The organism is Acinetobacter sp. AS23 (assembly GCF_023612055.1).
GTDB lineage: Bacteria > Pseudomonadota > Gammaproteobacteria > Pseudomonadales > Moraxellaceae > Acinetobacter > Acinetobacter oleivorans.
The window spans coordinates 3919731-3977401 of sequence record NZ_CP082274.1; the positions used below are offsets into that span (position 1 = coordinate 3919731).

49 protein-coding genes and 3 pseudogenes (1 of these 52 only partly in view) are annotated in these 57671 nt (G+C 38.5%); 13 read left to right on the forward strand and 39 right to left on the reverse strand.

Annotated features, from left to right (window positions below; translation table 11 throughout):
- Window positions 1–348 precede the first annotated feature (348 nt).
- Complete coding sequence (locus tag K6I41_RS18605; protein WP_250374939.1) at window positions 349–939, reverse strand: TetR/AcrR family transcriptional regulator; 591 nt, start codon at window positions 937–939, stop codon at window positions 349–351.
- A gap of 82 nt (window positions 940–1021) precedes the next feature.
- Here K6I41_RS18605 and K6I41_RS18610 point away from each other — a divergent pair, with 82 nt between their 5' ends.
- The 3 genes from K6I41_RS18610 (at window position 1022) to K6I41_RS18620 (ending at window position 3502) form a co-directional block, all read left to right on the forward strand.
- Window positions 1022–1723, forward strand: coding sequence for an SDR family NAD(P)-dependent oxidoreductase (locus K6I41_RS18610; RefSeq protein WP_016139631.1), 702 nt, complete (start codon window positions 1022–1024; stop codon window positions 1721–1723).
- 89 nt (window positions 1724–1812) lie between these two features.
- The gene (locus tag K6I41_RS18615) at window positions 1813–2430 is read left to right on the forward strand and encodes an FMN-dependent NADH-azoreductase (RefSeq protein WP_250374940.1); all 618 of its coding nucleotides are present in this window, start codon (window positions 1813–1815) and stop codon (window positions 2428–2430) included.
- Window positions 2431–2434: 4 nt separating this feature from the next.
- Entirely contained in the window at window positions 2435–3502 is a 1068-nt protein-coding gene (locus tag K6I41_RS18620; protein WP_250374941.1) for a zinc-binding alcohol dehydrogenase family protein, read from the forward strand.
- Window positions 3503–3580: 78 nt separating this feature from the next.
- On the opposite strand, the gene K6I41_RS18625 is transcribed toward K6I41_RS18620, so the two are convergent.
- Genes K6I41_RS18625 through K6I41_RS18635 form a run of 3 tightly spaced genes read right to left on the reverse strand, consistent with a single transcriptional unit; the run spans window position 3581 to window position 7559 of the window.
- Complete coding sequence (locus K6I41_RS18625) at window positions 3581–4039, reverse strand: hypothetical protein (RefSeq protein WP_250374942.1); 459 nt, start codon at window positions 4037–4039, stop codon at window positions 3581–3583.
- A 6-nt stretch (window positions 4040–4045) separates the two neighbouring features.
- A complete protein-coding gene (locus tag K6I41_RS18630; RefSeq protein ID WP_250374943.1) occupies window positions 4046–4783 on the reverse strand; it encodes a hypothetical protein in 738 nt (245 codons plus the stop codon).
- A complete protein-coding gene (locus K6I41_RS18635) occupies window positions 4773–7559 on the reverse strand; it encodes a type VI secretion system Vgr family protein (RefSeq protein WP_250374944.1) in 2787 nt (928 codons plus the stop codon). The genes K6I41_RS18630 and K6I41_RS18635 overlap by 11 nt, the downstream gene beginning before the upstream one ends.
- Before the next feature lie 262 nt (window positions 7560–7821).
- On the opposite strand from K6I41_RS18635, the gene K6I41_RS18640 reads away from it, so the two are divergent.
- Entirely contained in the window at window positions 7822–8514 is a 693-nt protein-coding gene (locus K6I41_RS18640; protein WP_250374945.1) for a tetratricopeptide repeat protein, read from the forward strand.
- Between the two features lie 121 nt (window positions 8515–8635).
- On the opposite strand, the gene K6I41_RS18645 is transcribed toward K6I41_RS18640, so the two are convergent.
- Window positions 8636–9865, reverse strand: a complete 1230-nt coding sequence (locus K6I41_RS18645) for a beta-ketoacyl synthase N-terminal-like domain-containing protein (RefSeq protein WP_250374946.1) — start codon at window positions 9863–9865, stop codon at window positions 8636–8638.
- Window positions 9866–10607: 742 nt separating this feature from the next.
- Between K6I41_RS18645 and K6I41_RS19210 the strand changes: the two are divergent.
- Window positions 10608–10700, forward strand: a pseudogene (locus K6I41_RS19210) (hypothetical protein); the annotation flags it as partial.
- A gap of 104 nt (window positions 10701–10804) precedes the next feature.
- Here K6I41_RS19210 and K6I41_RS18650 read toward each other — a convergent pair.
- The 9 genes and pseudogenes from K6I41_RS18650 to K6I41_RS18690 all read right to left on the reverse strand — a co-directional run bounded on the left by K6I41_RS18650 (window position 10805) and on the right by K6I41_RS18690 (window position 19627).
- Window positions 10805–11224, reverse strand: coding sequence for an NUDIX hydrolase (locus tag K6I41_RS18650; protein WP_151823259.1), 420 nt, complete (start codon window positions 11222–11224; stop codon window positions 10805–10807).
- Between the two features lie 332 nt (window positions 11225–11556).
- Window positions 11557–12058, reverse strand: a pseudogene (locus K6I41_RS18655) (NUDIX hydrolase).
- A 266-nt stretch (window positions 12059–12324) separates the two neighbouring features.
- Window positions 12325–12900 carry a DUF4126 domain-containing protein gene (locus K6I41_RS18660; RefSeq protein ID WP_250374948.1) on the reverse strand — a complete coding sequence of 192 codons (576 nt, stop codon included), beginning with the start codon at window positions 12898–12900 and terminating at the stop codon, window positions 12325–12327.
- 122 nt (window positions 12901–13022) lie between these two features.
- Entirely contained in the window at window positions 13023–13157 is a 135-nt protein-coding gene (locus tag K6I41_RS18665) for a zinc ribbon-containing protein (RefSeq protein ID WP_004640417.1), read from the reverse strand.
- A gap of 320 nt (window positions 13158–13477) precedes the next feature.
- Complete coding sequence (locus K6I41_RS18670) at window positions 13478–13993, reverse strand: hypothetical protein (RefSeq protein ID WP_250374949.1); 516 nt, start codon at window positions 13991–13993, stop codon at window positions 13478–13480.
- Window positions 13994–14209: 216 nt separating this feature from the next.
- On the reverse strand, window positions 14210–16816 hold the full coding sequence (gene acnD, locus K6I41_RS18675) for a Fe/S-dependent 2-methylisocitrate dehydratase AcnD (protein WP_002120741.1): 2607 nt from the start codon (window positions 16814–16816) through the stop codon (window positions 14210–14212).
- Entirely contained in the window at window positions 16816–17973 is a 1158-nt protein-coding gene (gene prpC, locus K6I41_RS18680) for a bifunctional 2-methylcitrate synthase/citrate synthase (protein WP_032005713.1), read from the reverse strand. Before prpC ends, acnD begins: the two co-directional genes overlap by 1 nt.
- 66 nt (window positions 17974–18039) lie before the next feature.
- Complete coding sequence (gene prpB / locus K6I41_RS18685) at window positions 18040–18924, reverse strand: methylisocitrate lyase (RefSeq protein ID WP_004706036.1); 885 nt, start codon at window positions 18922–18924, stop codon at window positions 18040–18042.
- On the reverse strand, window positions 18917–19627 hold the full coding sequence (locus tag K6I41_RS18690) for a GntR family transcriptional regulator (protein ID WP_068524002.1): 711 nt from the start codon (window positions 19625–19627) through the stop codon (window positions 18917–18919). Before K6I41_RS18690 ends, prpB begins: the two co-directional genes overlap by 8 nt.
- Before the next feature lie 515 nt (window positions 19628–20142).
- Here K6I41_RS18690 and K6I41_RS18695 point away from each other — a divergent pair.
- Complete coding sequence (locus tag K6I41_RS18695; protein WP_005309021.1) at window positions 20143–21357, forward strand: amino acid aminotransferase; 1215 nt, start codon at window positions 20143–20145, stop codon at window positions 21355–21357.
- A gap of 48 nt (window positions 21358–21405) precedes the next feature.
- Here K6I41_RS18695 and dld read toward each other — a convergent pair whose 3' ends face one another.
- From dld to lldP, 4 genes are all read right to left on the reverse strand, one after another.
- Window positions 21406–23112 carry a D-lactate dehydrogenase gene (gene dld, locus K6I41_RS18700; RefSeq protein WP_250374950.1) on the reverse strand — a complete coding sequence of 569 codons (1707 nt, stop codon included), beginning with the start codon at window positions 23110–23112 and terminating at the stop codon, window positions 21406–21408.
- A 301-nt stretch (window positions 23113–23413) separates the two neighbouring features.
- Window positions 23414–24565, reverse strand: a complete 1152-nt coding sequence (lldD, locus tag K6I41_RS18705; RefSeq protein ID WP_005079601.1) for an FMN-dependent L-lactate dehydrogenase LldD — start codon at window positions 24563–24565, stop codon at window positions 23414–23416.
- Window positions 24562–25296, reverse strand: a complete 735-nt coding sequence (lldR, locus tag K6I41_RS18710) for a transcriptional regulator LldR (RefSeq protein ID WP_240617567.1) — start codon at window positions 25294–25296, stop codon at window positions 24562–24564. Before lldR ends, lldD begins: the two co-directional genes overlap by 4 nt.
- A gap of 37 nt (window positions 25297–25333) precedes the next feature.
- Window positions 25334–27001: an L-lactate permease gene (gene lldP, locus K6I41_RS18715; RefSeq protein ID WP_171056861.1), complete on the reverse strand. Its 1668-nt coding sequence runs from the start codon at window positions 26999–27001 to the stop codon at window positions 25334–25336.
- Between the two features lie 374 nt (window positions 27002–27375).
- Between lldP and K6I41_RS18720 the strand changes: the two genes are divergently transcribed.
- Window positions 27376–28746: a phosphohexomutase domain-containing protein gene (locus K6I41_RS18720; protein ID WP_250374951.1), complete on the forward strand. Its 1371-nt coding sequence runs from the start codon at window positions 27376–27378 to the stop codon at window positions 28744–28746.
- A 120-nt stretch (window positions 28747–28866) separates the two neighbouring features.
- On the opposite strand, the pseudogene K6I41_RS18725 reads toward K6I41_RS18720, so the two are convergent.
- The 14 genes and pseudogenes from K6I41_RS18725 to tviB form a co-directional block, all read right to left on the reverse strand.
- Window positions 28867–29026: pseudogene (locus K6I41_RS18725) on the reverse strand (UDP-glucose 4-epimerase); the annotation flags it as partial.
- 38 nt (window positions 29027–29064) lie between these two features.
- Window positions 29065–30735: a glucose-6-phosphate isomerase gene (gene pgi, locus K6I41_RS18730; RefSeq protein WP_151989235.1), complete on the reverse strand. Its 1671-nt coding sequence runs from the start codon at window positions 30733–30735 to the stop codon at window positions 29065–29067.
- The gene (locus K6I41_RS18735) at window positions 30732–31994 is read right to left on the reverse strand and encodes a nucleotide sugar dehydrogenase (RefSeq protein WP_250374952.1); all 1263 of its coding nucleotides are present in this window, start codon (window positions 31992–31994) and stop codon (window positions 30732–30734) included. Before K6I41_RS18735 ends, pgi begins: the two co-directional genes overlap by 4 nt.
- Window positions 31995–32111: 117 nt before the next feature.
- Window positions 32112–32987, reverse strand: a complete 876-nt coding sequence (galU, locus tag K6I41_RS18740; RefSeq protein WP_199987948.1) for a UTP--glucose-1-phosphate uridylyltransferase GalU — start codon at window positions 32985–32987, stop codon at window positions 32112–32114.
- A gap of 11 nt (window positions 32988–32998) precedes the next feature.
- Window positions 32999–34873, reverse strand: coding sequence for a polysaccharide biosynthesis protein (locus K6I41_RS18745; RefSeq protein WP_107882237.1), 1875 nt, complete (start codon window positions 34871–34873; stop codon window positions 32999–33001).
- Between the two features lie 141 nt (window positions 34874–35014).
- Window positions 35015–36190 carry a DegT/DnrJ/EryC1/StrS family aminotransferase gene (locus K6I41_RS18750; protein WP_151989234.1) on the reverse strand — a complete coding sequence of 392 codons (1176 nt, stop codon included), beginning with the start codon at window positions 36188–36190 and terminating at the stop codon, window positions 35015–35017.
- A gap of 26 nt (window positions 36191–36216) precedes the next feature.
- Window positions 36217–36876: a NeuD/PglB/VioB family sugar acetyltransferase gene (locus tag K6I41_RS18755; protein ID WP_049838315.1), complete on the reverse strand. Its 660-nt coding sequence runs from the start codon at window positions 36874–36876 to the stop codon at window positions 36217–36219.
- A complete protein-coding gene (locus K6I41_RS18760) occupies window positions 36873–37481 on the reverse strand; it encodes a sugar transferase (protein ID WP_151989233.1) in 609 nt (202 codons plus the stop codon). The genes K6I41_RS18755 and K6I41_RS18760 overlap by 4 nt, the downstream gene beginning before the upstream one ends.
- Entirely contained in the window at window positions 37482–38624 is a 1143-nt protein-coding gene (locus K6I41_RS18765; protein ID WP_151989232.1) for a glycosyltransferase family 4 protein, read from the reverse strand. It lies immediately after the preceding gene.
- Between the two features lie 2 nt (window positions 38625–38626).
- Window positions 38627–39304 carry a hypothetical protein gene (locus K6I41_RS18770; protein ID WP_151989231.1) on the reverse strand — a complete coding sequence of 226 codons (678 nt, stop codon included), beginning with the start codon at window positions 39302–39304 and terminating at the stop codon, window positions 38627–38629.
- 452 nt (window positions 39305–39756) lie between these two features.
- Window positions 39757–40833, reverse strand: a complete 1077-nt coding sequence (locus K6I41_RS18775; RefSeq protein WP_151989230.1) for a hypothetical protein — start codon at window positions 40831–40833, stop codon at window positions 39757–39759.
- 95 nt (window positions 40834–40928) lie between these two features.
- Complete coding sequence (locus tag K6I41_RS18780; RefSeq protein ID WP_128825352.1) at window positions 40929–41471, reverse strand: acyltransferase; 543 nt, start codon at window positions 41469–41471, stop codon at window positions 40929–40931.
- Window positions 41472–41473: 2 nt separating this feature from the next.
- Window positions 41474–42499 carry an NAD-dependent epimerase/dehydratase family protein gene (locus K6I41_RS18785; RefSeq protein ID WP_250374953.1) on the reverse strand — a complete coding sequence of 342 codons (1026 nt, stop codon included), beginning with the start codon at window positions 42497–42499 and terminating at the stop codon, window positions 41474–41476.
- 18 nt (window positions 42500–42517) lie between these two features.
- Complete coding sequence (gene tviB / locus K6I41_RS18790; protein ID WP_151989228.1) at window positions 42518–43792, reverse strand: Vi polysaccharide biosynthesis UDP-N-acetylglucosamine C-6 dehydrogenase TviB; 1275 nt, start codon at window positions 43790–43792, stop codon at window positions 42518–42520.
- A 367-nt stretch (window positions 43793–44159) separates the two neighbouring features.
- On the opposite strand from tviB, the gene K6I41_RS18795 reads away from it, so the two are divergent.
- The 5 genes from K6I41_RS18795 to bamJ (K6I41_RS18815) all read left to right on the forward strand — a co-directional run bounded on the left by K6I41_RS18795 (window position 44160) and on the right by bamJ (K6I41_RS18815) (window position 49557).
- Complete coding sequence (locus K6I41_RS18795) at window positions 44160–45260, forward strand: polysaccharide biosynthesis/export family protein (protein WP_151989227.1); 1101 nt, start codon at window positions 44160–44162, stop codon at window positions 45258–45260.
- 5 nt (window positions 45261–45265) lie between these two features.
- Complete coding sequence (locus tag K6I41_RS18800; RefSeq protein ID WP_049838322.1) at window positions 45266–45694, forward strand: low molecular weight protein-tyrosine-phosphatase; 429 nt, start codon at window positions 45266–45268, stop codon at window positions 45692–45694.
- Between the two features lie 18 nt (window positions 45695–45712).
- A complete protein-coding gene (locus K6I41_RS18805; protein ID WP_250374954.1) occupies window positions 45713–47896 on the forward strand; it encodes a polysaccharide biosynthesis tyrosine autokinase in 2184 nt (727 codons plus the stop codon).
- 190 nt (window positions 47897–48086) lie between these two features.
- Window positions 48087–48812, forward strand: a complete 726-nt coding sequence (bamJ, locus tag K6I41_RS18810; RefSeq protein WP_151768369.1) for a BamJ family beta-barrel-assembly machinery protein — start codon at window positions 48087–48089, stop codon at window positions 48810–48812.
- A gap of 49 nt (window positions 48813–48861) precedes the next feature.
- Window positions 48862–49557 (forward strand): BamJ family beta-barrel-assembly machinery protein, encoded by a 696-nt coding sequence (gene bamJ, locus K6I41_RS18815; RefSeq protein WP_005308951.1) that lies wholly within the window; start codon window positions 48862–48864, stop codon window positions 49555–49557.
- Window positions 49558–49603: 46 nt separating this feature from the next.
- Here bamJ (K6I41_RS18815) and murJ read toward each other — a convergent pair whose 3' ends face one another.
- Both murJ and ampD read right to left on the reverse strand, forming a co-directional pair.
- Complete coding sequence (gene murJ / locus K6I41_RS18820; protein WP_171056862.1) at window positions 49604–51154, reverse strand: murein biosynthesis integral membrane protein MurJ; 1551 nt, start codon at window positions 51152–51154, stop codon at window positions 49604–49606.
- A 72-nt stretch (window positions 51155–51226) separates the two neighbouring features.
- Window positions 51227–51796 (reverse strand): 1,6-anhydro-N-acetylmuramyl-L-alanine amidase AmpD, encoded by a 570-nt coding sequence (gene ampD, locus K6I41_RS18825; RefSeq protein WP_151768370.1) that lies wholly within the window; start codon window positions 51794–51796, stop codon window positions 51227–51229.
- A gap of 171 nt (window positions 51797–51967) precedes the next feature.
- Here ampD and nadC point away from each other — a divergent pair, with 171 nt between their 5' ends.
- The gene (gene nadC / locus K6I41_RS18830) at window positions 51968–52813 is read left to right on the forward strand and encodes a carboxylating nicotinate-nucleotide diphosphorylase (protein ID WP_016139677.1); all 846 of its coding nucleotides are present in this window, start codon (window positions 51968–51970) and stop codon (window positions 52811–52813) included.
- On the opposite strand, the gene K6I41_RS18835 is transcribed toward nadC, so the two are convergent.
- The 5 genes from K6I41_RS18835 to K6I41_RS18850 all read right to left on the reverse strand — a co-directional run.
- On the reverse strand, window positions 52810–52977 hold the full coding sequence (locus K6I41_RS18835; RefSeq protein WP_005049256.1) for an ABZJ_00068 family colistin stress protein: 168 nt from the start codon (window positions 52975–52977) through the stop codon (window positions 52810–52812). The two genes, nadC and K6I41_RS18835, sit on opposite strands and share 4 nt — an antisense overlap.
- Window positions 52978–53455: 478 nt before the next feature.
- Complete coding sequence (locus K6I41_RS18840) at window positions 53456–55624, reverse strand: phosphocholine-specific phospholipase C (RefSeq protein WP_250374955.1); 2169 nt, start codon at window positions 55622–55624, stop codon at window positions 53456–53458.
- A gap of 21 nt (window positions 55625–55645) precedes the next feature.
- Window positions 55646–55780, reverse strand: a complete 135-nt coding sequence (locus tag K6I41_RS19180; protein ID WP_263630884.1) for a hypothetical protein — start codon at window positions 55778–55780, stop codon at window positions 55646–55648.
- 133 nt (window positions 55781–55913) lie between these two features.
- Window positions 55914–56630, reverse strand: coding sequence for a ribonuclease PH (rph, locus tag K6I41_RS18845; RefSeq protein WP_004795487.1), 717 nt, complete (start codon window positions 56628–56630; stop codon window positions 55914–55916).
- Between the two features lie 125 nt (window positions 56631–56755).
- On the reverse strand, window positions 56756–57671 hold the 3' portion of the coding sequence (locus K6I41_RS18850; RefSeq protein WP_250374956.1) for a fatty acid desaturase family protein. 248 nt of this gene lie beyond the right edge of the window; 916 of the gene's 1164 nt are visible here — the last part of the coding sequence; its start codon lies off the right edge, out of view — the gene reads right to left on this strand; it ends in the stop codon at window positions 56756–56758.

The window sequence follows — 57671 nt, forward strand, 5'->3', positions numbered from 1 at the left end:
ATTATAACTTTGTAAGTTAGAACCTTATGCCTATAAACTTTTGATCTATAGCGTCCTAAGCCGAATCGAGACCTTTTGGGTGAGTACACACTAACGTTATACGTTTTGGTGCATGCTACTCTTTTCGATCCCTATCACACCCTTGAGATATAGTTTAGCCAGCACCCTATGGGATTGTTTTTCTAAGAACAGCTAATTTTAAATATTTTTGGTAATTTTTACGCAAAAATTCAAATTAAAAAGAATATATTCCCATTTCATAATAATTAGTTAATTTTAAATTCCACTTTATTTGTTTTTTACGGTTTATTTTACCAATTAATTAAACTTATATAGTCAAATTAAAAACTACTTCACTAGCAACCGTTTAGCCGATTCTATAATCATTGCTCTACGCTTTTTATGAGGATTATCAATATCCTCGATCGGGGTAAACATTCTGGCAACTTGAGGCAACATAAACCAGCTATTTGCAAGTGCTAAAATCATGAAAGTTAAATAACTTGCTTCAATTTCATCGGTTACCCTGCCTTCATCTTGTTCTTTTTTAATTGCTTCAATTTTACAATTATAATTTTCGCAGCGGATATTTTCATTTGGCACTTCTTGTGAAGAGTAAATCAACCCTTCCCAAAGCAATAAACGACTCAGTTCAGGGTGTACACAATGATAGTCATACACACGCCCAGCATATTCAGCAATATCTTCTTCTTCAAAAGATTTAAGAGGTACAGACTGAGCAACTTTAATTAATTCATTGCTTAAAACCACCGCGAATAAATCTCTTTTAGCCCCGAAATAATTATAAATACGCTCTTTGTTAACACCTGCAATTTTTGCAATTTTATCAACAGTGGTACCATCTGGACCATGCAAAGCAAACTCACTAATTGCAGCTTTCAAGATTTTTTGTTTTGTTCCTTCAGTATCCCACGACATAATTATTTTTCACTTGCATATATTATTAAAACATATTATAAAATATTTCCAACCAAATAGTTGGTTTTTTTGGAACTTTATAATGAACAACAATATTATAATTTTTGGCTATGGAACAGGTATTTCCAAAGCCGTAGCACATAAGTTTGGTAAAGAAGGCTATAAAATCGGGTTAGTGGCAAGAAATGCTGAAAAACTCGAGAAGGCCATTCTAGAACTTAAAACACAAGGTATAGAAGCTTATGCTTTTACATGTGATTTAGCAGTTCTGGAAGACATACCAAATCTAGTAAAACGTATTAAAGACCAATTCGGAGAGATTAAAAATATTCATTGGAACGCTTTCCATGATATTGAAGGCAACATCTTAGAAACCAATCCGCTAGACCTCACCCAAAGCTTCCATATTCGTGTTTCAAGCTATATTGCTACGGTACAAGCTTGCCTACGTGATTTAGAAAAGAATAACGGTAGTATTTTATCAACCAATGGAATTTTTGCGTTCGATGCCGTGGGAATAGATTTAGTTGCCAAAGAATATTCATCTTTAGCAATTGCAGCCGCCGCTCAATATAAAACCACCAACTTACTTGCTCATAGTCTCGCTGACTCAAATGTTTACGTGAGCCAAGTCATTGTGAATGGCTTTGTTGATGGAACACCGGGTGCACAAGATAAAAGCTACACGGTACATCCAGAAACGATTGCGGAGCAGTTCTGGTACTTACATCAACATAAACAAGAAACTGTCTCTCTTTGTGGTGAAGCAATTCAAGCTGCCTAAAACAATTCCTGATGAAAAATTTATTTAATGAATTTAAAATTATTTATTAAATAACAATACATTAAAATATTTCTAATATAGAGAAAACTATGAAAGTCCTTCATATCAACTCATCAACTCGTGGTGAGAATAGTCAGTCTTTACTTATTGCTGAACAAGTAATTACCCAGCTTAAAATAAAGCACGCTGATTTAGTTATTGATGAATTTAATCTTTTTGAAGATGATCTACCTGCGTTCGATAAAAATGCTGTGGGTGCCAAAATGGCATTATTTACAGGACAAGATTCAAACTCGAAAGAAAAAGAAGCATGGACAAAAATTAAAGAGGTTTATAACCGCTTTGCATCTGCCGATATCTATGTATTTAACGTACCTCTTTGGAACAACAACATTCCTTACATCTTAAAACAGTTTATTGATGTCGTAACTCAGCCAGGTTGGGCTTTTGGTTTTGACCCATCTACTGGTTACACAGGCTTGTTAAATAATAAAAAAGCATATGTCGTGATTGCTAGTGGTGTGTATTACCAAGGTATTTCTAATAATTTCGGTTCTGACTTTGCAACGCCTTATCTTAATGACTGGTTAAAGTTTATTGGCGTAAGTGATATTGAGAATATCCATATTTCACCTACAGTAGTGAATACTGACTATGAGAAAACAAAGCAAGATGTGATGAGTAATGTCGAGAAACTAATCGCGTAAGACTATGAATAGCAAAATAAATTATGCAGTTGCTATTTGTGAGCCATTAGAAATTGAACATCCAGATTCATTTCTGGATGTTCAAGTTCCTTACCCACAAGCACTGCCTCACGATGTTATTGTAAAAGTTCAAGCAATTTCAATTAACCCTGCCGATACGCGTGCACGACGTAGAAAAACTAAAGATAACCAAACTACAGTTTTAGGATGGGATGTTGTTGGAACTGTTACTGAAATTGGTTCACATGTTCCTGAAAAATTTAAAATTGGAGATACAGTCTATTATGCAGGTGATATTAGCCGTTCTGGAGGTAATTGTACTTACCATGCAATTGACTCAAGATTAATTGCTCATGCGCCTAGCACTATTTCTATAGAAGATGCGGCAGCTCTTCCCTTAGTATCATTAACTGCATGGGAAGCATTAGCTGAAAGGCTATCACTTCAGATTAGCTCTACTCATTCAAACAGCCAGCTTCAACATACCAATAAATCAAGATCTTTATTAGTGATTGGAGGTGCTGGTGGCGTAGGCTCAATGGCAATTCAACTTGCTAAAGTTGTTCCACAGTTGACAGTTATCGCTACAGCTTCACGGCAAGAAACGAGTAATTGGTGTCGGAAATTAGGTGCCGACTATATTATAGATCACACTCAAGACATTCCAACTCAATTATCCAAATTGGGTTACTCTGAGGTCGACTATGTTTTGATCTGCAATTCACCAGATTCATATTTTAATATTCTGCCAAGTATTACTAAGCCATTTGGAAAAATTTGTAATATTGTGCCTTTTTCTCATTTGCAAGATTTCAATCTATTGATGAAAAAAAGCCTCTCATTCCATTGGGAACTTATGTTTACACGCTCTAGTTTTCAAACTACAGATATGGCAAAACAATCTGAAATTTTAGATCATATTGCAAAGCTAATTGATCAAAATATTATTATTTCACCAAGACTTACATCTCTAGCTCCTATTAATGCTGAAAAAATTAAGCAAGCACACCAGTTGGTTGAATCTAATAAGACAATTGGCAAAATTGTAGTGGTTAATGAAAAGCAAAGTTAAAGCAACATAGAAGAAGCGTAATAAATTACGCTTCTCTGAATTTTTAATTTGATGTTTATATGTCGTAGTAGTATTTAACTACTTTTCATACTCTGAAGGATCAATTTTGTATTTTTTAAATAAAATAGAGCGTACGGAGTCATTTATACTGTCATCATACTTAATGATTAAATAAATATCTTTCTTAGTTAAAGGAATAGTTTTTAAAATATCACTTAGCTCTGTGCTTCTAATAGAGCGTACTTCACTTGGTTGTTTAGATATTTCTGGATCTTGTTCTTCAAACTTAAAATCAACACCTTGCAAGTTGAAATAAACCATAACTCTTCTATTTAAAGAATCACTATCATCATATAAAACAGTCCCTGCTGGAAGGATTGTATATTCTGAATAATTATCACCATTTGAAGAAATTTTTAGAGGCCTCTCTAAAATATGTATCTTAGGCATTTCTCTAGAGCTCCACAGATAAAAATTTAAAACTAATTGAACTAAAAACAAAATTCCTAATATGATTATTAACAGATTTTTTTTCATATATCCCTACTTTTTAAGATGATATGTATTTTTAATATCTACTTTTACATCAGGAGACTTGATTAAATAATCATTTAAATTATCGGGTAAAAATAGGTATTTTGGCATTTCATATTTACTTGCTTTAAATGCTAGCTTTACTGTAGAAGATAGTACTTTCTCAGCATTTACAAACATATGGCCTGATTTCGCCATACTTGGAATTGCTTTTTTCGTTGCTTCTAAACTTTGAGTGGTGCAATTAGGGGCCAAAGCAAAATAGTCCTGAGATAAAGCATAACTTTTATAGTATTTTTCATTTCGTCTTAATGTGGCTGTTTTCAATAAATTATTATAATAATTTAATACCAACATAGCCTGACTATCAAAAATTCTATAACCATAGGCATGGGTTGTCCTAGTTTTTGAAGTTCCTACCCCTTGGCTGTTTTCATCAGCAATATAAGCGTCAAAGCTACTCCAAATCCTTAATATTCCTTCTCCGCGCGGACTACTAGCTCCCTCTAAAGTAAAAATACCAAAACTTTCAGGTTTCGTCTTTCCATATCTACCAAAATCATAGATATAATCCTTACCTTTCAATTTAATATACACAGCTGTATGACCATAGGGCGACTCTTTATCTCCTTCTCCATAAGCACTGCCTACTAATAGATGTAACTCAGCTTCTGGTTTCAAAGGAACTTTCTGGGTCGGTGGATTAGCTGTATTCGTTGTAGTACTTGTTGTTGAATTATTCGCCATTTACCCTATCTTCCTGTTCGAACCAATTAACAACTAATTCATCATTTTCAGCTGATTTTATGGTTTTCGTCATTCCTTTCTCATTAGTAAAACCATAAGATTTTATTCCCGTTCTTTTATTCAAAATTGAATAAGGTATTCCTTCTAATGGTTCATTCTTAGATGAATCTATAGCTTGGAAATTACGATGCTCAGTTTTCATTCGTAAATCTGGCAATGCAGGAACATTAGCATTCGCACTCCCGCCCCCCATAAACAAATGCTGTCCAGCCTTCACTTCAAATTTACCGCCTGTGGTCATAAAAATGCCCGAACCAGTAATTTTGACTTGAGACCCACCTGCGGTGAGCACAATTTCTTTGGCTGCTGTCGCCTCAATTTTGTCTTCTGCTGAAATAATCTGAACAGCTTTACGGGCAATTAAATCTGCGCCATCACCTTGTGCTTGTATCTCAACTTTGCCTTTGCCTGCATATAATCTTGCCCCTTCTTGAGCCGCAAAAAGGCTAATTTTATTTTGGGCATGCGCGATTAAATTCTTTTGGGTAGACAGGTTAATACTGTCTCCAGCAGTTTGGTTTAGCTGCCCATCTGCGCTTAAGTGAATGTCTTCGTTACTGCTCAACGCTATGCTATTTGGGCTCGCCAACAACATAATCGCCTCTTTAAAGGTTTTGGCTTTTGCGTTGTCTTGCTGCTCAAGTTTTTCAATAAAAGATTTTAGATTTTCTAAATTTTCTAACGGATCAGTTTGCTGATTTTTAGCAACTTCACTGAGTGCCTTGGCATTGTTGAGGCCACCTTCTATTTGTTGCTTGGCTTCATTTGCATCAAGGTGTACGCCTTGAGCTTGGTCCTGTTTGTGGGTACTAACGAGTAAGCCACTGCCAGCTCTTACCGCACCCCATTGGTCTGTTCTGAGTTCAAAGCCTTCACCTCGGCCTTCGCTCTCTGCCTTATCTTTTGGATGGCTTAAATTACCCAAGTTGAGTTGGCTTGCGGCATGGCTGCTTTGTAGCTGGGCACTGATTTGGCCTGTAGTGTCATCAAAACGGAGTTGGTTAAAACCTTTCCCATCCACTTCTTCTGAGCGGATGCCGCTGAGTTTTTTAGTATCCGGTAATTGACCTTTCTGATCGAACTGGGTTGGGTGACGTTCAGCTTCATGAATACGTCCCACCACAAACGGACGGTCAATGTTGCCGTCAAAGAAATCGATCACCACGATCTCACCCACACGTGGTAAGAAGCGTGCGCCATAACCCGCACCTGCCCACGGGGTGAGTACATCAACCCAAGCGGAGTCGGTGTCATTGTCGTTACTTCCCGCACCACCGTCATGGCTATGGTCGTCAGTTCGGGTAAACAGGAAACGGACTTTAATACGTCCCCACTGGTCGACATGGATGCTTTCACCTTCTAGCCCCACCACTCTAGCGCGCTGCGGGTGGGCAGCTGGACGGTGTTCTAGCGGGCTATATTCAGGAACAGCTTTAATATTACGTCGAACAACATTCAGCTCAGCAAAGTGGCGCTGCTCAGGATTTTGGCTGTCAAGTTGGGCTGCTTTGAGCTTATCCTTTTGCAACAGACGCTCAAGTTGCTGTTGTAATTCTTTCGGTAAATTATTCTGGTTATAGTAGTGCTTACTTAAGATTAAGAATTCTTTGTCGGCACTGTCGTGGCGTTCAAGTTCAGGATGCTCATTCAGCTCAAACCAGTAACCCACCTGTGCATCACGGACGTTACCTGAAACCGTAAACTGTTTAGAACTCAGGTGATGGTAAGCATTAATGTGCTGGTTAAGCTGTTCAATCTGGCTATTACCTGAAGCTGTGGCTTGATCTTCACCGTTTAAGTCCTGCATCCACGCTGGGCTAACGTGCCATGCATCTTCAAGGTTTAGGCTGGCATTGTCATAGTGTTCGCTGTGCTTTTGCGTGCCTTGTACGCTGCCACTGCCTTCTTCTTGCTGGAGGGCATCGGCTTGCCAGCGTTGCACATGAACCGAAGTCGGTTGTAAGCGGCGTTCAGCCGTGACTTGGGTAATGGTGTCGAACTGTTCTGTCGCACTGCTGCGTTGGTAGCGGAGACTACGGCGTTCAAGCGCCTGATAATTTTGGTTATCGTCAATTAAACGTAAGACTTGTGGCTGAATGGAAGCATTCGGGTCAGCGACCAAAAGTTGTGATTCATCGACCAGCCAGTTAATTCCTTCACTACGCCACAAACGGGTTAAAAATTCATAATCGCTTTCATTTGACTGCATCACAAACGGACGCACATCGTAGTCTTTCGTTAAGCCTGTCGTGTCGAGCGTTAGACTTGAGGCAAATAACGGGCTTTTTCCCTGCCATTCTTTAAACAGAATTTCGCTAATATCGCGCACGCTTTTATTCATAAACACGCGGCTATTACGGCGTTTATGCCAGAGTGCAGTTGGGTCTTTTAAGGTTAAGTTATAAATAGTGAGTGAGCCGTCGCTTTGCCCTTGGCTCGCTTCGGTAATAATACCTGTTGTTCTAAAAAACTGGCCTGTATCAGTGACCTGATCAACAGCAACCTGACAGCCAATAAATTGTTTTAATGCAATATGCGCGTTTGTCGATAAGCACAGTAATTCAGCAACGCTACCTTGGTTGAGGGTATGTTCGCCCTCAATGCGTTGCAAGAAAACTTGCTGATTTAAAGACTGATTTGAGAATTGGATATGAACAGCGCGATTTTGTGAAACAAGGCCTAAACGCTCCAATATACTCGACACACTCATCTGCATTTTTATTATCAATCAAACTTATATTTAGGCCGCATTTTAATTAAAAAAAGACTAATCTGTCTATCTATACTCATTTTCAAAATGTAACTAGTCTAAATATGCAGTTTTAGGTTAATTTCTTATTAAATGAGTATTTAATCCATAAAATTTACTCATTTTAAAGTGCTATAAATCACCCAAACTTATTTAATATTTTTCTTTTATATTCAAATAGATACTAAAGAAAAATAAATATTAAAATTAATAAAACTCAGGATGAGATATGAAAATAAAAAAGTCTGCTTTTTATATATTTACGGTGATTTTTTCACTTCATTCTCCTGCATTTGCTGAACCGAGTGTGGCCGATATTCAATATCGTGCAGAACAAGGGCAAGCTGTTGCTCAATATCATTTAGGGATGATGCTTTTAAGCGGCGAACAAGGTGTGGTTAAAAATTATGAACAAGCGTTTAAATGGTTAACCGCGGCTGACCAAAATGGAAGCGTGGGGGCAAAATATAGTTTAGGAATGCTGTATTACACAGGTACGGGCGTCGAAAAAGATCCCAAGCGCGCTTTTGATTATTTCACCAAAGCTGCGGCCAAGGGCCATGCTAAAGCGCAATATAACTTAGGGGTGTTATACGACAGAGGTGAAGGAACTGCGCAAAATTATGTGCAGGCGTTTGAGTGGTTTAGTCGTGCTGCCGAGCAAGGCTACCCACCCGCAGAATATAATTTAGCTCATCTATATAAAAAAGGTCACGGCGTTTCACAAAGCAATGAGCAAGCACTTAAGTGGTACACCAAAGCGGCTGAGCACAATGAAAGCGATGCCCAATACAACTTGGCCCAGATGTATTTAAATGGTGAAGGCACGCCGAAAAACCTACAACTGGCAAAGAAATGGTTTCAGCAAGCTGCCGATGCAGGCGATTCGGATGCGAAAGAAATGCTTAAAAGTTTAGAATAAATAGCATCTTATTTTTTAGATGACTGGACTTAAAAAAATAATAAATTTCTATTACTTATAAAACAGCATGTATGACCTATTTTATTATTTTTCTCAGGTCCACATATATTCTGAGTTTAAATTACCCTTCCCATTTTCTAAAAACGAGACAAGTATTTACGCCACCAAAACCAAAGCTATTACTCATCACTGTTTTTAGTTCGGTTTCTCTGCTCGTTTGAACAATATCGAATTTTTTAGCTTCTTCGCGCAGTTCAGTAATATTAATACTCGGCGCGATAAAGTTATTTTGCAGCATTAAAATAGAATAAATAGCTTCGTGTACACCTGCTGCCCCCAAACTATGTCCAGTCATCGACTTGGTCGAACTGAGTGGCGGTACTTTTTCGCCACCAAAAGCTCGCTCTATGGCCAATAGTTCGGGAATATCTCCTGCTGGCGTTGAAGTGCCATGCGTGTTGATATAGTCAATGGTTTCAGAGCCATTTTGCTTGGCTTCTGCGAGTGCTAGCTTAATACAGCGAGTCGCGCCTTCGCCACTTGGGGCTACCATGTCGACACCATCACTATTGGCAGCGTACCCAACCACTTCTGCCAAAATTTTTGCTCCGCGCTTTTGGGCATGACTTAAAGATTCCAAAACTACCATGCCACCGCCGCCAGCGATCACAAAGCCATCGTTATCTATTGAATATGGGCGTGAAGCCGTTTCAGGTGCATCGTTATATTTAGAGCATAATGCGCCCATCGCATCGAATATTGCCGTTTGGGACCAATGGTCTTCTTCGCCGCCACCCGCCAGCATTAAGTTTTGTTTACCAGCGGCAATAAGATGAAATGCATAACCAATTGCGTCGGCTGAAGTAGCGCAGGCACTTGCAATGGATTGAGATATACCTTTTAGGTTGAAAGCATTTGCTAAGTTAGAACTAACCGTATTTGTAAGATAGCGTGATACTAAATCGGGCGATACTTCGCTTGCGCCTTTTTCTTTTAAGGTATGCAGCATATCGATGATGGAAGCTGTCGAACTGCCCCCTGTTCCCCCAATCACGCCATATTTTGAGTTGTTGGCAATATCACTCACATCAAGCTCGGCATGTTGTAGCGCATCGACCGCTGAGTTGTATGCATACATGGCACAAACGCCCATGTGTTTTTTTAATTCTGGATCAATATTTTCAAAATCCATTTCGGCTGTGGCGCTGACATGGCTCCGAAAATTCAATTGTGCATAGACATCGTTATAGCGAATGCCTGAGCGACCTGCTTTTAAGGAGTCGGTTACTTTCTCTAATGTATTTCCAATACAGGAATTTATTCCCATACCTGTTATTACAACACGTTCCATTCTTATCTCTATAAAAACGACAAAAATAGATCTTAACAATCAAGTTCTTTTTTGGAACTGGCAAAATATCTCTATATTTATTATTTTTACAATCAAATATAAATAAAAAGTTAATAATAATATTTTTATTTTAAAATCTATTTAGTTTTATTATTAAATCAAAAATATTTTAAATATTAAATTGACGTAATTAAAATCACCGATTATTATCTCGTTGCTGGCCTACATTGCCAGTCGGTTATGACAGACCGCGAATAACAAAGACGATGTGCAAAATTCTTATTTTGTGTGTCGGGAACTCGTTCGCCCCCTTTTTCTCTATGGTAGGGCGGAAGGGGGACACCTTTGTGTGTGCTGGTTCCTTTGTTTCCAGTCTGTCAACCCTCTTTCGTTCTACCACCATAAATTAATTCGCGGTAATCTGGTGGTAGGACTCCATAAATTATAAGGAGTTGACCATGACATTTTTCAAACTTATTCCCTCTCTTATTTAACTATTTTATTTATTTAAAATTTAGGTTTTCTATTGTCTATTTTTTAAATTTATAAATTATTTTTATTTTAAAATTTCAATTATTATATTTTCCTATATTTATGGGGGGGTTAATTATTACCTAAAAATTATTTTAAACCTTAAAACCAATTATATTTTCATTCTACTCATAGATATAAATCATTATGAGAATAATATGACAATTTATAAACCTATTTTGGCTTTAAGTTTGGTTGTAAGCAGCTACGGTTTTTCAGTTTGCAAAGTCTTGTTCTCCCACAGGACTTTGCCCCTACTTTCTTTAGCGTCATGCAGCGGTCTAACAAAAATAGTCTGGGCTAAGCGGTTGGCTTAGCTCCTCTGTCTCTGTGTTGCAATGGTTTATTACTTTAAATCAGCGCAAAAGATTAAAGTCTGTTGTGGCACAGGGGCCTAAAGTTGTTTGGTCAGTTGAGCTGATATTTAGATTTAATGAATTCAAATAATTCTTTAAAAAGAGGATGCCATTCTTCTGTTGGAGGACTCAAAAAAGAGTGCCAGAAAAAATCGAAAGTTAATCCATTATCATCTTCACAAAAATGTGACCATTTATCTTTTAAAGTCTCATGTGTACTACACACAAAAACATGCCAATCAGGCCCTGCCTCTGAAGGAATATGTTTACCTAGGTATGAATGAATTTGAGCACTCTTTATTCCAGATTCTTCATAAAGCTCACGCAAAGCGGCGTGTTCTAACTGTTCTTGATGCTCCACAGTACCTTTAACGATCTGAATTCCTGCTAACGGATGCCTAAATACTAAAATTTCCAAGTTATTATTAATTTCTCTAAATACCACAGGAACCACTTTTTCTATTAAAGTCATGATCATTTTCTTCTTTAAATTTAAGTGGATATTATAGAGCTTAGTTAGAGTTCTAATACGTTATTGTTGATGTAAATCCTAAGTTTACATAAAGCAATTAACTTCTTTGTACGCTTTAACCTACAAACTTTTAGGGATTTTGCGGATTGGCGACACCCTGCTTTTTTCCTAAGATGAGTTCATACAGGAACAGGATGTTCCGGAACACAAAACAACAATAATAGGTTCAAGCACCAGGAGCGTGAGATACGACAGGAGTCATATCTAGCAACCAAATACGAAAAAGCTCGACAGGATGTCGGGCTTTTTTTATGTCTGAATATTAGGAAATTTTAGGGGTTAAAAATCTCAGGTAGACTCTCTGCAAGAATTTTAGGAATGTTGTTTGGATAAACAATCTCATCTGTTCGGCTTAACTCATCAAACGTCCACCAACGGCTTTTACTAATCACAAGCTTTTCTTGTTCAGTCCAGTTTGCTGTATTCAATTCTTCATTTTTAATAAAAGCAATAAAAAGCCTTTCATCAGAAATCACCATTTCCGCACTCGGTAACATCATTTCAAAATTGTGTGTTGCAACATGAGTACCTACATTTTGCCTAACCACACCTAACTCTTCATAAAGTTCTCGGCAAGCTGCTTGCTCGAAGGTTTCCCCTTCTTCTAGTCCTCCGCCTACGGTTGCCCAATGGGATTGTCCAGCTAAGGCATCATTTGTATGAGTGAATTGAAATAATAGGATTTGATGATTTTCATTAATAACTAATAGTCTTAAGGATTTTCTAATACGCATTTGATTTTTTTCTTAAAGTGACAAGTTGGCTATTATTCATATTCACTTTAAAAAGTTAAATCATTTCTGAATGTACGCTTTAACCTACAAACTTTTAGGGATTTTGCGGATTGGCGACTTCCCGCTTTTTTCCTATGATGAGTTCATACAGGAACAGGATGTTCCGGAACATAAAACAACAATAATAGGTTCAAGCATCAGGAGCGTGAGATACGACAGGAGTCATATCTAGTACCCAAATACGAAAAAGCCCAACAGGATGTTGGGCTTTTTTTATTGCTGTTTAAAAATATGTTTAGGCTAAACCTATAGAGGACTATGCGCCTGTTCTTGCTTTTTATGACGTATCCAACGTACCGCTAAAATAACCGCAATCAGCACTACTACCGCAACAAGCGCAGGAACTAACAAAGCTGAAACCGAAAGTAAGATTGCTCCAATCCACTCCCCTGTAGCAACAACAAAATTTCCTAAACCGCCTGTGGTTGCAGTTGAAACACCACGTGCAGCGACTGTACTCATTTGCACCACACCTGCCGTACCACCGCCCACAATAATCGCTGCCGCCCAACCTGCGAACTGTGACATTTCACCACTACTCACGACCATGGTCGTTAACGTACCCGCAATCATGGCCGCAGGAGTCGCGACTGTGTCTAAAGCATTATCGACCCAAGGAATATAATAAGCGGCAACTTCACAAACTGTTGCCACAGCCAAAGCCAAGCAAACCGATGGCATAGCCAACCACTCAAAACCTTTTGATGGTTCAAACCATCCCATCATTGTTGCAATGCTCATCACCAAGAGCGGTACAAACACGCGAAAACCGCAGGCAGCGCTCAGGCCCACGCCAATACATAAACCCAATATAGTTTCCATAACGGTTTCCTTTTTCATGCCCATCGCGGGTCTTGTTATGTAAGTCTTATTTTAAACTAACAAAAAGCCCCATCGGGTGACAGGGCTTTTTGTTAAATGCGAACGCAAATATTATTTTATTCTTAACGTTTAAACTCAGTGCAATAGCATTTAGTGCATGGTGGTAAACGATCTGTATTAATTTCTAAAAACACTCTCTGGCCACATTGAGCGCAGAAATAGAAGCCTGTTCCGGGTTTTTCGCCAGCTGTTACCATGATTGCATTCCTATAATCGTATAGATATTAAACAGGAATATAACCCAGTTAGAGTGATTGTCAATTGTCCATTTCGCCCGATGATGATGGCATAAATGCAAAAAATGTTATTTGTACGATTTATCTTACAAACTTTTAGGGATTTTGCGGATTGGCGATCCCCTGCTTTTTTCCTATAATGAGTTCATACAGGGACAGGATGTTCCGGAACACAAAACAACAATAATAGGTTCATGCATCAGGACGTGAGATACGACAGGAGTCATATCTAGCAACCAAATACGAAAAAGCCCGACAGGATGTCGGGCTTTTTTATATTCTTATTTTTCTGCTAAATAACTTCTTACACGTGCATCATTGAGTAAAGTCATTACCCCTTCTGCAATACATCCATTTAAATCTTGTACTAACACACCACTCGTATGAGGAACGGTAAATGGAATAGTTTGTCCATTTCCTAAAGTCGCTTCGAATTTAATTTTACTGCGCCAGAAAAGCAGATTGGTGTAGGTACTACGTAATGAATTTACTTTAATCGCAATCGATTTCGATCCATTACCCTCAACAGGTTGACCATTTTTCAATAGTTCTTTTTGAGTCTGTTGTACCATCGTTTCTGTAATAGACTTAATACTAGAGTCCAATTTTGTGCCCATATAAGAATATACAATCACTCGTTCATCTGAAGTTTGAGCATTGGTCACATCTGCCTTACCAATAACCTTCACAGGTTGAATTAAACCTGCACGTAAAGGGTACTCTGTACTTACATAAGGCATCGTCCCACAAGCAGTTAATATAAGAGAGCAAATTGAAATAATGAGTAAGTTACGCATTGATATTTTCCAAGAAATCTATTGTGATTTATATTTAAGTGTAAGAGCCGCGTATCTTAATGTAAGTTAAAGAGAATTTGATGACAAAAACAAAATAGTTTTAAAAAATATAATATATGCAGTCATTTTTTATAATTAATTATCTACGTATAAAAAATAAAAACCCCACTCTAAAGCGGGGCTTTTAAAACCGTATCAATTATTTTTAACTCAATATTAAGCCACTTGGCCTTCTAGAAAGTCCTGCGCAAAACGCTGTAATACACCGCCCGCTTCATATACAGAAACTTCTTCTTCTGTATCTAGACGGCAAGTCACAGGTACTTCAAGAATCTCTTCTTTACCATCCGCTGTGGCACGTTCAATCACTAAGGTTAAAGTCGAACGTGGCGCAATATTACCAATCACACTATAAAGCTCAGTACCATCTAGTTTTAAAGTCTTGCGGTTTACACCCGGTTTAAACTCAAGTGGTAACACACCCATACCCACCAAGTTAGTACGGTGAATACGCTCAAAACCTTCTGCCACAATCGCTTCAACACCTGCAAGGCGTACACCTTTCGCAGCCCAGTCACGGCTTGACCCCTGACCGTAGTCAGCACCCGCGATAATAATTAACGGCTGTTTACGGTTCATGTAGGTTTCAATTGCTTCCCACATACGCATCACTTCGCCTTCTGGCTCTACACGCGCTTTTGAACCTTGCTTAATGGTACCGTCTGAACGAACCACCATTTCGTTATACAGTTTCGGGTTGGCAAATGTTGCACGTTGTGCAGTCAAATGGTCACCACGGTGCGTTGCATATGAGTTGAAGTCTTCTTCTGGTACGCCCATTTTGTGAAGATATTCACCCGCAGCCGAGTCCATCAAAATCGCATTTGAAGGCGACAAGTGGTCGGTAGTGATGTTGTCACCCAAAATCGCAAGCGGACGCATGTTTGCTAAAGTACGTGGTGCAGCCAACGCCCCTTCCCAATATGGTGGACGGCGGATGTAAGTACTTTGCGGACGCCAATCGTAAAGCGGGCTTTTCGCTTGCTCAACTTCGCCCAAGTCAAACATTGGAATGTAGACTTTACGGAACTGTTCAGGCTTCACGGCTTCTTTTACTAATGCATCAATTTCAGCATCAGATGGCCAGATGTCTTTGAGGTAAATCGGGTTACCTTCTTTGTCATGACCTAACGCATCTTTTTCGATGTCAAAACGGATCGTACCTGCAATTGCATACGCTACGACAAGCGGTGGAGATGCCAAGAACGCTTGTTTTGCATATGGATGGATACGGCCATCGAAGTTACGGTTACCAGACAATACTGCTGTTGCGTACAAATCACGGTCAATAATTTCTTGTTGGATTACTGGATCTAACGCGCCCGACATACCATTACAAGTCGTACAAGCATAAGCCACAATACCAAAACCAAGTTGTTCTAAGTCTTTTAGAACACCTGCTTCTTCAAGATAAAGTGCAGCCGCTTTTGAACCCGGTGCAAATGATGATTTCACCCAAGGTTTACGAACTAAACCAAGTTCATTTGCTTTACGCGCCAACAAACCTGCCGCCACGGTGTTACGTGGGTTAGAGGTGTTGGTACATGAAGTGATCGCAGCAATAATGATTGCGCCATCTGGCATTAAGCCGTCAGAACGGTTTTCAACAACACCCGCAATGCCTTTTTCTTTTAGGTCCGCAGTTGATACACGTGCATGAGGATTTGATGGACCAGCGATGTTACGTGTCACTTTTGATAGGTCAAAACGAAGTACGCGTGGGTACTCTGCTTTGGTCATATCAGATGCCCAAAGGCCGATTTCTTTTGCGTACTGTTCAACCAATGCCACTTGAGCATCTTCACGGCCTGTTAGGCGTAAGTAGTCGATTGTGTTTTGGTCGATGTAGAACATTGCAGCCGTAGCGCCATATTCTGGTGTCATGTTCGAAATGGTTGCACGGTCACCCACAGACATACTGTCAGCACCTTCACCAAAGAACTCAAGGTAAGCACCCACTACGCGCTCTTTACGCAAGAACTCTGTTAGAGCAAGTACGATATCTGTTGCGGTAATGCCTGCCTGACGCTGACCTACAAACTCAACACCAATAATGTCTGGTAGACGCATCCAAGATGCACGGCCCAACATCACGTTTTCAGCTTCTAAGCCACCAACACCCACAGAAATTACGCCTAAAGCGTCTGTATGTGGCGTGTGTGAGTCTGTGCCTACACATGTGTCTGGGAATGCTACGCCATCACGCGCCTGAATCACCGGAGACATTTTCTCTAGGTTAATCTGGTGCATGATGCCATTCCCCGCAGGGATTACATCGACATTTTTAAATGCTGTTTTAGTCCACTCAATAAAGTGGAAACGGTCTTCGTTACGGCGGTCTTCGACAGCACGGTTTTTTGCAAAAGCGTCTGGGTCAGCACCACCGTATTCCACCGCTAAAGAGTGGTCGACAATGAGCTGAGTCGGCACAACTGGGTTAACTTTAGATGGGTCACCGCCTTTGTCAGCAATCGCATCACGCAAACCTGCAAGGTCAACCAATGCAGTTTGACCTAGAATGTCATGACACACCACGCGCGCAGGATACCAAGGAAAGTCCAAGTCCTGACGGCGCTCAATCAACTGTGTTAAATAAGCAGTTAAGTTCTCGGCATCGGCACGGCGTACCAATTGCTCTGCAAGTACTTTAGAGGTGTAAGGCAGTTTTTCGTATGCGCCTGGCTGAATATCTTCAACGGCTTGACGCACGTCGTAATATTCAAGCTGGGTACCTGCCAGCGGTTTACGGTATTTTGTGTTCATTAACCACGCTCCGCCAATGGTTTGAATTTGAGGTTTTCAGGGCCTGTGTAGTTCGCGCTTGGACGAATGATTTTGCCGTCTTGGCGTTGTTCAATCACGTGCGCTGACCAACCTGCTGTACGTGCAATCACGAACAATGGTGTAAACATGGCAGTTGGAACACCCATTAAGTGATAGCTTACTGCACTGAACCAGTCGAGGTTCGGGAACATGTTTTTCACTTCTTTCATCACTGCTTCTAAACGCTCAGCGATAAGGTACATTTTGGTGTTCTCTTGTGCTTCTGCTAAGTCATGCGCAACTTTCTTGATCACTTCGTTACGTGGGTCAGAAACTGTATATACAGGGTGACCAAAACCAATCACGACTTCTTTATTTTCAACACGTTTACGGATGTCAGCTTCAGCTTCGTCTGCGTTGTCATAACGCTGTTGAATCACGAATGCAACTTCGTTTGCACCACCGTGCTTAGGTCCGCGAAGTGCACCAATACCGCCTGTAATTGCCGAGTACATGTCAGAGCCAGTACCTGCAACCACACGTGAGGTAAATGTAGATGCGTTGAACTCGTGCTCAGCATACAAAATAAGAGAGGTATGCATTGCTTGAATCCATTCTTCAGATGGTTTTTCGCCATGAAGTAAATGTAAGAAATGCGCTGCAATTGAGTCGTCATCTGTTTCAACTTCAATACGACGACCGTTATTGCTGAAGTGATACCAATAAAGCAGCATTGAGCCTAGGCTTGCCATTAATTTATCAGCAATGTCTTTTGCGCCCGCTTCATTGTGGTCTTCGTGTTCTGGTGTTAAACAACCTAGCACTGATACACCTGTACGCATCACATCCATTGGGTGTGCAGACGGAGGAAGTTGTTCAAGTGCAGTTTTAAGTGCTGCTGGTAAGCCACGAAGTGCTTTTAATTTTGCTTTATAGGCTTTGAGTTCAGCTTTGTTTGGTAATTTGCCATGTACGAGCAAGTGAGCAACTTCTTCAAACTGGCTACCTGCCGCAAGGTCAAGAATGTCATAGCCACGATAGTGCAAGTCGTTACCGCTACGTCCTACGGTACAAAGTGCTGTGTTGCCTGCAACTTGTCCGCTAAGTGCAACTGATTTTTTTGGTTTGAAGCCTGTTGTTGTTTCATTTGAGCTCATAAGATTGTCCTTTCCTATCTATTTAAATTATTTGGGAAACACGGCATATGTACCGTGTTTTACTTCTTATTTCTTTTTAGCAAATGCGTTGTCTAAGTAGTCTTCAAACGCATAGTAATTAATGCGTTCATATAACTCTTTACGCGTTTGCATAATATCAACCACGTTCTTTTGTGTACCTTCTTTACGTAAGGTTTCATACACAGTTTCGGCTGCCTTGTTCATGGCACGGAAAGCAGAAAGTGGGTAAAGCGCAAGGCTTACGTCAGCAGATGCTAACTCTTCAGTGGTAAACAGTGGCGTAGAACCAAACTCTGTGATGTTTGCCAAAATTGGTGCGCCTGTCTTTTGAGCAAATTGCTTGTACATATCAAGCTCGGTAATTGCTTCAGGGAACAACATGTCTGCACCCGCTTCAATGTAGGCACCTGCACGGTCAATTGCAGCTTGTAAGCCATCTACAGCCAATGCATCGGTACGTGCCATAATCACGAAGCTGTCATCACCACGCGCATCAACCGCAGCTTTAATACGGTCAACCATTTCTTCTTGAGTCACAATGGCTTTGTTCGGACGGTGACCACAACGTTTTGCACCCACTTGGTCTTCAATGTGCATTGCCGCAGCACCAAACTTGATGAGCGCTTTTGTAGTACGTGCAATGTTAAATGCAGAAGCACCAAAACCTGTGTCGGCATCGACTAATAATGGAAGATCACATACATCAGTAATACGGCGTACGTCGGTCAACACATCATCAAGGTTACTAATTCCCAAATCAGGTAAACCTAAAGAACCAGCGGCTACACCACCACCTGATAAGTAAATCGCTTTATAACCTGCACGTTTTGCCAAAAGTGCATGATTGGCGTTGATGGTTCCAACCACTTGTAATGGCTTTTCTTGGGCTACTGCATCGCGAAATAGCTGACCTGCGGATTGTTTAGCCATTGTTATGTTCTCCTTGTGCTTGTAGCAGTGTTTGCTCAATAATTTTGTAAGAAGCATTGATATGTCGATGCATGAGCAGCTCGGCAAGTTCACCATCGCCTTCTGCAATTGCATCTAAAATACGGATATGTTCGTCCCAAGCTTTGCTCGGTCGATCGGGTGTGTTTGAAAACTGAATTCGGTACATACGGATGAGGTGATAAAGCTCATCACATAGCATTTTTTCTAGGGTTTTATTGCCACTACTTTTGATAATGCAGTAGTGAAAATCGTCCTGTCCTTCTTGCAAGTAATATCCTTTACCTGCTTTAAAGTTTTCATCTTCAGCATGCATACGCAAAACATCACGTAGTGCCAAGATTTGCTTTTTATCAATATGCTGTGCAGCAAGATTACAGGCCAAACCTTCTAAAGAAGCTCGAATTTGGTAAAGCTCTTTGAACTGTTGCAGTGAGAGCGAAACCACGCGCGCTCCCACATGTGCAGTACGCTCAACCAAACGTTGCCCTTCAAGGCGATGAATCGCTTCACGCAAAGGCCCACGGCTAATGCCATAAGTCCTAGCCAGTTCAGGCTCAGAAATCTTGCTACCTGCCGGAATTTGACCCAAAACAATCGCCGTCTGTATTTGTTTAAATACATTCTCAGTCAGTGTTCTTCCCTGACTTTGTAGAGGCTCTGGTGCGTAGGTCAAATCTTGCATATTGTCGACAATTTTTAATCAATTATGAGTTTTATAGCGGTATGAATGAAAAAAATCAAGGTGATTGTTGACACTTTACAGAACGCATCAGGTCAATTTTTATCGTTAGACCTGTTCTCTCACCTTATATTTACAGCATTACACCACCTACCAATTAGTACTTATAAAACAGATATTTAATATTATTTTACCTATAGGTTTATGGCACTTTTTTAGCTGCTTTTCGACCTCTAATCTTTTGTTTCAAACTTTAGTCTACAACCAATGTATTACAGCAAGATTGTAGACAATCTGCTTGAATGAAAGCATGAGTTATAAATTAGTATCTATTTACCGTAATTTCTTTTAAATCTTTTTATCATTTTCATCCAGAAAATATCGATATTAGTGAAATTATCAGGTGCTTCACGGTAGCTTTATTGATACATTATTGAACATCGACATAGTTGTGGCGTATTTTTCGAGACAGAAAAAACCCAGCACTATGCATATTGTTGAATGAAAGGACTTTTTTGATGTTTCAACATATCCCCCCATACGCAGGCGACCCAATTCTCTCTTTAATGGAACAGTTCAACGCTGATACTCGTTCTGGAAAAGTGAACTTGAGTATTGGTCTTTATTATAACGAAGACAGTATTGTTCCTCAGTTAGAGACCATTATTGAAGCGCAAAAGCGTATCGAGCCTAAAAACGGTAAAACCAAACTTTATTTGCCAATGGAAGGCTTCAAACCTTACCGTGAAGCAATTCAAGCACTTTTATTTGGTGCAAACAGCCCAGCAGTTAAAGCTGGCCGTGCTGTAACCATCCAAACGCTCGGTGGTTCAGGTGCATTAAAAGTTGGTGCGGACTTCTTAAAAACTTATTTCCCAAATTCAGACGTTTGGGTAAGCCAACCAACTTGGGACAACCACGTTGCGATTTTCAATGGCGCTGGCATCAAAACTCATTTCTACCCATACTTCGACAACGAAACTCGTGGTGTAGATTTTGACGGTATGCTTTCTACACTTAAAACTTTGCCTGAGCAAAGCATTGTGTTATTGCACCCATGCTGCCACAACCCAACGGGTGCTGACTTAAACCCAGCGCAGTGGGATCAAGTGATTGCAGTATTAAAAGATCGTAACCTTATTCCATTCCTAGACATCGCTTACCAAGGTTTTGGTGACGGTATGGAAGAAGATGCGTATGCAATCCGTGCTTTAGACCAAGCGGGTCTAAACTTCATTGTGAGCAACTCGTTCTCTAAAATCTTCTCTTTATATGGCGAGCGTGTTGGCGGCTTAACTTTCGTATGTGACGATGCAGAAGCTGCTCAGTGCACATTCGGTCAGTTAAAAGCGACTGTACGCCGTATTTACTCTAGCCCTCCTACTACAGGCGCTTGGTTAGTTGATGAAGTGTTAAATGACGCTGAACTTAACCAACAATGGCAAGGCGAAGTAAAAGAGATGCGTGAGCGTATTATTAAAATGCGTAGCATCTTGAAAGACGAACTCACTAAAGCACTACCAGACCGTGACTTTAGTTACCTTGTAAACCAAAAAGGTATGTTCAGCTACACAGGTTTAACTGCTGAACAAGTTGATATCTTGCGTGAAGAATATGCAATCTACTTAGTACGTAGTGGCCGTATTTGTGTAGCAGGCTTAAACATGAACAATGTTTACACTGTTGCTAAAGCAGTTGCAGAAGTGCTTGCTAAATCAGTAGAAGCAGCATAAATCATCTATAAAAAAAGGCGCTTCGGCGCCTTTTTTTATGTCTCGATATTAAGATTTAGCTTTGCCCCAATACTTCAGTTTTGAGGTATGCCCAATCCCCACATTAAAGCTATTGGTTGGGTCGAGTTTTTGGTAGAAATTGGCTAAGGCAGGCTTGGCAATATAGAGATGCCCGACATTATGCTCTGCCGGATATTCAGCACGGCGTGCATCGAGTAACTTCCACATTTGATGTTCCATTTCTAATGGGTCATGGCCCTTTTTAAGAATATAATCCTGATGAAAAACGTGACAAAAGAAATGCCCATAATAGAGTTTATGGATGATTTTATTTTCCATCTCGGCTGGTAATTGCTCTACCCACTCACGGTCATTACGACGTAACGCAATATCAAGCGCCACAATATCTTCAACTTCACTACGGTGCGTATCCCGATAACGAATTGCAGCTCCTGCAATCGCAAAACGGTGCAAGAACGCCTTTCGGCCTTCCTCTTCACTACAGACGAAATAGCTACCTGACGGATGCACTGCAAAATATTCTTTTAAAAACTGCTCGGTCTGAGCTTTCGAATTACTTTCAACACGCAGCACTAAATGGTGCTCATAACGATCTCGATATTCGGTCATACGCTTCGGTAAATGACTCGGTAAAAAGAAGGTAATCGCCTGTAAAATATGATCCGTTAAGCCTTTAATTTTAAATCTTTCTAAAAAACCATCGACTTTGTCTTTCATCGCGAAGGCTTTTGGAACATTGGCTGTACCAAATTTCTCAATAAATAAGAACGTGTCTTTTCCGTACTTCTCACCAATTAAATAAGCATCTCGGTGAATATATTCGCCTGCAATCGGTAGACTTGGCAGTGAGGTCAGTAAGTAACGACGAATCGCTGTTAAATCATCGGCATCATTAGTCCCAATATAAAAGACATTGCTCTCTACTTTTTCATAAGTATCGAGACGTACCGCAAACACACAGACTTTACCAGCCGAACCCGATGCCTCAAACAAACGTGACGGATCTGCATTAAAACGAGCAGGTGTATCTTCATCAACTTGCGTCACATCATGCGCATAGCGATGGTCGGACGCCTGCTTTTCGCCATCATCTAAAATATCTACGGCTTGATATTTCTGCTTCTCTAATCGAGTCAAAATTTCTTCAGGAGTCGAACCTAAATTCACCCCTAAATGATTCACTAGTTCTAATTGACCAGCAGCATTCACCTGAGCATATAACGCCAGTTCAGTATACGCAGGACCACGGCGTACCAAGGCACCACCAGAGTTATTACACACACCGCCAAGTACCGATGCACCAATACAAGATGAACCAATCACGGAATGTGGTTCACGATCATAACCTTTTAAAATTTGCTCTAAATTATCTAAGGTCGCACCCGGTAAACAAATCACTTGCTTACCCTCGTGAATGACCTGAATCCCCTTTAATCGGCGGGTACTCATGACCAAAAGAGGACGATCATAATCATCACCATACGGGGTTGAACCACCAGTAAGCCCTGTATTGGCCGCCTGCATAATCACAATACAGTCTGCCTCAATTGCAGCTTGGAGCACCTGCCATTGCTCTAGTAATGTGCCCGGTACCACCACAGCAAGCACTTTCCCCTCACCAAAACGACGACCTTGGCGGTACTGACGTGTGCTTTGATCATCGGTCAAAACATGCGAACGCCCTACAATGTTTTGTAAACGTTCGATCACTACTTGAGGAGAAAATGTTTGCATGATGGTTTCCTTTTGGTCATCCATATCACATTGTTTTTTAAATTTAGAGAAACACGACAGAGTCTTACCGTTTCTAATTTATATTTAATTAGCTCATTCTCTAATTCGAATCAGCCCTATATTTACTATCGCGGTTGGCGGCAGGGATGCCGCCGTTTCGATGCGGTAGCAAGGACGTACCGTCATCGAAACAAAGGTTTTTGGTTACTTTTGACCTTTCAAAAGTGACAAATGCCTATACGTAAAACATTAGCAAATCACCAAATTTTGAGGCTGTGCTTACTGCTTCACTTACTATGTCTTAAAGACCTTGTTTAATCGCCTGTACTAAACAATCCGCATTAATATCCGAAATCGACTTAGCACCTGTCAGCGTCATCGCAACACGCATTTCTTTATCAATTAAATCAAGTAAGTTCGATACGCCTTGCCCACCTGCTGCTGCCAAGGCATACACAAATGCACGACCAAGTAACACTGTATCAGCACCGAGCGCTAACATCCGCACCACATCTAAACCATTACGAATGCCTGAGTCAGCTAAAATCGCTAAATCACCTTTTACCGCATCAGCAATTGCAGGCAATGCACGAGCAGACGACATCACGCCATCTAACTGACGACCACCATGATTCGACACCACAATACCATCTGCACCAAAACGCACAGCATCTTTGGCATCTTCAGGGTCTAAAATACCTTTAATTACCATTGGACCATCCCAGAACTCACGTATCCACTCAAGGTCTTTCCATGAAATTGATGGGTCAAAGTTCGAGCCTAACCAGCCAATATAGTCTTCAAGCCCAGTCGGTTTACCTAAATATTTAGAGATATTACCCAAGTCATGCGGACGACCCATTAAGCCGACATTCCACGACCAATGTGGATGGAACATCGACTGCATATAACGACGCATTGCAGCATTTGGCCCACTCATACCCGAATGGGCATCACGGTAACGCGCCCCTGGCACAGGCATATCTACGGTAAACACCAGTGTTGAACAACCCGCCGCTTTTGCACGTTCCAAAGCATTACGCATAAAACCACGGTCACGTAATACATAAAGCTGGAACCACATCGGACGGTTAATTGCAGGTGCAACTTCCTCAATCGGACAGACAGAAACCGTTGAAAGCGTAAATGGAATACCTTTTTTATCGGCTGCCATCGCGGCCTGCACTTCACCTCGGCGTGCATACATACCCGTTAAACCGACAGGCGCCAAAGCAACTGGCATCGACAATGTTTCATTAAATAGTTTTGTCTCTAAACTTAACGCTGACATGTCATTGAGCACACGTTGACGCAATGCAATTTCTGACAAATCTTGTACGTTACGCTTTAAGGTATATTCCGAATACGCTCCACCATCAATGTAATGAAATAAAAATGGGGGTAAGCGACGTTGTGCCGCAGCACGATAATCATTGCCAGAAGAAATAATCATTTTGAATCAACTCTATTTAAACGATTTGCACGTTTCTGGCGAGCTTCGTCTTCATCCAGAGAACGCACATGATTAATCACAAATTCAATATGACCGCAGACAGCTTGGCGTGCGGCCTCGGGATCTTTACGATCAATAGCATCCATCACCTGAAAATGCTGCTCGCTCAGCAAGTCACCATTGACGGGATCGTTATAAACTTTTTTACGCCCTAACAAGACGTTGTATTGCAGCAAATCAAACAAGCTACGCATCATTTGAATCAGCACCACATTGTGAGATGCTTCAGCAATTGCTAAGTGGAATTCAGCATCTGCCACAGCAGCCTGTGCTGAGTCACCTGCATTTTGATGGCGACTAATTTCATTAAAATAATGACGGATTTTGGCGCGATCTTCAGGCGTTGAGCGCAATGCGGCATACCATGCCGTGCCACCTTCAAGTAATAACCGCGCCTCTTGCACATCAAAACGGTAAAGCGGATCTTCTTCAATCAAGTTACTAATTGGGTTCACAATCAGTTGCTGTGGCCACTGTTCAGGTAACTGCTGAATATAAGTCCCATCGCCACGGCGGCTACTGAGTACACCTTGACTATTAAGCTGCTGAATTGCTTCACGCAAAGACGGACGAGAAACCCCTAAGCTAGTTGCAAGCTGGCGCTCAGCAGGCAAACGGTCACCTTTTTTCATGTGCCGCTCTTCAATTAATGCCTGCAATTTCATGACCACTTGATCGGAGATTCTCATCGCGTTTCCTTCACTGAAGTTATGGAATCATCCACGGAACCAGATAAGCCTGAACCGTAATAATGATGCCAACAAAGACAGTGAATATGATGCTATGTTTTACCGTGAAACGGAACAAGTCAGATTCTTTTCCAACTAAGCCTACTGCTGCACACGCAATCGCAATTGACTGTGGAGAAATCATCTTACCTGTCACGCCACCACTGGTATTAGCAGCTACCAATAACACTTCTGGAATACCAATCTGCTGAGCTGTGGTCGCCTGTAATGCCGAGAACAAAGCATTTGAAGAGGTATCTGAACCTGTAAGGAACACACCAAGCCAACCCAAAAATGGTGAGAAGAAAGTAAACGCATGACCCGTATGCGATAGAGCCAAAGCTAAAGTTGCAGATAAACCTGAATAGTTCGCAATAAAAGCAAACGCCAACACCATACCAATCGAGTAAATCGGTGTTTTCAACTCATTGAGTGTTTCACCAAAAGTCGTTACTGCTTCACTTGCTTTCATTTTCAAGAAAATAGCAGTGATGATTGCAGCAATAAAAATTGCAGTACCTGTTGCAGAGAACCAGTCAAACTTATAAATCGCTTCATATGGCTTCATCTCTGCCACAATTGGCGGCATTTTTTCGACCAATTTATGCAAGTACGGCACTTCAAGTTTAAAAATCCAGTGTTCAAGAGCACCATCTTTTGCAAATAATGCTTTAAATGGCTTAACACTCCAGATGGTGACCATCACCGTTAAGATTGCAAATGGAGACCACGCCTTAGCAATTTTCCCAATACTGTAACGTTGAACCGTTGTAGGTTGCTGAATTAGAGTTTGGCCAGCTTCAGGTTCAAAGCGGAAAATATGTTTTGGTTTCCAGAAACGGAACAACACAGTCAGGCTGACCAATGAAGCAATTGCAGCGGTAATATCTGGTAATTCAGGGCCAATAAAGTTAGATGTAAGATATTGGGCAATCGCAAAAGCGCCACCACCAACCAATACAGCAGGCCAAGTTTCTTTAACACCACGCCAGCCATCCATAATCGCCATGATCCAGAACAACACGATCAGCGTTAAAAATGGCAACTGACGACCCACCATCTGGCTAATTTCCATGGTGTCTACGCCTGACACCTGCCCCGCCACAATAATTGGAATACCCATCGCACCAAATGCCACTGGCGCGGTATTTACAATCAAGCATAAACCAGCAGCATAAAGTGGCTTAAAGCCTAAACCTACAAGGAGTGCAGCCGTAATTGCCACAGGAGCACCAAAACCCGCTGCTCCTTCAAGGAAAGTACCAAATGCAAAACCAACGAGTAACATTTGCAGACGTTGGTCTTCGGTAATTGACAAAATACTTGAGCGAATAACCTCAAACTGGCCTGTTTTTACCGAAATCTTGTATAGAAAAACTGCCCCGATAATGATCCATGAAATTGGCCATAGACCGTAGAAGAAACCATAAATGATCGACGCGAATGCCATTTGACCCGGCATTTGATAGAAAAAGAGAGCAATCAATAATGCAATAATGACTGTGCCCGTACCCGCGATACTGCCTTTTAAACGAAAAACAGCCAATGCCAAAAAGAAGAAAATAATCGGGATTAATGCAACCGCACTGGACAGCCAAATATTATTTAAAGGGTCATAAAGTTGTTGCCACATATTGAGCATTGTCATCTCCTTGAAATGCCGGGGCGAATTTTTGTACCTTAAATTCTTAAACATTTAACACAATTGGTATGACCAATTAAAAATTAAGTGCAAATGTTGTTCCTTAAACCACAGACCGCATCATAAACACAGATATTAGCAAGATCAATCGTTAAATAACCACTAAAATTGGTATGACCAATAACACTAAGTAAAATCAAGCTATTTCGAGCTTATGGTTTTATTTATTAGACTAAAGTCGTAAAAAGTATTCTTATAAATTTAAATCTGAGCTACAGAAATGAACCGTAAAAATTGAATATAAAAACTATAAACATAACCATTTATTAAGAAATGTATAATAATGCTCAAAACTTAAATCATTTGTATTGAACTGAATAATGACTACTTTAACGTGTTTTAAAGCTTATGATATCCGAGGCAAACTCGGCACCGAATTGAATGAAGAAATTGCCTATAAAATTGGCCGTGCTTACGGGCAAATCTATAAACCAAAGACTGTAGTAGTCGGTTGTGATATTCGTCTAAGCAGTGAAGATTTAAAACAAGCGACCATCCGTGGTCTAAATGATGCAGGTGTGAATGTTCTTGATTTGGGCATGACGGGTACCGAAGAAGTTTACTTCGCTGCTTTCCACTTAGATGTACAGGGTGGTATCGAAGTTACTGCTAGCCATAATCCAATGGACTATAACGGCATGAAATTAGTTCGAGAAAATGCTCGTCCAATTAGTGCAGATACTGGTTTAAAAGAAATTCAGGCTTTAGCAGAAACAAATAACTTTGAAGAAGTTAGTCAAAAAGGCACAACTCAAAGTTATAACATTTTACCTGAGTTTGTTGATCACTTAATCACCTACATTGAACCTGCAAAAATCCACCCACTTAAGTTAGTGGTAAATGCTGGTAATGGGGCTGCGGGTCATGTGATTGATGCCATTGAAGAAAAATTTAAAGCGCTTAACGTACCAGTTGAATTTATTAAAATTCACCATGAAGCAGATGGTACTTTCCCAAATGGAATTCCTAACCCAATTTTAATTGAAAACCGTGACAGTACTCGAAATGCTGTAATTGAGCATAAAGCAGATATGGGAATTGCTTGGGACGGCGACTTTGACCGCTGTTTCTTATTTGATGAAAAGGGACAGTTCATTGAAGGCTACTATATTGTTGGTCTATTGGCTCAAGCTTTCTTGATTAAACAGTCAGGCGAAAAAATTGTGCATGACCCGCGTTTAGTGTGGAACACATTTGATATAGTGGATGAATACAAAGGTATTGCCGTCCAGTCAAAATCTGGTCATGCATTCATTAAAGACGTGATGCGTGAACATAATGCCGTATATGGCGGAGAAATGAGTGCACATCACTATTTCCGTGACTTTGCTTACTGCGACAGCGGGATGATTCCATGGTTACTCACTGTTGCCCTAATTTCTGAAACAGGAAAATCTCTTTCAACGCTCGTTGAAAATATGATTACCAAGTTCCCTTGTAGCGGTGAAATCAACTTTAAAGTAGCCGATACACAAATCACTATTCAAAAGATTTTCGATTTCTATGATGATCAAAATCCACAAATTGACCGTACTGATGGTGTAAGTCTAGACTTTGGTGCATGGCGCTTTAATGTCCGTGCGTCAAATACTGAACCTTTGCTACGTCTTAACATTGAAAGCCGTGCGGATCGCCAAGCCCAGCCAATGCAACATTATGTAGATGAGCTGACTGGGTTGATTCAGAACTAATTCATAATAAAAAAGGAGCTATCAGCTCCTTTTTTATTAGTATTTAATTATATCCATTAGGATTCTGCTTCTGCCAATTCCAGCTATCAGCAAGCATATCTTCTAAGTCATATTGAGGCTGCCAATAGCAACTTGAGTCACATATGTCATAAACTATTTGGAATACCTTGTGGATCTTCACCAATACGTCCGCTCTTATGTACACCTACTGGATTAAAATAACGAAGCAATGCGATTGACCACTCTGGGACAACTTTTGCAATAATTGCTCAACACATATGTGTAAACCAATATATTCTACGTCCCATGACTAAAATTTTAGCCATCTACTTTTCCTAATAATATTTTAATTAATCCACGCGTTGAAGCATCAAGTGTTGAAAGGTCATTTTGAATACCATTTAAAATCGGAAGTAACTGATCAGCAATCTGTTTACCTTTCTCAACTCCCCATTGATCAAATGGATTAATATTCCAAATCACGGACTGTACAAAAACTTTATGTTCATATAAAGCAATCAGTATTCCTAAATTATACGGGTTTAACTCATCTAATAATAATGTAGAACTTGGCTGATTACCCTCATATTGCTTATAAATTGGTAAATTCTCTAATTCACTTGGGTCTAAAGCATCATTACCAAAGGCTAATAATCTTGATTGTGCTAAACAATTTGACAGTGCAAGATGATGTTGTTCAACTAGAGCTTCTGCATTTTCAACATAGGTAAAATGATCTGCGTTATAACGTTGAATTGGCGCAATAAAATCACAGGTTACTGCTTGTGAACCTTGATGTAACAACTGATAGAAAGCATGCTGAGCATTGGGTCCTACTTCACCCCACACAATTGGGCAAGTATCTAACTCAACCTTCTGGCCACTGCGTTGCACCGACTTACCATTAGACTCCATTTCTAGTTGTTGCAAATAAGCTGCAAAATACTTTAATCGCCCATCATAGGGTAATACTGCATGGGTCTGAATATTTAAAAAGTTATTATTCCAGACTCCTAATAATGCCATCAAAACTGGGATATTTTGATCAAAACTCGTATTTTGAAAATGCTCATCGACGGCATGAGCACCTGCTAAAAGTTGCTGGAAGCCTTCCACACCAATTGTCAAAGCAATAGGTAAACCGATACAAGACCATAAAGAATAACGCCCACCTACCCAGTCCCACAGTAGTAACTGGTTTTCAGGCGCGATTCCCCATTCAGACATTTTGTCAGATTTTGTAGATACACCAATAAAGTGACTTTTTAATACACGAGCATGTGTTCCTAATGCCTTTTCAAGCCACTGACGAACTGTTTGTGCATTTGATAAGGTATCAATCGTACCAAAAGATTTAGATGAAATAATAAACAAAGTTGTTTCAGGACGAAGTTGGTGGAGCAACTCAGATAACTGACTACCGTCCATCGTAGACACAAAGTGAATATTTAAAGGTTTAGCGGTTTTTACCTTAAAATCAGATAAAGCATGCGTGACCATTTGTGGTCCTAAATCAGAACCACCCACCCCAATATTAACAACATCTTGAATCACCTCACCAGTTGAACCCCGATATTGCCCTGCATGGATTTTTTCCACTAAGGCATACATACGTTGTAACTGACTATGAACTTGTTCTGTTAAATCTGGGAACTTCGAATAGTTAACAGGCAAACGTAGTGCCCAGTGCATTGCCTCACGTTGCTCAGTACAGTTAATTTTATTTTTTGAAAAAAGGCGATTAATCCATTCAGTTAAATTTTTAGTATTTGCAAGAGCTATTAACTGTCCCAGAATATCTTTGGTTAAGCGGTGCTTACTATAATCAAAAAATAATTGATCAAATTTTACAGAATAATTTTGAAAACGATCTGGCTCTAAAGCAAATAACTCTTTTATATGTAATTTTGAGTTTTTTTCACCCAGAGTTTGAAGATGAGTTAAAGGTGAGACTAATTCCTTTGGAAATTGCTCAATTGATTTACTCATAAGCGACCTACTCCTTCATAAGCAAAACCTTTCGCCTTTACATACGCAGGATCATAAATATTACGTCCATCTAAAATTAAAGGATGCTTCATTAACTGTTGTAGTTGCTTAAAGTCAGGACTCCAATATTGCTTCCATGCCGTGACTAGACATAGCGCATGAGCATCTCGTACCGCCTCATATTGGTCCGTACATAAAATTAAATCTTCACGATGCCCATAAGTTGCAGCTATTTCATCTAAAGCTTGAGGGTCATGCAGACGTACTATTACCCCCTGTGCCCATAATGCAGCTAATAAAATATGAATCGGTGAGTTATGTATATTCGAAGTATTTTCTTTAAAAGAAGCTCCCCAAATCGCAACTGTTTTGCCATTTAGACTACAGTGATAATAATTCCATAACTTACGAAATAAAATTTCTTTCTGCTGCTCGTTAATCGCCCAAACCTGTTCTAAAAGGCGGCTTTTTGTTCCAGTTTCAGACACAGTACTCGAAAGTGTTAAAATATCATGCGAAAAGTTCTCACCGCCAAATCCGACACCCGGCGATAAATATGCAGCACCAATACGTGTGTCAGCAGCGATACCATGCTTTACATTCGCAATATCAATACCTAACTTTTCAGCGACCATAGCCAAGTCATTCATATAACTAATGCGGGTAGCCAACATGCCTGAAATACTCAGTTTGGTGAACTCAGCATCTAAAATCGGCATAAATAAATATTGATAACTAAATTGGAAAAAAGGGCGCAATAACTCTTGCATGGTTTCACTTGCATCCCTAGATTCAACACCAACAATGACATGTTTTACATTCAATACACTGTTGATAGCATTACCTTCCTGAATCACATCAGGAAGGTAAACCCACTCATCTTTTGGCAAATGTTTTTTTAATTTCTCCGTACCATGCAAACCAAAAGTAGAACCATTAATCATTAATCGAGGATGAACAATAGGTCGTTCGCTCAACTTCTCAACTGTTTTTAACGCAAGTTCAATTTGTGTTGGACTAAAGCAAAATAAATAAACTTCAATATCTAAAGGAATCTCAGAAAAAGCACTTTCTTTTAAAAACCCCGCTTTCCGCTGCTTATTTAAATAATTATTTACGTCTTGATCTTGATATGAAAGTACAGAAATATTTTCTTCACAAGTGACACTAGTACACCAGTAAATTTGATTACCATATTCAGCTAATAGTGCTGCCATCACACCGGCATGTAACGTTGTTCCAAATACTGCGATTTTCATTGCACACCTGATTTTTTCGTATTTTATAGAATTCTCTTCCCTTTACAGGAAGAGAATATACTGCACAGCTACTATATTCAGTAGTTTTTACAAATACTTAAGCAGAACTACAAAACTTTATAATTTAAGTTCTTGAATCAGCTGTTTAAATTCTAATCCTAACTTAGGGTGTGCAACACCATAATGTAGTACAGCTTTCAAATAACCGAGCTTACTGCCACAGTCAAAAGTTTGGCCTTGCATCCGATAGGCTTCAACGGTATCAGTTTCTTGAAGCATCGCAATAGCATCAGTTAACTGAATTTCATTGCCCGCGCCTTTCGGAGTATTTTCCAAAAGCTGCATAATCTTAGCAGGTAAAATATAACGCCCCACCACAGATAAATTAGAAGGTGCAGTACCTATAGCAGGTTTTTCGATAATTCCCTGCATAGCAATACTTTCACCCTCATTTGGGCTCTGCTTTACATCAACAATTCCATACTGATCTACAAGATGGTCTGGTACTGCCTCAACCATGATTTGAGCAGCTTGACTTGATTCATAGCGTGAAATCATACGTGATAAATCATTTTTTCCTGAGTTGTCTTGCACCAATACATCTGGCAATAACACAGCAAAGTCATCTTGCCCAACAATACTTTTTGCACATAAAACCGCATGTCCTAAACCTAAAGGCTGAGGTTGTCTTACACTTACCACACTTACATGAGATGGAATAATCTGCGTAATTTCTTCAAGTAAATCGAACTTTTTCTTTTGCTCTAGAGTCGTTTCTAGTTCAAAGTTTCGATCAAAATAATTTTCAATTGATGCCTTAGATGAATGAGTTACCAAAATAATTTGCTCAATTCCAGCCTCTACAGCTTCACGCACTACATATTCAATTGCAGGACGATCAACCACTGTAACCATTTCTTTGGGAATTGACTTACTTGCTGGTAAAAAACGTGTACCTAATCCAGCTACAGGTAAAACTGCCTTTTTAATCACACATTCACTCTCTAATTAACCATAATATCTTTACTACGTTTATAACCATCAACATAGTGTTCAAGTTGACAAAGAGCCCAATCAATATCTTTTTGAACAGCAGTCATATTATTAACTCGATCAAAAACTTCTTGAATTTCAGTGAGTGGGTAGAACTTTTCAAATGATCGAAGAATTCTACTGTGCTCGGTATATTCAGTATTTTCTTGATCAATTAACAATTCTTCGTAAAGTTTTTCTCCTGGGCGTAATCCGCTATAGCGAATTTCGATATCCCCTTGAACTGAGTCTTTTTCACGAACAGTTAAGCCACTTAAAGAAATCATTTGTCGAGCTAAATCCTGAATACGAACAGGCTCCCCCATATCAAGTAAAAAGACATCTCCACCTTTGCCTAACGCACCAGCTTGAATAACCAACTGAGATGCTTCAGGAATAGTCATGAAGTAGCGTGTTACATCCGGGTGAGTCACAGTAATAGGACCACCTTTTGCAATCTGATGTTTAAATAACGGCACTACAGAACCCGAAGAACCTAATACATTACCAAAACGTACAATACTAATTTGAGTTTGCTTTTGAGCTTCAGCCATCGCCTGACAATAAAGTTCGGCCATGCGTTTTGAGGCGCCCATAACATTGGTTGGACGCACAGCTTTATCAGTCGAGATGAGAACGAATGTCTCCACACCCTTTTTCACAGCTGCATTTAAACTATTCGCTGTTCCAATCGCATTGTTCTTTAATCCTGCAATTGGATTACATTCTACTAAAGGTACATGTTTATAAGCGGCAGCGTGATAAACAGTTTGTACGCTGTATTGCTCAATAATACGCTCTAATTTTTGTTGATCCTGAACAGTACCTAAAATTGGAACAATTTCACATTGAGCGGTTAGACGTAACTCTCTATCAATACTGTAAAGTGCAAATTCAGTAATTTCATAAATAATCAACATCTTAGGCTGATTTTTAATAATTTGTCGACACAACTCGGAGCCAATTGAACCACCGGCACCTGTTACCATCACGATTTTATTATGAATATTTTTTGCAAGTAAATGATCTACAGGAGGTACTGGGTCACGTCCCAATAAATCAACAATATCTACTTCACGAATATCAGCAACTTTTAGTTCACCATCAACCAACTGAGTAAGGCCAGGTAGTTCAGTAATTTTAAGATGTGCAGGTTCTAGCTGTTGGATAATTTCACTTTTACGTACGCGACCTACTGAAGGTAATGCTAGTAAAATTTCATCAGTTTTATATTTTTCAAACCGTTGTAAGGCTTTTTCTAAAGATAGTACTTTTAAACCACCAACCATATGGTCTTGTAAAGATGGATTATCATCAATGAAGAAAACAGGTAAATGGTTACCAGAACGATAAAGCACAGCTGCAATTTGCTGACCAGCATCACCCGCACCATAAATTGCGATACGCTTTCTCTCTTCACCTGTGAGTAATGTAGCCTTTACAATAAAACGGATAAATGCACGGCTACACCAAACCCAACTAAACATTAAGAAACCAAACATCAATGGAATTGATGTCGGAACAAAAGCTGCCGAGAATGCATTTAGGCTATATAAAACAACCACCATCAGGGCAACAGCAAGCGCTAATTTTGCAATAAAGGCTTCATTAAAAGTACGGACAATAAAGCGATATACCCCTGTGAGCATTAAACTTAAAATAGCAACGATAGTAACGATCGCTACTCCATAGTTAATGCCTGGGATAACTTCCGCGCCTAAATCAAATAGACGAATGGCGTAACATAGCCACAAAATAACAGGAAACGCAAAAAGGTCTACAAGAACCAAAAAACATTGTTTGGCAAGTCTTGGGGCAGACGCAAACTGATAAATAATCTTTTTCACAATACTCTTCTAATCGTTGTAGTAACCGTGCGGTATTTATACTCATTTCTTATATAACTAGAAATAAAATTTACGCAGCGGTTACATAACTTTAAATCAGATCATAATTCAAAAGAAAGCTATGTGAATAGCTTCACATTTTTATGATTGTATAGCTCTACTAACCGCATTAATTGCACTAATTGTCTTTTCTATACTATCTTGGCTTAAAGTCGGATGCACCAAGAACATTAAGCTTGTCTCACCTAATTGCTGTGCATTTTCCAAACGTTTTTCTGGACGCCATGGGGTACCATCGAAAGCATGCTCTAAATAAACTTCAGAACAAGAGCCGCTAAAACAAGGCACATCTTGGGCATTAATTTCTTGCATTATACGATCACGTGACCAACTTTCTGGCAACGTCTCTAAATTCACTTGTACATAACATTTATAATATGCATGTACATAATCATCAGAAGGGATATGAACGTTAAAGTAAGGAGAATTTTCAAACGCTTTTAAAATCTTTTCTGCATTTTCAGTACGCTTTCTTGTCCATTCAGTCATACGTGTTAACTGAATTCGACCAATAACCGCTTGCATTTCCATCATCCGCCAGTTGGTACCAAATGAGTCATGCAACCAGCGGAAACCTGGAGGATGTTGTTTATTATAAATACTATCGTAGCTTTTCCCATGGTCCTTATATGACCACATTTTCTTCCACAGTGCTTCATCATTTGTGGTGACCATACCGCCCTCACCACCAGTTGTCATAATTTTATCTTGGCAAAAAGACCAAGCAGAAATATGACCGATTGATCCTGCAGCCTTACCTTTATATTTTGCACCATGAGCCTGTGCGCAATCTTCAATAACATAGATGCCACGCTCAGCAGCAAGCTGCATAATCGGATCCATATCGCACATCCAACCGGCCAAATGTACACAAATAATTGCTTTCGTATTTGGTGTAATGACAGCTTCAATCGTACGTCGTGAAATGTTTTGAGAATCTAATTCTACATCGGCAAAAACAGGATTAGCGCCCGCCGTTACAATAGAACTTGCTGAAGCAAGAAAGGTACGGGATGTCACAATAACATCATCACCTGCACCAATGTCTAAAGCTTTTAATGCAACATCTAGTGCCACGGTACCATTTGCCAAAGCTACCGCATATTTTGTACCAGAAAATTCGGCAAATTCTTTTTCAAAGATTCTACATTCTTGACCAGTCCAATAATTTACTTTATTTGATAGTAATACATTTTTGACTGCGTCAGCTTCTTCTGTAGTAAAACTTGGCCATGGTTCAAATGCAGTGTTTAACATTCTGATTTCCTAATAAAAAATACTTCTTACTTTCTTTCTAAAATTCTGGCGGGGTTACCAACGACTGTTACGCCAGCTGCTACACTTTTAGTCACTACAGCACCCATCCCAACAACAGCGCCTTTACCAATCACTAAAGGCTTATCAGGTGTACCCTGTTTAATGACGGCTCCAGCACCGATGTATGCATGGTCTTCAATACGAATATTGCCATTACATTTAACACCTGGAGCAAATGTAACGTAGTCACCAATCACACAGTCATGCTCAACATAACTGTATAAATTAGCATGAAAACATTTACCGATTTTTATATTTGATGTAATTGAAACAAAAGGGCTTAGTGCAGCACCCTCACTGATTTCAACGTTATCCATAATTACTGAATTATCAGCCTGTACGGACCAAAGTTTAATACCATCAGCAATCAACTGATTGGCAATTTTTTCACGGATTTGACTATTCGCAATAGCAATTAATACATACTTATTAGAACATTCTATTGATTTAAAAGTTTGATAGTTCACAGCTGTATGTCCGTTTACTATCTTTTCTTCTTGTAAACTATCATCAATAAAATAAATTTCTGCTGCAATACCCTGACGTTGAAGCTGTTGTCTTGCAACAGGCATCAGACTGCGACCACAGCCTGAAGCACCATAAATCGCATAGATCTGGTTACTCATTTATCTGCTTCCGACTTTGAACCTGTAAACTTGGTCATCGTCGCCTCGCCAGCTTCATTGATATCATCTTTAGCGATTACTTTTTTAACCGTTTGTAGCATTATTTTAAAGTCCAACCAAAGCGATCTGTTTTCTACGTACCACGTATCAAGCTTAAATTTTTCATCCCAGCCAATCGCATTACGTCCATTAACTTGGGCGTGACCAGTCATTCCTGGTCGTACATCATGGCGCTTGGCTTGTTCTTTGTTATAAAGTGGTAAATATTCCATAAGCAAAGGGCGTGGGCCAACAATGCTCATATCACCTTTAATCACGTTCCAAAGCTCAGGCATTTCATCCAAACTGCTTGAACGAAGCATTTTACCAAATGGCGTTAGACGCTCACTATCAGGTAAAGGATTACCCTGTGCATCTGTTGCGTCTTTCATTGTTCGAAACTTAATCATTTCAAACGGCTTCCCATCTAAACCTGGGCGAACTTGGCGGAACAATACTGGAGAACCTAAGTTTTTTTTCACTTTATATGCAACATAAAAATATAAAGGTGAAAGTAGAATTAATGCTACAGAAGCAATAATGATATCAAGTAAACGTTTTAACACTTATTTAATTCCCATTTCTGTCATCATATGATGATTCACTTGATGTACATCATATTTATGTAATGCAATTTCTCTAGAGCGTGTTCCCATAATTTCGGCCAATTCAGGATTCTGAATAAACTTTTTCATTGCCATCTCTAAGCTAGTGACAGACTTTACTTCAACTAAATAACCATTTCCATCGTGCTCTACAGTTTCTCTACATCCAGGAGCATCCGTTGTAATAATAGCTCGTCCCATAGACATTGCTTCTAAGACGGTACGAGGTGTGCCTTCTCTATAAGAAGGTAATACATAAATTGAACTTTCAGCAATAGCGGGACGAACATCAGAAAGCTTCCCCCAGTATTTAATAATTTTTTCATCAATCCATGAATCTAATTCTTGCTGTTTTATTGCGGTTGGATTTTCATCTATCCAGCCCACTAAATTAAATTCAATTTGAGGATATTCTTTTTTAATTAATTTGGCTGCTTCTACATACTCTCTTATGCCTTTATCTTCTAATAATCGAGCAATTAATAAAAATGAAACCTTAACTTCACCATTCATAGCACGAGGCAAACTTACAACTTCAAAATCAGTCACATTGACACCAGACCCGTTGACAACTACTGCAGGCACCTTGTTTCTTAATAAATTTAATTGCTGGAATAAAGCTAGGTCATCAGGATTTTGAAAAAAAACCTTGGATGATCTTATTAATGCTTGTTTATAAAGCCAATGTACGATTTTTTGGAACGTACTTCTTTTACTTGTACTATCTACATTCTGAAAAGCATATCCCAACCCTGTTATAAGTGAAAAACGATTTGGCACTTTTGCAAAATAAGTAGCAAGCGTGCCGTAGATCACAGGTTTAATCGTATATGACAAAACATAGTCTGGCTTAATCTTGTTTGTAATTTTATAGATTTCAAATAGTGTTTTTATATCTGCGATTGGATTAGTCCCAGTTCTTTGCATTTCAACAGAATAAACAGAGTAGCCAAGCAATTGTAATTTATTTACTTCATCTCGAAATAGTTCTAGATCTGGAGCAATAATATGAATTTGATAGCCTTTTTTATGAATAGCTTCAAGTAATTTTCCACGAAAATTTAATATTGAAGGAAGAAAACTAGAAATAATAACAAAATTCATAATTAAATTTTCCTTTCACTAGAAAGCATAAACATAAGTAAAACTGTTAAAATTGGTACATACAACATTACTCTCATTCTGACCATAATACCTAAATTTGCAGAAATTAAAGGCATAAATAAAATAAATAATGCTATGAATATTAAAATAAAAATTTGTTTAGAATTATTAAACTTATCCTTAGTAAAAAGATAATAATATGAATATAGTAAAATACCAATAACTACAACGCCTTCCGCCATTGAAAATAATGAAAGAGGATCTAGTGATAACCACGGTAAACCACCTAATACGAAAGCGAGCATTTTTAATATATAAGGTTGTGAAGCGAGCAATAATCCTGAGCCCTCCTCAGAGTAAGCTTCATTTCTATTTTCTACAAATCCGCCGATATCCGAAAAACCATCTTCAGAATATTTTTGAATAAAACTAAACAGAAACTGATACAAAACAAAAAGTGATGGAATTGACAAAACTAAAATTATAAATCTATAAACACCCATAGATATTTTCTTAAGTTTAAAATTACCATATATAAATTCATGCAGTATAAAAGTTAAAAAAACAATTGCAAAAACATGAATCCTAATTAATGCCAAGAAAACTAATGAAAAAACCAACAACTTTATCTTTTTATAAATATAAGCATATAAAAATAAAGATATAAACAATAAAACCAAGCAATCTTTCCCAATAGCTACCGTCCAGAAATGAAGACCAGGAATAAAAAGTAATATTGTAAGAAATAAAAAACTATTGGAAGAAATTTCTCTCTTGGAATAAAAATTATAGATTATTAAAAAAAAGGATAGAATAACCCACGAAGATATCATACTAAAAAATAAAAAAACGTTTTCATAGCTATTTAATATATAATTTATAAAATGTACTAAATGTACTAAGAATCCTGTACCACTAGAAAATGGAAAGTTTTCTAATTGTTCAGTTCCCCAAATATAGTAGTTAAGACTATCATTTGGTCGTCCTAATGAGTAAAAATAAAAGCCTAAAGAGAATATATAGTGATATAAATTTAAGAAAAAAGATATTACCAAAAACGAGAATGACTGCTTTCTAGCAATAAAATAAAATATTAGATACGTAAATAAGGCAAAAAATAGACAGCTCAATATTAACATATCAATTTACTCTTCCTTAAAGAAAACATTAAAATCATACTTGTCATCAATGCAGAGGTAAAAACATATAAAATAGAGAATTTAAAAGCAAATTCTCTATAATAAAAACATAGAAAAACCAGTAAAAGAGAAACTACAATCATTGGTAAGATAAGAGCAATATTAATAACATTTTTCATTTTCTTTGAAAAACTTGCTGTTAAATTAACCCCTCGTAAAAGTAATGAGATCAACATTACAACAAAAGATAGTCCAAATAAAAAATAGTTATCACTCAACTCATTTATAAAAATATAAAAACCAAAACATAATCCAACGATAATTAAATTAATTAATAAGTATTGATTAAATCTTGTATCAATAAATTTCTCTATCAAACTAACTTTTACGCTTATTAGAAATTGCATCAAAGTAGTAGTAGTAGAGGCTAACAAATAAACAATTGTAAAAACACCCAACCCTTTTTTATCATTAAAAAAAATGAAAAAATATCTTGGTACAAGGCTATTTATACTAATTAACAATGAGTTAAAGCCATATAAAAAATTATCTTTAACATAGTCAGTAATATTTTTTATATCTGGACTTTCATTAAACCTTCTTTTTTCTACCACTGTATCTATTACAAAGAAAGTAAAATACACTCCCAAAAGCAAATAAAATACAAATTCTATAGGATTCAACGAAAACTGCTTAAAATAAAAAAATATTAATCCAAATAAAATTAAGAATAATCTTTTAAATATAACAAAAAAAGCATTCCTAAGCTCTTTAATTGAGACTAAGAATGAAATATAAATATCTGAAAGTAATTCAAAAACTTTATAGAGACCAGCAACAACTAAAATTTTTATTGGTTGATGAGTCACTAAATAAAAAATAAATAAAATACTTAAAAGTAATAAAACAACCGCACCACTTGCAAACAAACTTTGTAAAAATCTTTTTTCTTTATCTTCTTTTATATTAACAATGTTAATATATTCAACATATCTAAATTGACTAAACATAACGATTGGTGCAAGTATCGTTGCGTAAGTTGCAAACTCTCCAATTCCTTGAACTCCCATTTGCATCCAAAGGAATAGAAAAATTAAACTCATTATCAAAAGTGAAGAGAACTTCAGAAATAAAATCTGAAGTCCCTCTAAAATTCTAGAAAATTTCATATATCACGTATCTTTTTAACAGGAACCCCTCCATATAGAGCTCCTGAGTCTGATAAGCTTTTCGTAACAACAGCACCAGCTGCAACAACACATCGCTTCGGAATTTTTACTCCCGCTAAGATACGCACTCCACAGCCTATCCAAACATCATCATGAATTTCTAAGCTGTCACAAACGACAGGATTATATTTAATAGGTAAATTATTATCGTTCCATGTATGGTTAGTAGAAATCAAGCTAGAAGCATGAGCAATTGCTACATTATCACCTATCTTAATCCCTCCTAAACAAATTAATGTACACTGATGATGGATACTTACATTATTACCTAAGGATAAATTGCTAACACTTTCAATAGAAACAAAGGGGCCAATATAGACATTAGTCCCACATTTTTTTAATTTACCAGCAATTAGAATATATCTTGCTACCGCACCAAATTTTCCATCAAAAATATCTAAGCAACGCCAAAAAAAATGAAAAAGAAAAAATGGGAGTAATGAAGTAATACGAGCTAAAATGGTAAATATTTTCCACATATTTATTTACCATCATTCAGTAAGTACCAATTCACAGCTAAAACTATTCCTTCAGATATTCTGAATTTTGGATCGTACCCTAGTAAAGTTTTGATTTTAGTTACATCTGCTTGTGAATGTCTTACATCACCTGCTCTAAATTCACGGTAAACAGGTTCTTTTTCACAAGAGATATCATTTTCTTTTAAAGCTGCTTTAATAGCCTTATATAAATCATTTAATGTGGTTCTATCACCAACAGCAACATTATAGACTTGATTTTTAGCTTCATCTTTTGCAACAGCTGCTAAAATATTAGCTTGCACTGTATTTTCGATATAACAGAAATCACGACTGGTCTCACCATCACCATTAATAAATACATCATCTCCTTGAATCATAGCTGCCGTCCATTTTGGAATAACTGCAGCATATGCTCCATTAGGATCTTGACGTTTACCGAACACATTAAAATAACGCAAACCTATTGCTTTAAAATTATATGTACGTGCAAAAACTTCAGCATAAAGCTCATTTACATATTTAGTTACCGCATAAGGAGATAATGGATTACCAATATTTTCTTCTACTTTTGGTAATGCCGGATGGTCACCATATGTAGAACTACTCGCAGCATAAGTAAAGCTTTTGACTTTAGCATCCCTTGCTGCAACAAGCATATTTAAAAAACCCGTAATATTGGCACTATTTGTCAATATTGGATCAGCAATTGAACGTGGAACAGAACCGAGAGCAGCCTGATGTAAAACGTAGTCAACGTTTGTACATACCTTCTGACAATCTTCTAAATTTCGAATATCACCATTATAGAAAGTGAAATTCTTCCATTGTTCACTGGTAACTAAACCCTCTACCTCATCCAGATTATATTGATGACCTGTAGCAAAGTTGTCTAAACCAATTACTTTTTGATTTAAGTTTAATAAAGTTTCTAATAGGTTTGATCCAATAAAACCGGCAACACCAGTTATCAACCATATTTTAGGTGTGTTCTTTAGCTGTTCCAATACTTGTTCATATTGATTCATATTTTTTCTCAACAAATATTATAAACGGATATCTGACTCAGATTGAGCTAGAACATATTTCAGATCATAAAGAACATGCGATGCTTTACCTAAAGATCGAATTGCCTCAATACCCATTTCCTTAAATTCATCATGGGCTACTGCTAATATTACAGCATCATATTGACCTGCAGTAGGCTGATTAACCGGAGTAATACCATATTCGTGTTGAGTTTCCTCACTATCAATCCAAGGATCATATACATCAACATCCATATGATATTCTTGTAATTCTTTTACAATATCAATAACTTTCGTATTACGAATATCTGGACAATTTTCTTTAAAGCTTAGACCTAATACTAGAACTTTAGAACCCTCAACTTGGATTTTCTTTTTTATCATTCCTTTTACAAGTTGAGTAACAACATAAGCCCCCATTGAATCATTTAATCGGCGCCCTGCTAAAATAATTTCTGGATGATATCCAATTGCTTGCGCTTTATGAGTTAAATAGTATGGGTCAACTCCGATACAATGCCCACCGACCAGACCTGGACGAAATGGTAAGAAGTTCCATTTTGTACCAGCAGCTTTAAGTACTTCTTCTGTATCTATACCTAATTTATTAAAAATAAGTGCTAATTCGTTAATTAAAGCAATATTGACATCACGTTGAGTGTTTTCAATGACTTTTGCAGCTTCAGCAACTTTTATACTAGGCGCTTTATGTGTTCCTGCTTCAATAATTAAATTGTAAACTTCATCAATATAATCAGCCACTTCAGAAGTCGAGCCTGATGTAATTTTTAAAATATTAGTAACACGATGAAGTTTATCACCTGGATTAATACGTTCTGGACTATAACCAGCAAAAAAATCTTTATTAAACTTTAAACCTGAGATTTCTTCGAGTACCGGGATACAGACTTCTTCTGTAGCACCTGGATAGACTGTAGACTCGTATACGACAATATCACCTTTTTTTAGAATTTTACCAATACTAGTAGAGGCCTTAACTAAAGGTGTTAAATCAGGCTGCTTATAGTCATCAATTGGAGTTGGAACAGTAACAATAAAAAAATTACAATCTTTTAAATCTTCTAAGTTTGAAGTGTAGCTTAATTGAGCTGCTTGTTTTAATTCTTCTGGCGAAACTTCTAAAGTATGATCTTGACCGTTTTTTAATTCACTTATACGTTTTTGATAAATATCAAAACCAACTACGGATACTTTCTTTCCAAACTCAACTGCCAATGGCAAGCCTACATAACCTAAACCTATAATCGCTATTCTTAAATCGGCAAGTTGCATAAAAGTTAGCCTTTTTCCTTACAAATTGTATATATAATAAAAAATATATCTTGACTGGATATTGTCGTGCATAACTATATCAGTTTTTTTTTATTAACCGTAATTCAATTGTATAAAAGTGTTTACAGTTCTTAAGTTCTCCTTATATAGCTTAATTTGGGTTTTTTCATTAGGTCTTTAGTCGATCAAGAATTACTATTAATATGCGTTAAAAAGCTTTGATATAAATTAAACATACAAAGCTCTACGTTTTTTCTGTGTTTTTTAATTTTTTTTCGGCTAGAATCGGTACATCCTGCGTTTAATAGACACTTGTTACTATGCAGTGGACAATATCAATTAAAGATAAATACACAAAGGGTTGCGTGTGAAGTATTGCCAGTTTTTTTCTGTTCTTGCCTTAAGTTTAAGTGCTGCAAGTTGTGCAGTCACTTCCGGTTTACAAACTTACGATATTCCCAATGAAGGTGTATATAAAACTGACCTTGGAACTACGGTTAATGTCGTTAAAATTTCTCAAGAAACATTACCGGCGATACAACCTGCTCAAGTTGATTATCAACGCGACTATGCAGCTTTGTTTACAAATCAGTTACCTATATACCGTTTAAACTCGGGTGATGTTCTTTCTATCCAACTTTGGGCATATCCTGAAATCACTCCTCCAGTAAATAATATAAATAATGAACAGTCGATTCAGGCAAGTGGTTATCCAATCGATCAAACTGGTTATATTCAATTTCCTCTAGTAGGCCGCTATAAAGCTGCTGGCAAAACACTCACTCAAGTTAACCGAGAGCTTCACAGTCAACTGTCTCGTTTCTTAAAAAATCCAGATGTTGTAGTAAGAGTTTTATCTTATGAAGGTCAACGTTTTTCCGTACAGGGTAGCGTTATAAAAGGTGGACAATTTTACTTAAGTGATCAACCTGTAAGTGTATATACAGCGTTAGGTCTTGCGGGTGGTGTAACTGATAAAGGTGATAACACCTATATTCAACTTATTCGGAATGGTATAACTTATAATCTAAATACTCTTGAATTAGAAAAAGCAGGATATTCATTACATAAATTATTAGTCAAACCCAATGATACAATTTATGTGAGCACTCGTGAAAACCAGAAAATTTATGTCATGGGTGAATCTGGTAAGAATCAAGCCTTAGCAATGCGTGACCAAGGGATGACTTTAAGTGATGCCTTAGGTGAAAGTTTAGGTTTAAATCCATTATCAGCTAGTGCTAGTCGAATTTATGTTTTACGCACTAATCCAAATGACCGAACAACTGAACTCTATCATTTAAACTTAATGAGTATTGGTGATTTCGGTCTAGCAAATCAGTTCAAGTTACGTAGTAACGATATTGTATATGTAGATGCGACTGGCTTGACTCGCTGGCAGCGCGTTGTTAACCAGATTATTCCTTTCTCAAGTGCGTTATATAACATAGACCGTTTGGGACAATAATTTTCATGCAATTTAAAAATATTTTAGTCGTCTGTATTGGGAATATTTGTCGAAGTCCTATGGCAGAATATTTTTTAAAACAGAAATACCCAGAGCTAAATGTTGAATCTGCTGGTATTTCAGGACTTATAGGCCACCAAGCAGATAACAAAGCACAACTTTGTATGCAGCGTCTAGGTATCGATATGCAGCCCCATATCGCTAGAAAACTAAATGCTGAGCATATTAAAAAAGCTGACCTTATTTTGGTCATGAGTCAGAACCAGCAAAAACATATTGAGCAAACTTGGCCGTTCGCAAAAGGTAAAACTTTTCGTTTGGGTCATTGGCAAAATAAAAACGTGCCAGATCCATATCAGCACGATCAAGCTGTTTTTGATGAAACCTGCCAACTCATTCAACAATGTATTGCTGACTGGAAACCTTATATTTAACGCCAAGATTTTAAACTTATGAACCAAAAAACGAATACCGACGATACAATTGATTTAAAAGAACTGTTTTTTTCACTAATTGCTCAGTGGAAATTAATTGCACTTTGTATCATTTTGAGCCTTGTATGTGCCCTACTCTATTTACGAGTAACTCCAGATACTTACTCAGTTGATGCTTTGGTTCAAGTTGAAGACAGCAAAGGGGCTTCCGCAGCTCTTTTAGGTGATTTATCACAGATGATTGAGCAAAAGTCACCTGCTCAAGCAGAAATTGAAATTTTAAAATCTCGTTTAGTATTAGGTTCTGTTATTAAAGATTTACACTTAAATATTCAGATTTCCAGTACAGAAAATACACTTACTCATCGCTTGTTAAGTGATACTGAATATAAAACAGAATATAATAAAAAATCAGTCATTTTTAAGGATGGACTCAAAAGCTTTGAAATACGCCAATTTGAAATTCCTGCTTATTATCTTGACAAAAACTTATTACTCAATTTTGACAAAAACTCCTTACGTTTAAGTGATCCTAGTACTGAACAAACTCTTCTAACTGTACAACTCAATCAATTAAATCAAGTAACAGGACCACATGGTACTTGGAAAGTGGGTATCTTCACTAAAGATCAATTTGATGCTACATACAATATAAAAAATTTATCTTTACCAGCTGCAGTCGATGCAATCAGCTCAGACTATTCCGTTGCAGAGCGTGGTAAATTAACGGGCATTATTGGCTTGAATTACCAAGGTGAAGATCAAGAACACATTACTAAAGTCTTAAACGCAATTTTAGTAACCTATGGTGATCAAAATGTTGAACGACGTTCAGCTGAATCTGCGCAAACCTTAAAATTTTTAGATGAACAGCTCCCAGATCTAAAAAAACAATTAGATGACGCTGAACGTCAATTTAATAAGTTCCGTCAACAGTACAATACTGTCGATGTAACAAAAGAATCAGAGCTTTATTTAACTCAAAGTATTACTTTAGAAACCAAGAAAGCAGAGCTTGAACAGAAGCAGGCAGAAATGGCTGCAAAGTATACTGCTGAACATCCAGCAATGCGTGAAATTAATGGTCAGCTTACAGCTGTCAATAAACAAATCAGCGAGTTAAATAGCACACTAAAACAATTACCAGATATTCAACGTCAATATTTGCAGCTTTATCGTGAAGTAGAAGTCAAAACACAACTTTACACTGCCTTATTAAATTCATATCAACAACTCCGAATCGCAAAAGCTGGTGAAATTGGTAATGTACGAATTGTAGATACCGCAATTGAACCTGTTGAACCAATTAAACCTAAAAAACTACAAGTCTTACTCCTTTCATTATTCTTAGGCGGTTTTATAGGAACATTAATTGCTTTAGTACGTAATATCTTACGTACAGGTATTAAAGATTCTAATCAAATTGAGAATGAATTGGATTTACCTGTTTATGCAACTGTTCCACGCTCTCCAATTCAAGAAAGTCGTATCAAGATTTTAAAGAAGAAGAAAAGTATTCCTATTCTTGCTGTTAAAAATAGTGATGATATTGCAATTGAGAGCTTACGTAGTATTCGTACCGCTATTCATTTTGCCTTAACAAATGCAAAAAATAATATCATTATGATTGCTGGCCCCTCACCAGAAGTTGGTAAGTCATTTATTTCGACGAACCTTGCAACAATTTTTGCGCAAGGTGATAAACGTGTATTACTGATTGATGCCGATATGCGTCGTGGTTATATGCACAAATATTTTGATGTTGATGTGAAGCCAGGTCTTTCTGAATTATTGAGTGGACAAGCTGATCTACAAAAAGTTTTACATAAGACTCCTGTGGCAAACCTTGATGTGATTACACGTGGTAAGAGTCCAACAAATCCTTCAGAGATTTTAAGCTCAAACCAATTTAAAGAGTTACTTGAACAGCTTCAAAGTCAGTATGACCACATCATTATTGATACTCCGCCAGTGTTGGCAGTAACCGATGGTATTATTATTTCGCAATATACTGGTGTGAACTTAATTGTTGCCCGTTATGCTAAATCACAAATGAAAGAACTTGAATTAACACTTAATCGCTTTGAACAAGCAGGTGTTAAAGTCAATGGCTTTATTCTCAATGACATTCAACGTGCTAGCGCAGGCTACGGTTATGGTTATAACTATGCCTATGCTTATAAAGCACAAAAAGAAGATTAATCGTAAAGTGATAATAGAACCGGATCAAATGATCCGGTTTTTTTATTTAAGATTTTTTAAGTATATCCCTACTAAAACTAACTAAAATATATAAAAAACCACTCGTTTTTTTTCTTAAACATTCTATGCTTAAGCATGCTAAGATCAAAAGCAGCCTTTTAGACTCAAATGATTATTTTTGGAACCTTTTATGAGTAAAGCCTTACCCATTGCTGTCGCTGTAGTTTTAGGCGGTGCTGCACTTGTACCAGTATATTATGCAAGCCAACATCCGACCACAGAAGTCGGAAGCAAGGCAAATAAAAATGCCTCTCCAATTGAAAAAATCAGTTATGTTCTTGGATATGAAGTTGCTCAGCAAACTCCACCTGAGCTAGATACAAAAGCATTTGTGAAAGGGATTCATGATGCTCGTAGCAAGCAACCAAGCGCTTATACTCAAGAAGAGTTAAAAGCTGCTGTAACAGCTTATGAAAAAGAATTACAGCAAAAAATGCAGCAACAAAATAAACCGGAACAAGCTGCTGGCACTAATCTTGAATCTGCAGATGTGCAGTTCCTTGCAGAAAATAAATCAAAAGCTGGTGTAAAAACAACAGCTTCTGGTTTGCAATATATCATTACCAAAGAAGGTACTGGCAAACAGCCAACAGCTCAATCAGTTGTTAAAGTACATTATGAAGGTCGTTTAATTAACGGTCAGGTTTTTGATAGTTCTTATAAACGCGGTGAGCCAGTTGAGTTCCCTCTTAATCAAGTTATTCCAGGCTGGACTGAGGGACTTCAATTAATGAAAGAAGGCGGTAAAGCGACTTTCTTCATTCCATCAAATCTTGCCTATGGTCCTCAGGAAGTTCCTGGCATTCCAGCAAACAGTACACTGATTTTTGATGTAGAACTTATTTCAGTGAAATAAAAACATTCAGGAGAGTAGAACACTACTCTCCTTTTTTTTGGAAAACAGCATGAAAAAAATCGGTTTAATGATTGCAGCATCAACAATGAGTTTATCTGTTTTTGCTGCAACTCCTATAACGAATAAAAGTCCAGCAAAAGAACAATTTAGTTATAGTTATGGCTATTTAATGGGTCGTAATAATACGGATGCGCTAACAGATCTGAATCTTGATATTTTTTACCAAGGTCTCCAAGAAGGCGCTCAAAGTAAAACAGCACGCTTAACTGATGAAGAAATGGCGAAAGCGATTAATGACTATAAGAAAACATTAGAAGCCAAACAACTCGTCGAATTTCAAAAAACAGGTCAACTAAACGCTCAAGCAGGCGCAGCATTTCTTGCTGATAATGCAAAAAAATCTGGTGTAATAACGACTAAATCTGGTCTCCAATACCAAGTATTAAAAGAAGGTAATGGACAAAAACCGAAAGCTACCTCTCGCGTTAAAGTGAATTATGAAGGTCGTTTACTAGATGGAACCGTATTTGATAGTTCTATTGCTCGTAATCATCCAGTTGAGTTTCAGCTCAGCCAAGTCATTGCAGGTTGGACAGAAGGTCTACAAACCATGAAAGAAGGCGGAAAAACGCGTTTCTTTATTCCTGCCAATCTTGCTTATGGTGAAGTCGGTGCTGGTGACACGATTGGTCCAAATAGCACTTTAATTTTTGATATTGAATTACTACAAGTTTTACCAAAATAAATTCATTAGATATAAAAAAGCGATCATTTAAGATCGCTTTTTTATTTTAGTGTTTTAAATCTCTAGGACGAAAACCGGTAATGATTAAAACGACCAGATAAGCAACTACGCCGACGACACACAATCCCACTACTTCGGCAATACGCAACCACTGTGAAAGCTCGCCGTTATACCAATTTAATGCAAACCAAAGTGCTGCAATCATGGCAAGGTTTGCCAAACCATATTGAAGCCCTAATTTTTTCCAATGCGAATCAAATCGGAAAATATTACGTTTATGTAAATAGAAGTAGAGTAGACCCGCATTTACCAAAGCCGAGCCTGAAGATGCCAGTGCCAGTGCCATATGTTCTGCATGCCAATCAATCAGCTTAAAGAAACCAATAAATACAACGTTTAAAATAGCATTGGCTGCAACCGACATTAAACCGACACGTACTGGTGTTTTAGTATCTTGCTGTGCATAAAAACCAGGTGCAAAGACTTTAATCAGCATAAACGCAATCACGCCTGCACTCATACATTGCAGTGCAAGCGCTGTCATTTGTGTATCACGTAGGTCAAACTCTCCACGCTGGAATAATGCCTGAATAATTGGTGTAGAAAGCATAAATAAAGCAATACTTGCTGGTAAGCCAACTAATACAATAATTTTTGCAGCCCAGTCGATCATACCGCGGAACTTTGCTTGATCTTGTTCTGCATGACGGGCAGAAAGTGAAGGTAAAATCACTGTACCAATCGCAACGCCAATTAAACCTAACGGCAACTCAGTCATGCGCTCTGCACTATAGAGCCAAGATACTGAACCATCTTGCATGAAAGAGGCCCAAATCGTATTTAATAACAGGTTAATCTGGGTAACAGATACCCCAAATAATGCTGGAAGCATTAATTTTAAAATGCGCTCTACACCTTCATGTTTAAAATCAACTTTAGGTGGAATCAGTAGATTTTTACGCCACAATTCAGGAATTTGTATAGCTAACTGTAATATTCCTGCCACGACCACTGACCAACCTAAGGCTTTGATGGGTTCAGCCATATACGGCGTAAGCCACCATGCGCCTGCGATCATCGCGACATTCAGTAAAACGGGTGAAAAAGCTGGTGAAGCAAACGAACCATAACTATTTAAAATACTGCTAGCAAAAGCAGTTAGTGACATAAATAATAAATAAGGGATAGTCAGGCGGAACATGCTGACTGCTAAATCGAACTTTTCAGGATCGCTATGGAAACCCGGTGCGTACATATAAATGATCGCAGGTGCTAAAACCATAGCCACAAAAGTCAGTAAAGTCATCACTGTTAGCAAGCAACCAAATACTCGACTAATCAAGATCTGTACTTCAGCGTGTGCTCGACCTGTTTTATATTCAGTTAATACTGGAATAAAGGCTTGGGAAAAGGCACCTTCGGCAAACAATCGTCGAAAGAAGTTGGGAATACGAAAAGCGACGACGAAGGTATCAAAATCTTTACCCGCACCAAACACGTTGAGCAATACGACATCACGCACGAGCCCTAACACTCGTGACAACATCGTCATTGCACTGACAATAAAAGTCGATCGCCACAATGCCATCGTACTCACCTACAGCTATATTCGAAAGACGCTATTGTAATGAAACTAGAAAATCTTTTCGTTGTGAAATGATGAATGAACTCAACTTTTTTTATGAACTAACAGTTGTCTAAAGTGCTGCCATTTAAAATAAGGTCCCGGATCAGTTTTTCGGCCGGGTGCAATGTCTGAATGTCCTGCTATATGGTTTTTAATTTCGGGATAAGCCTGACGAATAGCCTTAACCACATCGGTTAATACTTCGTATTGTACTTCGTCAAAAGGTAAATCATCACTTCCTTCAAGTTCTATCCCAATTGAATAATCATTGCATTCTACTTTGGCTAAATAGCTCGAACGTCCTGCATGCCATGCCCGATCATTAAAATTAACAAACTGTAGGACTTCACCTGTTCGTAAAATTAACAGATGTGTAGAAACTTGCATGCCTTCAATGGTCTGAAAATAAGGATGCACTGACCAATCTAATTTATTTTGAAAAAACTGCTCAATATATCCACCTCCAAATTGAGACGGTGGCAAGCTAATATTATGAACAACGATCATTTGAATTTCGGTACCAGTCGGCCGCTGGTTAAAATTTGGAGAAGGGATTTGTCTCGCCCCTTTTAATTGCCCATCTATAACTTCATACGGTGTGATTTGCTTCATTGAGATGCCAATAATTTGCTTGCCAATTGTTTTAGTTTAAAGCAGTTATCTACTTTTCAAAGCAGTAAATGCGATTGTTTATCGCGATTAATCTTATAAAACAGCTTATTTTTAAAGTCGACGGTGCTAATATATCGCAAGTTTTAGGGTCATCTACAAAATGGAAACCGTATGAGCATACCTCAGTCTTTGCTTGAACAATCAATTCAAATCAATATTCAACAAGCATTACAAGAAGATATTGGGGACGGTGACATTACCGCTATGCTCACACCTGAAGATGAGCAGGCAACCGCGACCATTATTAGCCGTGAAGATATGGTTTTAGCTGGCCAACCTTGGGTCAATGCACTCATCTCAGCTTATGACAATACTGTACAGGTAACTTGGTTAAAACAAGAAGGTGACCGTGTTGCTGCAAATGAAGCCTTTTTAAAACTTGCAGGTTCTGCACGTAGTTTACTTACTGTAGAGCGCCCTGCTTTAAACTTTATTCAAACTTTGTCTGCTGTTGCAACAAAAACTGCTGAATATGTTCAACATCTTGAGGGTTTAAATACAAAACTTCTCGATACGCGTAAAACCTTACCAGGCTTACGTATTGCACAGAAATATGCTGTGGCTATCGGTGGCGGACAGAACCATCGTCTCGGTTTATTTGATGCATTCTTAATTAAAGAAAATCATATTATGGCGGCGGGCGGTATTGCTCAGGCAATTGAAAAAGCACATCAAATTGCACCGGGTAAACCTGTTGAAGTCGAAGTTGAAACTTGGGATGAGCTAAATCAAGCGCTTGAAGCTGGTGCAGACATTGTTATGCTCGACAACTTCAGTCAACAGCAAATGATTGATGCTGTAAAACATGTTGCAGGCCGTTGTAAACTCGAAGCATCAGGCAATATCACCATTGAAAACTTGCGCGAAGTTGCCACTACTGGTGTTGACTACATTTCTATGGGTGTATTGACCAAAGACGTTAGAGCTGTTGATTTATCAATGCGTTTTAATGCTTAAATAAAGTCCACATCGTTATTCGTATTTTTTTGCGACTTGGTCATGTCTGCTGCTTGTGTTTTTTGCCATGCTGACTGAGTCGCTTGTGCTCCACTATCACGTGGGTCAGCAGCCATTAAAACAAATGTAACTACTGCTAATAATACAATAAAACCTTGTAGCATAAATTTTCCCCATGACTTTTAAAAATTTAGGGTTTCAAGGTAAAAGATAAATATGACAAGGCTTAGGAGATTCTGTTACAAAAGGTAAGTCTTTATTTTTATTATTCATCTATAAAGCAGAATGTGACCTTTAAAAATTTTATAGAATGGTCAAACCTATTATTTATGGCAGACACAGGTGCCATCCTTTAGTTATATTCCCCAATATTATATTGTGCGAGATGTCATCTACAACCTGAGCAAGACAAAGCGATTATAGCTTTGTCGAAGCGCAAGATTGTTATTAAGCCAACAGTTGTCTTTCGATACGTAATAAAGATTAATTAATCTTTATTACGTACTTTACTTTGGGCGAAACCAAAGTAACCAATTAGCTACTTCCACTGGATGAATAAACGATAAGACTCCGTCATGCTAGCTAATTTAAAATAATGATTAATCTAAGACTTCAGCTTAATCATTCATCTCTTACAGCAACTTAAGACTCTACATAACCCATATACGGATCAGAAATTGAATCTTCTTGAGTTTCAATACGTCCTGCAAAACGGCGGCTAAAAGTAGCATCATCAGCTAATGTCACCGTAAAGTCATACCAACCACCAAATTCAGACATATCCCAAACTAATTCTTTTTCAGAACTATTCGTCTCGATAGTCCATGTCTTACTTGGAAGATAAGCATTTGCTTTGACTGTGACTTTGACTGACTTATTACCGTCGTGACGCACTTTTAAATACAAATTCGCATCACACTCTTCCACACAGACTCTAATTTCTGGTAATGCTTGAGTTTGATTGGCTTGGAGCAAATTACCTTTAAACCCGCGATGGAAACCATTTGGACCGAGTACCCATAAATCGTACTGTCCATTTATAGTATTCCACACGTCATCAAGCTGTTTACCCACCTCAACCATATAGCGACGAGGAGCTACCGTAAGATCTAATCGGTTATACACATGAAAAACAGCTGCCTGCTTGCCCGTATTTGAGAACATCAGCTTTACAGTCTTTTGTGCTGCATCGACTTTGGCACTGGTGTGCAAAATATAAGGTAAAGCACGCGATGGTCGAATTCCCATTTCCTGCTGAGGAAATTGCTGTTGGTTTGGAACAGAAACTTGCGGCAATAGTTCTTGAGCGATACGAATCGCATCAGCTTCAGTTTTTGTTTTTTTCCCTTCTAGTTCAGCGACAGGCAAAGTATTCGGTGTTTTAAAATTAAATGCTGTCGTTAAATCACCACACACAGCACGGCGATATGGACTAATATTTGGTTCTTGCACACCAAAGCGTTTTTCTAAGAATTGTAAAATAGAGGTATGGTCAAAGACTTGTGAATTCACCCATCCTCCACGGCTCCACGGTGAAATCACATACATAGGAACGCGTACCCCCGGCCCATACACCCGCCCGTCTGTAGCGGGTTGAGATTTTGAAGTCGCTACTGCTGGATGGTTAAAATACTCATAAGATATTTGCTGATCACTTAATGTAGTTTTTCCATATACGACACCGTTTATATCTTTAAAGGGTGCACTCGGTGAAGGAACATGGTCGAAGAAACCATCATTCTCATCAAAGTTCACCAATAAAACGGTTTGGCTCCACAACTCAGGATTTTCAGTTAATGCATTTAATACTTCCTGAATATACCACGCCCCCTGCACAGGACTAGATGGTCCAGGATGTTCACTGTAAGTTGCAGGAGCGACTAACCAACTCACTTGCGGCAATTTACCTTGTGCAATATCAGCTTTAAAAGTTCCTAAAAAACCACCGTCTGGCATGGTATTGGCAATACCTTTATAAAGTGGTTGAGTCGCATCGATTTTTTCATCGTATGCTGGGCATGTTGGCGTGTCGTTACTGACAGGCTGACCCGATTGTTCATTTGCACGGCGATATTGTTTAAAGCCTGCAAGTGGGTTATCTGTAAAGTTATCTGGCATATTTTGATAAACTTTCCATGTCACGCCAGCCTGCTGTAAGCGTTCAGGATAAGTCGTCCATTCATAACCTTCTGTTGATGGTCCAATCCCATCAAACTCATTTACGACACTAGCCACACCTGCACCCGTAGGACCATTTGTTCCAGTCCAAATAAACTTACGATTTGGGTTAGTTCCCGCATGCATGGCGCAGTGGTAAGCATCACAAATCGTAAAAGCATTGGCTAAGGCAAACTGATATTCGACTTCCTGTTTTTTGTAGTAGCCCATCGACTGCGGTTTTTTATAAGCCACCCAGTCGCTCATGCGACCATTGTCCCAAGCTGCTTGGCCATCAGACCATGAGTGAGGAGTTCCTGAAACACGCTGTGCGTTTCCTAAACGACTATCGAGATGGTACGGCAATACTTTATTTTTCTTGGCATCGTATTGCTCCCAAACCTTTCGACTTTCTGTCATTGGAATAGTAAAGCGGTCACCGAAACCACGCACGCCTTTTAGTGTTCCGAAATAATTATCGAATGAGCGGTTTTCCTGAGTCAAAATCACGATATGCTTAACATCTTGAATAGTTCCACTTTCAACTTTGGCATCAATAGCCAGCGCTTTTTGAATACTCAATGGGAAACTCGCCAAAGCAGCGGTCCCAAACATGGTTTTTGTAGAATTTAAAAGAAATTCGCGACGATTCATTAGTTCTATCCTAAGTTCTTATTATGGTGCACAGTGCATTTTGCAATTACTGGTTGGCGGTGTTGTTGGCGATGAATTATCTGAGTCGTTATCATCGTTACAAGCACTGAGCAAAAGTGCTAAAGACGTAATTAATAGAAATGAAAGTTTTCGCATTGGTTTTTTCCAAACGGTTTAAATGCGAACTACTAATAAAGTGAAAAAGTGACAGGCAAGTGATGTTTTTATGTCGATTTGATGAAGGCATAAAAAAACGCATCCGAAGATGCGTTTTTTAGAAAGCGTAAAATTACCAGCCTAAAGCTTCTTGTTGCTTTTTAATGAGCTCGGCAATTCCCTTTTCAGCCATTTCTAGCATGTCATTGCTTTGTGCACGAGTAAATGGTTTATCTTCAGCTGTACCTTGAATTTCAATAAATTCGCCTGCTTGTGTCATTACTACGTTTAAGTCAGTTTGGCAGTTCGAATCTTCTTCATAGCACAGATCAAGTAATACTTCGTCTTGATACATACCTACAGAAATTGCAGCAACTAACCCTTTAAGCGGATCATGCTTAATTTTCTTTTGAGATAACAAAACATTCATCGCATCAACTAACGCTACAGCAGCGCCAGTGATTGAAGCGGTACGCGTACCACCATCAGCTTGGATCACATCACAGTCGATGGTAATTGTGTTTTCGCCAAGCTTTTTCAAATCGACCATAGCACGTAAGCTACGTCCAATTAGGCGCTGGATTTCCTGTGTCCGGCCTGACTGTTTACCACGCGCTGCTTCACGGTCACAACGTGAATGTGTTGAACGCGGTAACATGCCATATTCAGCAGTGACCCAACCCTGTCCTTTTCCTTTTAAAAACCGTGGAACCGAATTATCGATACTTGCAGTACACAATACTTTGGTATGACCAAATTCAACCAGAACTGAACCTTCTGCGTAACGGGTATAGTTACGTGTAATTTTCACTTCACGTAACTGGTCTAATGCTCTTTGGTCAATACGCATAATGATTCCTTAAAAACAATGGCACAAATATAATTGCACCGTAGTATATCTCAATTACACGTACTTTCCCTTTTACTTATTGGTAAAGAGCATCGCTTGATGACTCAAACAATGCTCTATCTTTATTAAGCAGCTTTGCCAAACATGCCTTTCACCGCTTCAACAAAGGTCCGCTTAGTCGCTACCAAACGATCAACCACATTATCAGGCAAAGAGTGAACAGCCAGACGTTTATACACACTCAAAATTTGAGATCCAAAGGGCGCGGTATTGTATTGTTGACCGAACTCTACACAAACTTCACGTACTTTAGGTGCCATCTCTTGATAGCGGTTGGCAGGTACATCGGGAAACAAATGATGTTCGATTTGATGACTCAAGTTACCACTCAAGAAATGCATGATTTTACCGCCAGTAAAGTTTGCTGAACCACGAATCTGACGTAAGTACCACTCTGCTTTAGTTTCATTATCAATATTGTCAGTGATAATTTCAGAGTCTTCTGTGAAATGGCCACAATAAATCACGGTCGATGCCCAGTAATTACGGATCAAGTTAGCAAAAAAGTTACCAGCCAATACTGGCAAGAACATTGGTCCTGCAATTAGTGGGAACAGCACATAATCTTTACCAAACTGACGTACCATTTTTTTACGTAGATTTTTAGATTCTACATATACTTCTTTCCAAGTTTTGGTGCCATCAAACAACACTTTTTCCATCTCTAGACGTTGCAAAGCTAATAGCCATTCAAAACCCGTTGACAATACAAAACCCATTGGCACGTTGAATAAAAAACGGGTTTCCCACTTTTGCTCACGGCTCATGCGCATCACACCATAACCGCTAATATCATGATCCATGCCAAACACATTGGTATAGGTATGATGCTTATAATTATGGGTATATTTCCAGTCTTCACCAGTACACACCGTATCCCAGTCATAGGTTGCACCGTTAAGCGTTGGGTCATTTAACCAGTCAAACTGACCATGCATCACATTATGACCAAGTTCCATGTTTTCAACGATTTTAGATACA

Coding starts and splice junctions, on each gene's coding strand:
- K6I41_RS18690 (WP_068524002.1), bottom strand. CDS start 19,627: ATGCAAGATTTGACCTACGCACCAGAGCCTCTACAAAGTCAGGGAAGA.
- K6I41_RS18720 (WP_250374951.1), top strand. CDS start 27,376: ATGACTACTTTAACGTGTTTTAAAGCTTATGATATCCGAGGCAAACTC.
- K6I41_RS18610 (WP_016139631.1), top strand. CDS start 1,022: ATGAACAACAATATTATAATTTTTGGCTATGGAACAGGTATTTCCAAA.
- K6I41_RS18780 (WP_128825352.1), bottom strand. CDS start 41,471: ATGTGGAAAATATTTACCATTTTAGCTCGTATTACTTCATTACTCCCA.
- K6I41_RS18660 (WP_250374948.1), bottom strand. CDS start 12,900: ATGGAAACTATATTGGGTTTATGTATTGGCGTGGGCCTGAGCGCTGCC.
- K6I41_RS18640 (WP_250374945.1), top strand. CDS start 7,822: ATGAAAATAAAAAAGTCTGCTTTTTATATATTTACGGTGATTTTTTCA.
- K6I41_RS18765 (WP_151989232.1), bottom strand. CDS start 38,624: ATGAATTTTGTTATTATTTCTAGTTTTCTTCCTTCAATATTAAATTTT.
- K6I41_RS18750 (WP_151989234.1), bottom strand. CDS start 36,190: ATGTTAAACACTGCATTTGAACCATGGCCAAGTTTTACTACAGAAGAA.
- dld (WP_250374950.1), bottom strand. CDS start 23,112: ATGCAAACATTTTCTCCTCAAGTAGTGATCGAACGTTTACAAAACATT.
- prpB (WP_004706036.1), bottom strand. CDS start 18,924: ATGGCTAAACAATCCGCAGGTCAGCTATTTCGCGATGCAGTAGCCCAA.
- K6I41_RS18775 (WP_151989230.1), bottom strand. CDS start 40,833: ATGGGAGTTCAAGGAATTGGAGAGTTTGCAACTTACGCAACGATACTT.
- bamJ (WP_151768369.1), top strand. CDS start 48,087: ATGAGTAAAGCCTTACCCATTGCTGTCGCTGTAGTTTTAGGCGGTGCT.
- lldD (WP_005079601.1), bottom strand. CDS start 24,565: ATGATTATTTCTTCTGGCAATGATTATCGTGCTGCGGCACAACGTCGC.
- K6I41_RS18650 (WP_151823259.1), bottom strand. CDS start 11,224: ATGACTTTAATAGAAAAAGTGGTTCCTGTGGTATTTAGAGAAATTAAT.
- rph (WP_004795487.1), bottom strand. CDS start 56,630: ATGCGTATTGACCAAAGAGCATTAGACCAGTTACGTGAAGTGAAAATT.
- K6I41_RS18735 (WP_250374952.1), bottom strand. CDS start 31,994: ATGAAAATCGCAGTATTTGGAACAACGTTACATGCCGGTGTGATGGCA.
- K6I41_RS18670 (WP_250374949.1), bottom strand. CDS start 13,993: ATGCGTAACTTACTCATTATTTCAATTTGCTCTCTTATATTAACTGCT.
- pgi (WP_151989235.1), bottom strand. CDS start 30,735: ATGAGTAAATCAATTGAGCAATTTCCAAAGGAATTAGTCTCACCTTTA.
- K6I41_RS18665 (WP_004640417.1), bottom strand. CDS start 13,157: ATGGTAACAGCTGGCGAAAAACCCGGAACAGGCTTCTATTTCTGCGCT.
- K6I41_RS18645 (WP_250374946.1), bottom strand. CDS start 9,865: ATGGAACGTGTTGTAATAACAGGTATGGGAATAAATTCCTGTATTGGA.
- prpC (WP_032005713.1), bottom strand. CDS start 17,973: ATGAGCTCAAATGAAACAACAACAGGCTTCAAACCAAAAAAATCAGTT.
- nadC (WP_016139677.1), top strand. CDS start 51,968: ATGAGCATACCTCAGTCTTTGCTTGAACAATCAATTCAAATCAATATT.
- K6I41_RS18835 (WP_005049256.1), bottom strand. CDS start 52,977: ATGCTACAAGGTTTTATTGTATTATTAGCAGTAGTTACATTTGTTTTA.
- K6I41_RS18605 (WP_250374939.1), bottom strand. CDS start 939: ATGTCGTGGGATACTGAAGGAACAAAACAAAAAATCTTGAAAGCTGCA.
- K6I41_RS18695 (WP_005309021.1), top strand. CDS start 20,143: ATGTTTCAACATATCCCCCCATACGCAGGCGACCCAATTCTCTCTTTA.
- tviB (WP_151989228.1), bottom strand. CDS start 43,792: ATGCAACTTGCCGATTTAAGAATAGCGATTATAGGTTTAGGTTATGTA.
- K6I41_RS18615 (WP_250374940.1), top strand. CDS start 1,813: ATGAAAGTCCTTCATATCAACTCATCAACTCGTGGTGAGAATAGTCAG.
- K6I41_RS18840 (WP_250374955.1), bottom strand. CDS start 55,624: ATGAATCGTCGCGAATTTCTTTTAAATTCTACAAAAACCATGTTTGGG.
- K6I41_RS18785 (WP_250374953.1), bottom strand. CDS start 42,499: ATGAATCAATATGAACAAGTATTGGAACAGCTAAAGAACACACCTAAA.
- bamJ (WP_005308951.1), top strand. CDS start 48,862: ATGAAAAAAATCGGTTTAATGATTGCAGCATCAACAATGAGTTTATCT.
- acnD (WP_002120741.1), bottom strand. CDS start 16,816: ATGAACACAAAATACCGTAAACCGCTGGCAGGTACCCAGCTTGAATAT.
- ampD (WP_151768370.1), bottom strand. CDS start 51,796: ATGAAGCAAATCACACCGTATGAAGTTATAGATGGGCAATTAAAAGGG.
- K6I41_RS18630 (WP_250374943.1), bottom strand. CDS start 4,783: ATGGCGAATAATTCAACAACAAGTACTACAACGAATACAGCTAATCCA.
- K6I41_RS18625 (WP_250374942.1), bottom strand. CDS start 4,039: ATGAAAAAAAATCTGTTAATAATCATATTAGGAATTTTGTTTTTAGTT.
- K6I41_RS18800 (WP_049838322.1), top strand. CDS start 45,266: ATGCAATTTAAAAATATTTTAGTCGTCTGTATTGGGAATATTTGTCGA.
- K6I41_RS18805 (WP_250374954.1), top strand. CDS start 45,713: ATGAACCAAAAAACGAATACCGACGATACAATTGATTTAAAAGAACTG.
- K6I41_RS18755 (WP_049838315.1), bottom strand. CDS start 36,876: ATGAGTAACCAGATCTATGCGATTTATGGTGCTTCAGGCTGTGGTCGC.
- lldP (WP_171056861.1), bottom strand. CDS start 27,001: ATGACAATGCTCAATATGTGGCAACAACTTTATGACCCTTTAAATAAT.
- K6I41_RS19180 (WP_263630884.1), bottom strand. CDS start 55,780: ATGCGAAAACTTTCATTTCTATTAATTACGTCTTTAGCACTTTTGCTC.
- K6I41_RS18635 (WP_250374944.1), bottom strand. CDS start 7,559: ATGCAGATGAGTGTGTCGAGTATATTGGAGCGTTTAGGCCTTGTTTCA.
- K6I41_RS18620 (WP_250374941.1), top strand. CDS start 2,435: ATGAATAGCAAAATAAATTATGCAGTTGCTATTTGTGAGCCATTAGAA.